The sequence below is a fragment of the Methylococcus mesophilus genome (assembly GCF_026247885.1).
Classification (GTDB): Bacteria; Pseudomonadota; Gammaproteobacteria; order Methylococcales; family Methylococcaceae; genus Methylococcus; species Methylococcus mesophilus.
Window position 1 is genome coordinate 1545001 of sequence record NZ_CP110921.1, and the last position, 56770, is coordinate 1601770.

General features: G+C 61.3%; 56 protein-coding genes and 1 tRNA gene (2 of these 57 running past the window's edge). 29 read left to right on the forward strand and 28 right to left on the reverse strand.

What is annotated here, in order from left to right; genetic code table 11:
- The 3 genes from tyrS to OOT43_RS07130 form a co-directional block, all read right to left on the reverse strand.
- On the reverse strand, positions 1–824 hold the 5' portion of the coding sequence (gene tyrS, locus OOT43_RS07120) for a tyrosine--tRNA ligase (RefSeq protein ID WP_266024139.1). 370 nt of this gene lie to the left of the window's left edge; 824 of the gene's 1194 nt are visible here — the first part of the coding sequence; it begins with the start codon at positions 822–824; its stop codon lies beyond the left edge, outside the window.
- Positions 825–1021: 197 nt separating this feature from the next.
- Positions 1022–1414, reverse strand: coding sequence for an iron-sulfur cluster insertion protein ErpA (gene erpA / locus OOT43_RS07125; protein ID WP_449406831.1), 393 nt, complete (start codon positions 1412–1414; stop codon positions 1022–1024).
- Between the two features lie 63 nt (positions 1415–1477).
- Positions 1478–1885 (reverse strand): septal ring lytic transglycosylase RlpA family protein, encoded by a 408-nt coding sequence (locus OOT43_RS07130; protein WP_266024140.1) that lies wholly within the window; start codon positions 1883–1885, stop codon positions 1478–1480.
- Between the two features lie 197 nt (positions 1886–2082).
- Between OOT43_RS07130 and OOT43_RS07135 the strand changes: the two genes are divergently transcribed.
- From OOT43_RS07135 to rapZ, 8 genes are all read left to right on the forward strand, one after another.
- Entirely contained in the window at positions 2083–3075 is a 993-nt protein-coding gene (locus OOT43_RS07135) for a KpsF/GutQ family sugar-phosphate isomerase (RefSeq protein WP_266024141.1), read from the forward strand.
- Between the two features lie 40 nt (positions 3076–3115).
- Positions 3116–3658 (forward strand): KdsC family phosphatase, encoded by a 543-nt coding sequence (locus OOT43_RS07140; protein WP_266024142.1) that lies wholly within the window; start codon positions 3116–3118, stop codon positions 3656–3658.
- Positions 3659–3702: 44 nt separating this feature from the next.
- Positions 3703–4230 (forward strand): LPS export ABC transporter periplasmic protein LptC, encoded by a 528-nt coding sequence (lptC, locus tag OOT43_RS07145; RefSeq protein ID WP_266024143.1) that lies wholly within the window; start codon positions 3703–3705, stop codon positions 4228–4230.
- On the forward strand, positions 4217–4729 hold the full coding sequence (gene lptA, locus OOT43_RS07150) for a lipopolysaccharide transport periplasmic protein LptA (protein ID WP_266024144.1): 513 nt from the start codon (positions 4217–4219) through the stop codon (positions 4727–4729). The genes lptC and lptA overlap by 14 nt, the downstream gene beginning before the upstream one ends.
- A 4-nt stretch (positions 4730–4733) precedes the next feature.
- On the forward strand, positions 4734–5459 hold the full coding sequence (gene lptB / locus OOT43_RS07155) for an LPS export ABC transporter ATP-binding protein (RefSeq protein WP_266024145.1): 726 nt from the start codon (positions 4734–4736) through the stop codon (positions 5457–5459).
- Between the two features lie 87 nt (positions 5460–5546).
- Positions 5547–7010, forward strand: coding sequence for an RNA polymerase factor sigma-54 (locus tag OOT43_RS07160; RefSeq protein ID WP_266024146.1), 1464 nt, complete (start codon positions 5547–5549; stop codon positions 7008–7010).
- A 32-nt stretch (positions 7011–7042) separates the two neighbouring features.
- Positions 7043–7339: a ribosome hibernation-promoting factor, HPF/YfiA family gene (hpf, locus tag OOT43_RS07165; protein ID WP_266024147.1), complete on the forward strand. Its 297-nt coding sequence runs from the start codon at positions 7043–7045 to the stop codon at positions 7337–7339.
- Between the two features lie 70 nt (positions 7340–7409).
- Positions 7410–8297: an RNase adapter RapZ gene (gene rapZ, locus OOT43_RS07170; protein WP_266024148.1), complete on the forward strand. Its 888-nt coding sequence runs from the start codon at positions 7410–7412 to the stop codon at positions 8295–8297.
- 39 nt (positions 8298–8336) lie between these two features.
- On the opposite strand, the gene OOT43_RS07175 is transcribed toward rapZ, so the two are convergent.
- Positions 8337–9293 (reverse strand): PQQ-dependent catabolism-associated beta-propeller protein, encoded by a 957-nt coding sequence (locus OOT43_RS07175; protein ID WP_266024149.1) that lies wholly within the window; start codon positions 9291–9293, stop codon positions 8337–8339.
- A gap of 169 nt (positions 9294–9462) precedes the next feature.
- Between OOT43_RS07175 and creB the strand changes: the two genes are divergently transcribed.
- The 5 genes from creB (at position 9463) to OOT43_RS07200 (ending at position 14389) form a co-directional block, all read left to right on the forward strand.
- Positions 9463–10164 carry a two-component system response regulator CreB gene (creB, locus tag OOT43_RS07180; RefSeq protein ID WP_266024150.1) on the forward strand — a complete coding sequence of 234 codons (702 nt, stop codon included), beginning with the start codon at positions 9463–9465 and terminating at the stop codon, positions 10162–10164.
- On the forward strand, positions 10161–11588 hold the full coding sequence (creC, locus tag OOT43_RS07185; protein WP_266024152.1) for a two-component system sensor histidine kinase CreC: 1428 nt from the start codon (positions 10161–10163) through the stop codon (positions 11586–11588). Before creB ends, creC begins: the two co-directional genes overlap by 4 nt.
- 247 nt (positions 11589–11835) lie before the next feature.
- A complete protein-coding gene (gene creD, locus OOT43_RS07190) occupies positions 11836–13206 on the forward strand; it encodes a cell envelope integrity protein CreD (RefSeq protein ID WP_266024154.1) in 1371 nt (456 codons plus the stop codon).
- Between the two features lie 117 nt (positions 13207–13323).
- Positions 13324–13704, forward strand: coding sequence for an MbcA/ParS/Xre antitoxin family protein (locus tag OOT43_RS07195; RefSeq protein ID WP_266024155.1), 381 nt, complete (start codon positions 13324–13326; stop codon positions 13702–13704).
- Entirely contained in the window at positions 13664–14389 is a 726-nt protein-coding gene (locus OOT43_RS07200; RefSeq protein WP_266024156.1) for an RES family NAD+ phosphorylase, read from the forward strand. Before OOT43_RS07195 ends, OOT43_RS07200 begins: the two co-directional genes overlap by 41 nt.
- 100 nt (positions 14390–14489) lie before the next feature.
- Here the strand turns inward: OOT43_RS07200 and OOT43_RS07205 are convergent, their stop codons facing one another.
- Both OOT43_RS07205 and OOT43_RS07210 read right to left on the reverse strand, forming a co-directional pair.
- Positions 14490–15017: an REP-associated tyrosine transposase gene (locus OOT43_RS07205; RefSeq protein WP_266024157.1), complete on the reverse strand. Its 528-nt coding sequence runs from the start codon at positions 15015–15017 to the stop codon at positions 14490–14492.
- A gap of 140 nt (positions 15018–15157) precedes the next feature.
- A complete protein-coding gene (locus OOT43_RS07210) occupies positions 15158–16309 on the reverse strand; it encodes a helix-turn-helix transcriptional regulator (protein ID WP_266024158.1) in 1152 nt (383 codons plus the stop codon).
- Positions 16310–16540: 231 nt separating this feature from the next.
- On the opposite strand from OOT43_RS07210, the gene OOT43_RS07215 reads away from it, so the two are divergent.
- The 4 genes from OOT43_RS07215 to OOT43_RS07230 all read left to right on the forward strand — a co-directional run bounded on the left by OOT43_RS07215 (position 16541) and on the right by OOT43_RS07230 (position 22226).
- Positions 16541–17536 (forward strand): class I SAM-dependent methyltransferase, encoded by a 996-nt coding sequence (locus OOT43_RS07215; protein ID WP_266024159.1) that lies wholly within the window; start codon positions 16541–16543, stop codon positions 17534–17536.
- 38 nt (positions 17537–17574) lie between these two features.
- Positions 17575–19815 carry a Vgb family protein gene (locus OOT43_RS07220; protein WP_266024160.1) on the forward strand — a complete coding sequence of 747 codons (2241 nt, stop codon included), beginning with the start codon at positions 17575–17577 and terminating at the stop codon, positions 19813–19815.
- Positions 19816–20617: 802 nt separating this feature from the next.
- A complete protein-coding gene (locus tag OOT43_RS07225; RefSeq protein WP_266024162.1) occupies positions 20618–20911 on the forward strand; it encodes a hypothetical protein in 294 nt (97 codons plus the stop codon).
- Positions 20912–21770: 859 nt separating this feature from the next.
- Entirely contained in the window at positions 21771–22226 is a 456-nt protein-coding gene (locus tag OOT43_RS07230; RefSeq protein WP_266024164.1) for a hypothetical protein, read from the forward strand.
- Between the two features lie 443 nt (positions 22227–22669).
- Here the strand turns inward: OOT43_RS07230 and OOT43_RS07235 are convergent, their stop codons facing one another.
- From OOT43_RS07235 to OOT43_RS07265, 7 genes are all read right to left on the reverse strand, one after another.
- Complete coding sequence (locus OOT43_RS07235; protein ID WP_266024984.1) at positions 22670–22936, reverse strand: hypothetical protein; 267 nt, start codon at positions 22934–22936, stop codon at positions 22670–22672.
- 187 nt (positions 22937–23123) lie between these two features.
- Positions 23124–23211: transfer RNA gene (locus OOT43_RS07240), tRNA-Ser, on the reverse strand.
- 84 nt (positions 23212–23295) lie between these two features.
- Positions 23296–24036: a DNA polymerase III subunit epsilon gene (gene dnaQ, locus OOT43_RS07245; RefSeq protein WP_266024165.1), complete on the reverse strand. Its 741-nt coding sequence runs from the start codon at positions 24034–24036 to the stop codon at positions 23296–23298.
- Positions 24037–24046: 10 nt separating this feature from the next.
- A complete protein-coding gene (gene rnhA / locus OOT43_RS07250) occupies positions 24047–24505 on the reverse strand; it encodes a ribonuclease HI (protein ID WP_266024166.1) in 459 nt (152 codons plus the stop codon).
- Positions 24502–25905: an APC family permease gene (locus tag OOT43_RS07255; RefSeq protein WP_266024167.1), complete on the reverse strand. Its 1404-nt coding sequence runs from the start codon at positions 25903–25905 to the stop codon at positions 24502–24504. The genes rnhA and OOT43_RS07255 overlap by 4 nt, the downstream gene beginning before the upstream one ends.
- Positions 25906–26293: 388 nt before the next feature.
- Positions 26294–27106 (reverse strand): DUF2272 domain-containing protein, encoded by an 813-nt coding sequence (locus tag OOT43_RS07260; RefSeq protein WP_266024168.1) that lies wholly within the window; start codon positions 27104–27106, stop codon positions 26294–26296.
- A 62-nt stretch (positions 27107–27168) separates the two neighbouring features.
- Positions 27169–28956 (reverse strand): hypothetical protein, encoded by a 1788-nt coding sequence (locus tag OOT43_RS07265; protein WP_266024169.1) that lies wholly within the window; start codon positions 28954–28956, stop codon positions 27169–27171.
- 251 nt (positions 28957–29207) lie between these two features.
- Between OOT43_RS07265 and OOT43_RS07270 the strand changes: the two genes are divergently transcribed.
- Both OOT43_RS07270 and OOT43_RS07275 read left to right on the forward strand, forming a co-directional pair.
- Positions 29208–29603, forward strand: coding sequence for a bacteriohemerythrin (locus OOT43_RS07270; protein ID WP_266024171.1), 396 nt, complete (start codon positions 29208–29210; stop codon positions 29601–29603).
- 168 nt (positions 29604–29771) lie between these two features.
- Complete coding sequence (locus OOT43_RS07275) at positions 29772–30533, forward strand: bestrophin-like domain (RefSeq protein ID WP_266024172.1); 762 nt, start codon at positions 29772–29774, stop codon at positions 30531–30533.
- 9 nt (positions 30534–30542) lie between these two features.
- On the opposite strand, the gene OOT43_RS07280 is transcribed toward OOT43_RS07275, so the two are convergent.
- From OOT43_RS07280 to OOT43_RS07330, 11 genes are all read right to left on the reverse strand, one after another.
- Positions 30543–30821, reverse strand: coding sequence for an acylphosphatase (locus OOT43_RS07280; protein WP_266024173.1), 279 nt, complete (start codon positions 30819–30821; stop codon positions 30543–30545).
- Between the two features lie 23 nt (positions 30822–30844).
- Positions 30845–33061 (reverse strand): bifunctional 23S rRNA (guanine(2069)-N(7))-methyltransferase RlmK/23S rRNA (guanine(2445)-N(2))-methyltransferase RlmL, encoded by a 2217-nt coding sequence (rlmKL, locus tag OOT43_RS07285; RefSeq protein WP_266024174.1) that lies wholly within the window; start codon positions 33059–33061, stop codon positions 30845–30847.
- Between the two features lie 18 nt (positions 33062–33079).
- Positions 33080–34345: a YhjD/YihY/BrkB family envelope integrity protein gene (locus OOT43_RS07290; protein ID WP_266024175.1), complete on the reverse strand. Its 1266-nt coding sequence runs from the start codon at positions 34343–34345 to the stop codon at positions 33080–33082.
- An 18-nt stretch (positions 34346–34363) separates the two neighbouring features.
- Positions 34364–34948: a transglycosylase SLT domain-containing protein gene (locus OOT43_RS07295; RefSeq protein WP_266024176.1), complete on the reverse strand. Its 585-nt coding sequence runs from the start codon at positions 34946–34948 to the stop codon at positions 34364–34366.
- 22 nt (positions 34949–34970) lie between these two features.
- On the reverse strand, positions 34971–36503 hold the full coding sequence (locus tag OOT43_RS07300; protein WP_266024178.1) for a DUF3131 domain-containing protein: 1533 nt from the start codon (positions 36501–36503) through the stop codon (positions 34971–34973).
- Entirely contained in the window at positions 36500–38347 is a 1848-nt protein-coding gene (locus OOT43_RS07305) for a glycosyltransferase (RefSeq protein ID WP_266024179.1), read from the reverse strand. The genes OOT43_RS07300 and OOT43_RS07305 overlap by 4 nt, the downstream gene beginning before the upstream one ends.
- Before the next feature lie 135 nt (positions 38348–38482).
- Positions 38483–40120: a chaperonin GroEL gene (gene groL / locus OOT43_RS07310; protein WP_266024180.1), complete on the reverse strand. Its 1638-nt coding sequence runs from the start codon at positions 40118–40120 to the stop codon at positions 38483–38485.
- Between the two features lie 64 nt (positions 40121–40184).
- Positions 40185–40475: a co-chaperone GroES gene (groES, locus tag OOT43_RS07315; RefSeq protein ID WP_169604285.1), complete on the reverse strand. Its 291-nt coding sequence runs from the start codon at positions 40473–40475 to the stop codon at positions 40185–40187.
- A 269-nt stretch (positions 40476–40744) separates the two neighbouring features.
- On the reverse strand, positions 40745–40867 hold the full coding sequence (locus tag OOT43_RS07320) for a hypothetical protein (RefSeq protein WP_266024181.1): 123 nt from the start codon (positions 40865–40867) through the stop codon (positions 40745–40747).
- Positions 40868–41045: 178 nt separating this feature from the next.
- A complete protein-coding gene (locus OOT43_RS07325) occupies positions 41046–42353 on the reverse strand; it encodes a sensor histidine kinase (RefSeq protein WP_266024183.1) in 1308 nt (435 codons plus the stop codon).
- Positions 42325–43020 carry a response regulator transcription factor gene (locus OOT43_RS07330; RefSeq protein WP_449406832.1) on the reverse strand — a complete coding sequence of 232 codons (696 nt, stop codon included), beginning with the start codon at positions 43018–43020 and terminating at the stop codon, positions 42325–42327. The genes OOT43_RS07325 and OOT43_RS07330 overlap by 29 nt, the downstream gene beginning before the upstream one ends.
- Before the next feature lie 215 nt (positions 43021–43235).
- On the opposite strand from OOT43_RS07330, the gene OOT43_RS07335 reads away from it, so the two are divergent.
- From OOT43_RS07335 to OOT43_RS07370, 8 genes are all read left to right on the forward strand, one after another.
- Positions 43236–43781 (forward strand): fasciclin domain-containing protein, encoded by a 546-nt coding sequence (locus OOT43_RS07335; protein ID WP_266024185.1) that lies wholly within the window; start codon positions 43236–43238, stop codon positions 43779–43781.
- 195 nt (positions 43782–43976) lie between these two features.
- Positions 43977–44438 carry a lipocalin family protein gene (locus OOT43_RS07340; RefSeq protein WP_266024186.1) on the forward strand — a complete coding sequence of 154 codons (462 nt, stop codon included), beginning with the start codon at positions 43977–43979 and terminating at the stop codon, positions 44436–44438.
- Between the two features lie 81 nt (positions 44439–44519).
- Positions 44520–45767 (forward strand): NAD(P)/FAD-dependent oxidoreductase, encoded by a 1248-nt coding sequence (locus OOT43_RS07345; RefSeq protein WP_266024187.1) that lies wholly within the window; start codon positions 44520–44522, stop codon positions 45765–45767.
- Positions 45768–45769: 2 nt separating this feature from the next.
- The gene (locus tag OOT43_RS07350; protein ID WP_266024188.1) at positions 45770–46525 is read left to right on the forward strand and encodes a DUF1365 domain-containing protein; all 756 of its coding nucleotides are present in this window, start codon (positions 45770–45772) and stop codon (positions 46523–46525) included.
- A gap of 26 nt (positions 46526–46551) precedes the next feature.
- Positions 46552–47799 (forward strand): SAM-dependent methyltransferase, encoded by a 1248-nt coding sequence (locus OOT43_RS07355; RefSeq protein WP_266024189.1) that lies wholly within the window; start codon positions 46552–46554, stop codon positions 47797–47799.
- 13 nt (positions 47800–47812) lie between these two features.
- Positions 47813–48364 (forward strand): DUF2878 domain-containing protein, encoded by a 552-nt coding sequence (locus tag OOT43_RS07360; protein WP_266024190.1) that lies wholly within the window; start codon positions 47813–47815, stop codon positions 48362–48364.
- Positions 48361–49164 carry a DUF1295 domain-containing protein gene (locus OOT43_RS07365; protein ID WP_266024191.1) on the forward strand — a complete coding sequence of 268 codons (804 nt, stop codon included), beginning with the start codon at positions 48361–48363 and terminating at the stop codon, positions 49162–49164. Before OOT43_RS07360 ends, OOT43_RS07365 begins: the two co-directional genes overlap by 4 nt.
- Positions 49145–50191: an SAM-dependent methyltransferase gene (locus OOT43_RS07370; protein WP_266024192.1), complete on the forward strand. Its 1047-nt coding sequence runs from the start codon at positions 49145–49147 to the stop codon at positions 50189–50191. Before OOT43_RS07365 ends, OOT43_RS07370 begins: the two co-directional genes overlap by 20 nt.
- On the opposite strand, the gene OOT43_RS07375 is transcribed toward OOT43_RS07370, so the two are convergent.
- Positions 50143–50856, reverse strand: a complete 714-nt coding sequence (locus OOT43_RS07375; protein WP_266024193.1) for a DUF6134 family protein — start codon at positions 50854–50856, stop codon at positions 50143–50145. The genes OOT43_RS07370 and OOT43_RS07375 overlap by 49 nt on opposite strands.
- Before the next feature lie 193 nt (positions 50857–51049).
- Here OOT43_RS07375 and OOT43_RS07380 point away from each other — a divergent pair, with 193 nt between their 5' ends.
- Both OOT43_RS07380 and OOT43_RS07385 read left to right on the forward strand, forming a co-directional pair.
- Positions 51050–53506: a heavy metal translocating P-type ATPase gene (locus OOT43_RS07380; RefSeq protein ID WP_266024194.1), complete on the forward strand. Its 2457-nt coding sequence runs from the start codon at positions 51050–51052 to the stop codon at positions 53504–53506.
- 13 nt (positions 53507–53519) lie between these two features.
- Complete coding sequence (locus OOT43_RS07385; protein WP_266024195.1) at positions 53520–53996, forward strand: pyrimidine dimer DNA glycosylase/endonuclease V; 477 nt, start codon at positions 53520–53522, stop codon at positions 53994–53996.
- Here the strand turns inward: OOT43_RS07385 and OOT43_RS07390 are convergent.
- The 3 genes in view from OOT43_RS07390 to prmB are tightly spaced (at most 15 nt apart) and all read right to left on the reverse strand, a layout consistent with a single transcriptional unit that may run on beyond the window.
- On the reverse strand, positions 53962–55110 hold the full coding sequence (locus OOT43_RS07390; RefSeq protein WP_266024196.1) for an MFS transporter: 1149 nt from the start codon (positions 55108–55110) through the stop codon (positions 53962–53964). The two genes, OOT43_RS07385 and OOT43_RS07390, sit on opposite strands and share 35 nt — an antisense overlap.
- A gap of 12 nt (positions 55111–55122) precedes the next feature.
- Entirely contained in the window at positions 55123–56223 is a 1101-nt protein-coding gene (gene aroC / locus OOT43_RS07395; protein ID WP_266024197.1) for a chorismate synthase, read from the reverse strand.
- A 15-nt stretch (positions 56224–56238) separates the two neighbouring features.
- Positions 56239–56770, reverse strand: the 3' portion of a protein-coding gene (prmB, locus tag OOT43_RS07400; RefSeq protein ID WP_266024198.1) for a 50S ribosomal protein L3 N(5)-glutamine methyltransferase. It continues 434 nt past the right edge of the window; only the last 532 of its 966 coding nucleotides appear in the window; the start codon falls outside the window, past its right edge — the gene reads right to left on this strand; the stop codon is at positions 56239–56241.

Sequence of the window (56770 nt, forward strand, 5' to 3'; positions counted from 1 at the left end):
CATTCCCGCCGCCAGCGCGCGACCTCGGCCATGGGCGCGAAGCTTAGGAGTTCGTAATAGCGCCACATGAGATCGTCCGATATCGACATGATTTTTCCGAACATGTCATCCGGGTGATCGGCTATGCCAATATAGTTGCCCAGCGATTTAGACATCTTCTGGACGCCATCGAGCCCTTCAAGTATCGGCATGGTCATCACTACCTGAGGCGTCTGGCCGTAGATTTCCTGCAGATGGCGCCCTACCAGCAGATTGAACTTCTGATCCGTCCCGCCGAGTTCGACGTCGGCTTTGAGGGCGACGGAGTCGTAGCCCTGGATCAGCGGGTACAGGAATTCGTGGATGGAGATCGGCTGTCCGCCGGCATAGCGCTTGGCGAAATCGTCCCGTTCGAGCATCCGGGCGACCGTGTGCTTCGCGGCCAACTGGATGAGATCGGCGGAGGTCATCGCGTTCATCCAACTGGAATTGAACATGACCAGCGTTCGTTCCGGGCACAACACCTTGAAGATCTGCTCTTCATAGGTCTTGGCGTTTTCGATGACCTCATCCCGCGTCAGAGGTTTGCGCGTAACGTTCTTTCCCGTCGGGTCGCCGATCATGCCGGTGAAGTCGCCGATGAGAAAGATCGTTTCATGCCCTAGGTCCTGGAACTGCTTGAGCTTGTTCAACAGCACGGTATGCCCAAGATGCAGGTCCGGCGCGGTGGGATCGAAGCCGGCCTTTATCCGCAGAGGTTTGCCGCTTTCGATGCGCTTTTGCAGATCTTCCTGGCGCAGCACCTCCTGGGTACCGCGCAGCAATTGGGTCATTACGTCATTCATGGAACGTCTTCGGGGGTCGCTCAGGTTGATTCGGCGCGGCCGGCTTCACCATGGAAGCATGCCCGGTGCAAGACCGGCCAAAAGCGAGCTAGGATAAGGGAAAACGCGACCCGGCGGGAGGGAGGCCCGAACCGCCAAGAGGACCCGGCCCAGCGAAAATCCAGACGTCGCCGTGAGCTAGAACGGGAGAAATGCCGTCAGACGGAAAACGAGGAACCGCAGCCACAGGTCGTCGTTGCATTGGGATTCCGGATGACGAACTGGGAGCCGGAAACGCTTTCGGTATAGTCGATCTCAGCGCCCTGGAGGTATTGAAGGCTCATGGGATCGACCAGCACACTGACCCCGTTCTTTTCGACGACCGTGTCGTCTTCGTTGACGACTTCGTCGAATGTAAAGCCGTACTGAAATCCCGAACATCCACCGCCCGTCACATAAACGCGCAGTTTGAGGTTTTGATCGTCCTCTTCGGCCAGAAGCTCGCTCACACGATTGGCCGCGCTGTCGGTAAACTTGATGGTCTCCGCGTTCATATTGCACCACACTCTATCAAAATCAAAACGATAGAATATTCCCAGCGTGACCGTCAAGAATTAAATTCGCCCGAATACGGATCAGGATTCGATACGCCCGAAAGACAAAGGAGGCGCAGGCTACCCCGTACCCAGTTCGACGACTTCGAGCTTAACGAGCGTGAGCCCCGCCCCGACGAAGCCCAACTCTCTTGCGGCACGCTTGGAGAGATCGAGAAGCCGGCCATGACGGCGCGAGGACCGGTCGTTGACGCGAACCAGCACACTGCGCTGGTTTCTGAGATTCGTTACCCTTAGAAGGGTGCCAAAAGGAAAGGAATTGTGCACCGCCGTTAGTGCGTTGCGGTTGTAGCGTTCACCGCTTGCGGTCCGCCGCCCGTGAAACCGGTCACTATAGTAGGACGCCAATCCTACACTGCGGTCTCTTTTTTCATGCTTTTCATGAAGCGGTTTGGCTTGAACCAAATGGCAACTGGCTGCCAGCACGAGCGACAAAACGCCCTGCGTTATCTTGCCGTTCACTTGCATCAATCAACCTCCTGCAAGAGCTGCGTTGGGATACTGCGGCCTCATGATAAACAAGACTCACAGTTCAGAGCAACCTTCGATGCAATCCCTTATGACCTTACGGCGAATGAGATGCACCCTGCAGGACTTGGAAGGCAACGGGCACACGGCGAAGGATATGGCATAATTCCTGGCGCACACAGCAAATATCACCATCCATGGGGAACCCACAGCATCTGACGTTCGACGACCTCGCGCTCTGTGCGCTCGGTGTCAACGTGATCAACACCGAGGCCGCCGCGATAAGCGCTCTGGCCGACCGCATCGACTCGAATTTCGCTGCCGGTTGCCGGCTGATTCTCGGCTGCCGCGGCCGCGTCGTCGTCACCGGCATGGGTAAATCCGGCCACATCGGCGGCAAGATTGCGTCGACCCTCGCCAGTACTGGCACTCCGGCGTTCTTCGTCAATCCTGGGGAAGCCTGCCACGGCGATCTGGGTATGATCACCCGCAACGATGTCGTACTGGCGCTTTCCAATTCCGGCGAAACGGCGGAGCTTCTGACCATATTGCCGCTGATCAAGCGGCTGGGGATTCCGCTGATCGCCATGACGGGCAACAGCCTGTCCACCCTGGCCCGCCAGGCCGGCATCCACCTCAACACCGGAGTCCGGGAAGAAGCCTGTCCGCTGGGACTGGCGCCGACCTCGAGCACCACGGCCGCGCTGGCCATGGGTGACGCTTTGGCCGTTGCACTGCTCGAGGCGCGCGGCTTCACGCGGGAAGATTTCGCGTTTTCCCATCCCGGCGGCAGCCTCGGCAGACGCCTCTTGACCTTCGTCCGCGACATCATGCATACGGGCGACGACACGCCTGTCGTCGGCCTGGAGGCCCGCGTGCGGGACGCACTGCTGGAAATGACGGCGAAGAAGCTCGGCATGACGGCGATCGTCGATGGCGCTGGCACCGTTCAAGGCGTCTTCACGGACGGCGACCTGCGCCGCCTGCTGGAAAAGGCTCAGGATATTCACGCGACCCCGATCGCCGCCGCGATGACCCGGCCCTGCGTGACCGTCGAAAGCAGCCTGCTTGCCGCGGAAGCCGTCCGGATCATGGAACAGAAGCGGATCAACGCCCTTCCGGTTGTGGAAGACGGGCGGCTGGTCGGAGCGATAAACATGCACGACCTACTGCGCGCGGGGGTTTTGTGAGTGATCCGCGCGAATGCCGATGCTCTGCCCGGCACTGCCCATGAAACGGCCTTTCGAAGCTAGCCGGGACGTCCTGACCCGCGCCGCGGCCATCCGCCTGGCAATCTTCGACGTCGACGGCGTGCTGACCAACGGCACCTTGTTCTTCGACATCCAAGGCAGCGAGTACAAGGCTTTCCATACCCAGGACGGCCTCGGCATCAAGCTGCTGCACGAAAGCGGCGTCAAGGTCGCAGTGATTTCCGGCCGCAAATCGGAGATCGTGCAGCGCCGCATGGAAAGCCTGGGCGTGAAGCACTGTTTTCAGGGCTTCGATGACAAGCTCGAGGCCTTCGGCCGGCTCAAGACCGAACTCGGCCTGTCCGACGCTCAAATTGCCCATGTCGGCGACGACCTGCCGGATGTTCCCCTGTTCAGACGCGCAGGCCTCGCCGTGGCGGTAGCCGACGCCCATCCCTTCGCCGCCGAACACGCGCATTGGCTGACCAGCCGAACCGGAGGCGCCGGCGCCGCGCGGGAAGTCTGCGACCTGATCATGCATGCCCAAGGCACGCTCGATGCGGCAATGGCGAGGTTCCTCTGATCACCCTGACGCGTCAGCAGATCGTCGCGATCGCCGTGCTCATCTTGGCGGCACTGGGCAGCACATGGTATGCACAGCGGATCAAGCCCAAGGAAGATGGCGGTGCGAATGCCGAACACGGTACCGTCGACTACTTCTCCCTCAACATCCGGCGAACCTCCCTGGATGAGAACGGCAAGGCGAAGAATTTGCTGGTGGCTCCGGTACTCACGCACTACATCGACGACGACAGAACCGACTTGACGACGCCGGTGTACACCATGTTTTCGAAAGAGGACAATCCTCCCTGGGTCGTTTCTTCCGAACATGGCACCATCCGTCCGGACGGGACCATTGCCCTGGAAGGCGCGGTGCTTATTCAGCGGGACACGGACCGGAACGGCCGGGCAATCCGGGTGATCACGAGCAACGCCGTGGTCGATCCCAGCCGGGACTACGCCGAGACCGCCGACCCTGTCGAAGTCGTCAGCGATCCAGACTTCCTGTCCGGTAAAGGCGCCCAGGTTCATTTCGGCGATCAACTCAAAATCACCATCCTCTCCAATGTCCGCAGAAAACATGACGTGCGCTAGAACGAGAACGCTGGTCGTCCTCTCATGCCTCTGGCCAGGCTTGACGTTCGGGCTTTCCAGCGACGCCAAGCAGCCGATCTACATCGAGGCCGACACCGCCACCTATGACGAGGCCACCGGGCAAACCGTGTACATCGGCCACGTGCGCTCGACCCAGGGCAGCCTGATCGTAGACTCGGACAAGATGATCGTCTACCAGAAGGGCGGAAAAACCGAAAAGGTCGTGGCCTGGGCAAACCCGGTCCGGCTGAAGCAGACGCCGGACGGCGGCAAAGAGGACATCCACGGCACCGGCCAACGCGCCGAATACTTTCCTGAAACCGGCATTCTCATACTTTACGACAAGGCCGTGGTCTGGCAGGGCGGTGATTCCACCGAAAGCGACCGGATCGAATACGACAGCCGCAAGAATTTCGTGAAGGCGGGCGATCCGCAATCGAACAAGTCGCGCGTGCACGTCAAGCTGGCGCCCAAGGCGGAAACCAAGAGCCCGAAGTAAGCCGATGACCACACTGAGCGCGGAAAACCTCGGCAAGCGTTATTACCGGCGCACCGTCGTCGATGGCGTCAATCTGTCGATCGATACCGGAGAAATCGTCGGCCTGCTCGGCCCGAACGGCGCCGGCAAGACGACCAGCTTCTACATGATCGTCGGACTGATACGACCGGACCACGGAACCATTTCGATCGACCGGCGTCCTATCACCCACATGCCGATGCACGCAAGAGCGAAGCTGGGCCTGGGCTACCTTCCTCAGGAGCCGTCGATTTTCCGCAAGCTGACAGTCGCCGACAATCTGCGGGCGGTGCTGGAATTCCGCCCGGATCTGACGCGCGGACAGCAGGAATTGATCATCGAAGAATTGCTGGAGGAATTCAGTATTTCCCACCTGAGGGACCAGCGCGCCGCCGGCCTCTCCGGCGGCGAACGGCGGCGCGTGGAGATCGCCCGCGCCCTCGCCTGTGAACCCCGCTTCATGCTTCTCGACGAGCCTTTCGCGGGGGTCGACCCGATCAGCATCATAGACATCCGCAATATCATCGAACACCTGAAAAGCCGCGGAATTGGAATCCTGATCACAGAACACAACGTGCGCGAAACCTTAGGCATCTGCGACCGCGCTTACATCCTCGCGGCGGGGCGGGTCATCGCAGAAGGAAATGCGACCGAAATCGTGAACAATCGCGAGGTCAGGCAAGTCTATTTGGGAGACAGTTTTTCGCTTTGAGCGAAACGGCTTTATCGTTGGGGGCGCATTGCGTTAACATATAAGCAATTATCGCACCACACTGGAAGACAGCACGTTAGACCGATCATGAAACAATCACTGCAACTTCGGCTGGGGCAGCAACTGGCCATGACCCCGCAGCTGCAACAGGCCATCAAGCTGTTGCAGATGTCCACGCTCGAATTGCAGCAGGAAATCCAGCAGGCGCTGGATTCCAACATGATGCTGGAAGTCACCGACGAGGAAGAGCACGTCCGCGACGCGGCAGCCGACGAGACACCTGTCACCCATAGTGAACCCAGCTACGGCGAACTCCCGGACCTCGACACCCAGACCACCATTCCCGACGAGCTGCCGGTCGACTCGTCCTGGGAGGACGTCTTCGACGGCGTACACAGCTATGCGCCGAGCGGGGGGACAGAGCCGGAAAACGAGGATTTCCTGGGGCAGCGCGGCAAGGGACAGAGCCTCCAGGAGTACCTGCGCTGGCAGATGGAACTCACGCCTTTCACTGAGCGGGATCATGCCATTGCGACCGCCATCATCGATGCAATCGACGACGACGGCTACCTGGACACCAATCTGGAAGGCATACACCAAGGGCTGACTTCGCAACTCGAAAATCTTGAACAGGACGAAGTCCAAGCGGTGTTGCACCGCATACAGAACTTCGATCCGCCCGGCATCGCGGCCGAAAACCCGGCTGACTGCCTGCGCATCCAATTGCAGCAGATGCCGGAGGACACGCCCTACCGAGCCCAAGCCATCGAACTGGTCAGCCATCACGTCGACCTGCTCGCAAAGAAGGACCTGGTCCGGCTCAAGAAAGCGCTGGAACTGGACGACGACGAGCTCGCGGAAACGATCCGCCTCGTAAGGTCCCTGGACCCGAAACCGGGTCGCTCGGTCGAACTCGACGACTACCAGTACATCATTCCGGACGTTTTCGTCTATCGGCAGGGCGCCGAATGGGCCGTCGCACTCAATCCCGAAATCGCCCCCAAGCTGCGCGTCAACCCCTATTACAGCGGCCTGATCCGACGGGCGGACAGCAGTTCGGACAACGTCACCATGCGGAATCACCTGCAGGAAGCGCGCTGGTTCATCAAGAGCCTGCAGAGCCGCAACGAAACCCTGCTCAAAGTGGCGCGCGCCATTGTGGACCGCCAGCGCGAGTTCCTGGATGTCGGCGAAACCGCGATGAAACCCCTGGTGCTGCGCGACATCGCCGAGGAAGTCTCCATGCACGAGTCCACGATCTCGCGGGTCACCACCCAGAAGTACATGCATACGCCCAACGGCATCTACGAATTCAAGTATTTCTTTTCGAGCCACGTTTCCACGGATTCCGGCGGAGAATGCTCAGCCACCGCGATCAAGGCTTTCCTCAGGGAAATCGTGAGCAAGGAAGAGGCCACCAAGCCGCTGAGCGACCATGCCATCGCCGGCATGCTGAAAGACAAGGGCATCAACGTCGCGCGGCGAACCATCGCCAAATACCGTGAAGCGATGGGCATTCCGCCTTCCAACGAAAGAAAACAGTTGTTCTAAGCCTTAGGCAGTTACGACCCCTGGAGAACCTCATGCAGCTCAGTATCAGCGGACATCACATCGACGTCACCGACGCCCTGAAAAATTACACAACCGAAAAGTTCCAGAAGCTGCAACGCCATTTCGACCAGCTGTTGGACGTCCACGTCATCCTGTCGGTCGAAAAACTGCTGCAGAAGGCCGAGGCCACGGTACAGGTGACGGGTGCGAACCTGTTCGCCGAGGACGTCCAGGAAGACCTGTACGCCGCCATCGACGGCCTGGTCGACAAGCTGGACCGGCAGATCATCAAGCACAAGGAAAAACTCAACGATCACGGCCGCCCGTAACCGGGCCGTCACCGCCGGGTGATACCGTCTGCGGTGGAATGACCACAGCAAGACCCCGGGTAGTCTCAAGATGCGGCTCATCATCGTCAGCGGTTTCTCGGGCTCGGGCAAAAGCATCGCCCTGGATACGCTGGAGGACTGCGGTTATTACTGCATCGACAATCTGCCCGCGCCGCTGATCGAGCCATTCCTCCAGCAGGCCATCGCCTCCCAGTCGAGCGCCTTCGAAAAGATCGCCATCGGGATCGACGCCCGAAACCAGAGTGCAAATCTGACCGGCTTCCCGGAGATCGTGGATACGGCCCGGCGGCTGGGGGTCGATTGCAGGATACTGTTTCTCCAGGCCGAGCCGGAAACCCTGCTCAAGCGCTTCAGCGAAACCCGCCGCAAGCATCCGCTCACCGACGCCTCGGTTCCGCTGGCCGAAGCCATCGAGTTGGAACGGCGCGTGCTGGAACCGGTGCTGAGCCGGGCCGACCTCAATATCGACACCACGTATACCACCGTCCACCAACTGCGCGAACTGGTCCGCCAGCGCTTAGGCATCCCGAGCGGCCGCCTCATGTCGCTCTGTCTCCAGTCTTTCGGCTTCAAACACGGCGTTCCGATGGACACCGATTTCGTCTTCGACGCCCGCTGCCTGCCCAATCCGCACTGGACGGCCAGCCTGCGGCCCAAGACCGGCAAAGATCCGGAAGTCGTCGAATTTCTGACGGAAAGCGCCGACGTTCACGACTACCTGGACCACCTCACGGCATTTCTGGAGCGCTGGATACCCTGCTTCCTGGCGGAAAACCGCAGCTATCTCAACGTCGCGATCGGCTGCACCGGCGGCCAGCACCGCTCGGTATACCTGGTCGAGGCCCTGGCGCAGCGCCTCCGCAGCGATCGTTACAACCTCCTTATCCGGCACAGGGAGTTGCCCGAGAGCCCCGCCGACACCGCTCTCAAGCGTTGACCCCGCTTTTCCGGTATCGCCGGAGCCGGATCTATGCGCTCAGGGCCCGACAGCCAGATCCCAAGGGCCCTGCCCTATCGCCAGGGTCTTCAGCAGGCGCCGGCTTTCCAGATCGATGACGGACACATCGCCGCTGCCGCCATTCGCCGCGTAGAGGCGGCGCTGGTCCGGCGAGAACTCAAGGTTCCAAACGCGCGGCCCTGCCGGCAGATAATCCACCACCTCCAGCCGCTGCGCATCGACCACCGCGATCCGTCCGGCGCGCCCCAGGGCGATGTACGCAAAACGGCGGCCCTTGTCGATGCGAATGCCCACCGGCTTCACTGCATCGCGCGGTAAGTCAGGCAAATCGAAAGCGATCTTTTTCACCTGATGCGCATCGGCCACGTCGATCACTGTTACCGTGCCGGCGTTTTCCGAGCTGACCCAGAGCTGCCGCCCATCGTCGGTAAAACGGGAAGCGCGGGGCCGCGCAGCAACGGCGCTCAGATCGACCACCGCCTGCTTGGCCGTATTGATCCAATACGCCACATCTTCGCCTTCGCTGGTGCTGATCACCCAGCGCCCGTCCGGGCTCACCGACACCCCTTCCGGCTCGGCACCGACCGGGATCCGCTTCACGACATGCTCTCGGACGATGTCGACGACGTTGATCCGCTGAGCCGCGTCATCGGTCGCATAGAGCAGCCGTCCCGCGGGGTCCAGTGCGATGGATTTAGGGCTCTCGTCCACCGGCAGCCTGGCGGCGACCTCCTGGGTAACGGTATCGATCACCGCAACGGTGGCGTCTTCCGCGAGCGCGACGAACAAGCGCTTGCCGTCCGGACTCAGAACTAAGCCGCGCGGATGGGCGCCGGTCTTGACCCGACCCCGGCTCTCCCCGGTCGAGCCGTCCACCACCGCGATGGCATCTTCCTTCGTCAGGCTGACGTAGACGGTATCGGCAAGCGCGGGAACGGCAAAGGACAGCAAGAGCGCGAAGCAAGTGCTTTTCATAACGGGAGTTTTCCGTGCACTGGAGATGGAAAACCGGGCATTCTTCATCGATGAGCCGCGAGGATCAACGGAAAATCTCCCGATTTCCAAGCATACGAATGAGGCACTCCGAAACCGGAACCCGCTTTGGGCCATAATCTTGACCCTGCGCACCTCACTTCGTTCCGCTATGCCCAAACGCATCCTCCTCGTCGAAGACGAACCCGCGATCGCCGATACGCTGGTCTACGCGCTGGCCAACGCAGGCTTCGAGCCCGTGCATGTGGCACTGGCGGGCGCGGCCATCGCCCGGCTCAGGTCGGAGGCTTTCTCGCTGGCGATCTTCGACGTGGGACTGCCGGACGGGGACGGGTTCGAGCTGTGCCGGGAGCTGCGGCGGTTTTCCGATCTGCCGGTGATTTTTCTCACGGCGCGGGGCGATGAGATCGACCGCATCGTCGGCCTGGAGATCGGGGCGGACGATTATGTCACCAAGCCTTTCAGCCCGCGGGAGGTCGTCACGCGGGTCCGGGTCATCCTCCGCCGCCAGTCCCCCGCTATGTTTGCGGAAAGCAGGTCCAACGGCTACGACGCGATGCCGTTCGAGCTGGACGGCGATGGCGGGCGCATCCGCTACCGGGGCCGGCTGCTGGAGCTGACGCGCTACGAGTTCCTGCTGTTGAAACTCCTGATCGAGCACCCCGAGCGCATCTTTTCCCGGGAGCAATTGCTGGAGCGGGTCTGGCGCGACCCGGCGGAGGTCTTCGACCGCACCGTCGACACCCACATCAAGACCTTGCGCGCCAAGCTGCGGATGGTCGACCCGGCCTGCGATCCCATCCGCACCCACCGCGGCCTGGGCTACAGCCTGGACATCGGGCGCTTCTCGTGAAGCTCTCGGTCCGGCTGTTCCTCGGCTATTTCTTCCTCGTCGCCGTCGCCGGGCAATTGGTGCTGCTGCTGGTGGTGCGGCAGATCAGTCCCGGCGTCCGGACGGCTCTGGAGGCCAGCCTGGTGGATACGGCCAACCTGCTGGCCGAACTGGCGGCGCCGGATTTGCGCGCGGGCCGGATCGGCGATGGCGCGTTCGCGGCTGCGATTCAGCGCTACGCCACCCGGCCGATCGCCGCCGACATCTTTCATTTCTCCAAGCGCAGCCTGGATTACCGGGTCTACGTCACCGATGCCCAGGGCATCGTGGTGTTCGACTCGGCCCACCAGGCGCTGGGGGCGAATTATTCGCGCTGGAACGATGTCTATCTGACCCTGCAGGGGCGCTACGGGGCGCGGTCCTCCCTGGCCGACCCCGGCGACAATGCCAGCTCGGTGTTGCACGTGGCGGCGCCGGTGCGGGACGGGGGGCGGCTGATCGGGGTGGTGACCGTGGCCTATCCGTCCGCGCTGCTGCAGCCCGTCATAGAAGACAGCGAGGCGGCGGTGCGGCGGGGCGCGTTCTGGCTGTTCGGCGCGGCGCTGGCCTTCGGCGCGCTGTTCACTTGGCGGCTGACCCGCTCCATCGACTTGCTGGTGGGCTTCGCCCGCGCCGTGGCGTCTGGAGGCAAGGCCACGCCGCCGAAACTGCGCAGCGCGGAGATGGCGACGCTGGCGCAGGCGCTGGAAACCATGCGCGAAGCGCTGGAAGGCAAGCAGTACGCAGAACGCTACGTGCAAACCCTGACCCACGAGATGAAGAGCCCCCTGGCCGCCATCCGGGGCGCCGCCGAACTGCTCGAGGAACCGCTGCCGGAATCCGACCGCCACCGCTTCGCCGCCAACGTCCGTGAACAGGCGGAGCGGCTGGATCAACTGATCGAACGCATGCTGGGTCTGGCGGCCCTGGAGCATCGCCAGGCCTTGTCCGACCCTGCACCGGTAGATCTGGCCGAATTACTCCGAACGGTGGTCGAGGACAAGACCGCACAGTTCGCCCGAAGCGGCGTGAGAGTCGAGATCGAGGCGGAACCGGCGCTGAGCGTGCTGGGCGAGGGCTTTCTGCTGCGGCAGGCGTTCGCCAACCTGCTCGATAACGCCCTGGCATTCTCGCCCCCAGGGGGACGCATCGAAATCGGGGCCGAGCGGAGGGGCGAAGAAGCGGTCGTCCGCATCCGCGATCACGGCCCCGGCATCCCGGACTACGCCACAGGGCGGCTGTTCGAGCGCTTCTACTCCCTGCCCCGCCCGGACACCGGCCGGAAGAGCACCGGCTTAGGGCTAGCCTTCGTGCGCGAGGTGGCCCTGCTGCATCGGGGGCATGTCGCCGTGGGGAACGCCGAAGGCGGCGGAGCTGAGGCAGTACTCGCCTTGCCGGCGATGTAACCGGCGCAGGATATTGGCCGAGGCACGGCGAATCAACAGGAAGGACAGCCGACCGCACGGCTCCGCCGCTCCAAGAAAATGTGGATGGGCTGAGGCACGAAGCCCATCAGGTCGCGATCGATGCGCCTCCTAACGTCGGCACATCCTACTCCAAAGCTTCACCTCCACTTCACATCCGCCTCATCGTCCCCTCACCCCGGCGGCCCATTCTGACTCCGCGTATCCACCACAATCGGGAGTCACCGCCATGCAAAAAGTCCTCTGGTTCAAATCCGCCATGATGATCGGCCTCATGCTGCTGCTGCTCGTTCCCCTGGGCATGATCGAAAACCTGGTGTCGGAACGCACCTACCGGCAGCAAGCGGTCGTGTCCGACATCGCCGCCAGCTCCGCCGGCCCCCAGCGCGTGTTCGGGCCGGTGCTGGCCGTGCCCTACAGCGAGTATTGGACCGAGGTCGTCGAGTCCACGGAGAAAGGCGTCCGCAAACTGGAAGAGACGCAGCATGTCGAGACCCACGCACTCTACTTTCTGCCGGACCACCTGGACATCGACGGAACGCTGGCGACCGAGACCAAGCAGCGCGGCCTGTTCAAGGTGCGCTCCTACGTCCTGGGCGCCGAGTTCCGGGGCGATTTCGTCCTGCCCGCCGGCTATGGCAGTCCCGCTCCCAGGCATAATGGCCGCATCGTCTTCGGAACGCCCCATGTCGCCGTGGTCCTGGCCGACATGCGCGGCGTGCTGGAAGCGCCGGGGCTGGACTGGAACGGTACACGCCATGCCTTCGAACAAGGCGCGGACCTGCCGATCGACGAGGTCAGCGGCATGCACGTGAAGCTCGGGCCGCAGCCGGTCGAAGCCGGGCCGGCCACCCTGCCCTTCGCGTTCTCCCTGAAACTGCGCGGCATCGAGGAACTGGACTTCGTCCCGGCGGGCAAGCAGACCCGCGTCACCCTGGCCTCGCCCTGGCGGCACCCCAGCTTCCACGGCCGCTTCCTGCCGGACCCGCAATCCCAGCGGATCGGCCCGGACGGCTTCCTCGCCGAGTGGTCGGTCAACTCGCTCGCCTCCAACGTGGCGGAAAACCTGGGCCGCTGCCGCCCGATCGCCTGCTACGACAGCTTCGGCCTCAAGCTGGTCGACCCGATCAACATCTATTCATTGTCCGACCGGGCCACCAAGTACGGCTTCCTGTTCATCGGCCTCACCTTTGCCGCGATCTTCTTTTTCGAAATCCTGAAGCGCATGTCCATCCATCCCGCTCAATACACCCTGGTCGGCCTGGCCCTGGCGATGTTCTTCCTGCTGCTCCTCAGCCTCTCGGAACATATCGCCTTCGCGCTCGCTTACCTGATCGCGGCAATCGCCTGCGTCGGCCTGATCGCCTACTACATGAGCGCCGTCCTGGCCGGCGCACGCCGCGGTCTGGCCTCGGGCGGGCTGTTGGCAGGCCTGTTCGCCGCCCTCTACGGACTGCTGCAATCCGAAGACAACGCCCTGATGCTGGGATCGCTGCTGCTGTTCGCCCTGCTGGCGACGGCCATGGTCTTCACCCGCAAGCTGGACTGGTACCGGATCGGCCAGCCGCAAGGCGGAGCCGTTCAAGGAGGAAACGGCTAGTCCGGCCCCGTATCGTGTTCCGGCCAGCCTCCTTCCTGGCCGGAACGCTTTTATTCATTGCATTAAATATACGGTGTATTTATTCTTATGAATAATAGACACGAGAGGGTATCCGCCATGCCGCAACCCGAGTCCGCCCCCGCTACAGACCGCTCCCGCGTCCTCACCCAGGCGGTCGTCGAATCGGCCCGCCGCTTAGGGGTGGGCTCCAGCGACCTGAAAAACATCATCGGCGCCAGCCAGCCCACCGCCTCCCGCCTGTTGAACGGCCGCTACGCCCTGCCCGAAGGCGGCAAGGTATGGGAACTCGCCGTCCACTTCGTCCGCCTGTACCGCTCCCTGTCCTCCCTGGTCGGCGGCGACGACGAACTGGCCCGGAGCTGGCTGAAATCCGCCAACCGCGCCTTCGACGGACAACGTCCGCTGGACATGATCAGACGCATCGACGGCCTCATCCATGCCTGCGAATACCTGGACGCCCACCGCGCTCGCATCTGAAGCCTTCCCCTGGCAGGGCACCGGATGGCGGGCGGTGGAAGCCCAGCATCGCGTCGCCACCATGCATCTGGCGGCGGGCAGACTGGACGATCAATCGCTGCTGGAAGATCTCCTCGACGAGGCGAAGCCCCGCCTCCCCGCCGCCGCCGAAGGCCTGCACTGGCTGCTGGCGACACCGTTTCGCTATTGGCCGCTGCCGGGCGGGTCACGATTCCGGCGGCGTACCGATCCCGGTGTTTTCTACGGCGCGGAGGAAAGGAAAACGGCCTGCGCCGAATGCGGTTACTGGCGGCTCCGGTTCTGGCTGGACAGCGAAGGACTCTCGGGCCGCTCCGCCACCGTCGAGCTGACCCTGTTCGAATTCGCCGCCGCCGCCGACAAGGCGATCGACCTCTCCCGCCCGCCGCTGTCGTCCAATCGGGCTGCCTGGACGCATCCCTCCGACTATGCGGCGACGCAAGCTCTTGCCGAGCAGGCGCGGGATGCCGGCATCGCAACCATCCGCTACGAATCGGTCCGCGATCCCGGTGGATTCTGCCTGGCCTTGCTGACGCCTGAAGTTTTCAAGTCGGCACCCGAACCCTTCCGGAACAACCAACAGACCTGGAACCTGCTGATTCAGCCCCCCGGCCGGATCGTCTGGCAACGGCAATTGGAAAGGGAAAGCTGGGTGTTCGAGGTCTAGCGAAGAATCGACACCCGCTGCCTGCTCACGGGTTTCCTGGTGGACTTCATTGGAGTAGGGCGGGTTAGCGTAGCGTAACCCGCCTTTTGAGACGGTGCGTCTACTCCAAATCCCATTCCCGAACGTCCAGCGTGGCCGCCCAATCCCAGGGATACAGCCCCAAACGTACCCAGCGATGAAAACTCGAATGCGGCCAATCGGCGACACGCCGCACCCAGCCATGTTTGACCGGGTTGTAATGGATATAGTCGAAATGAGCATCGAAATCCCGTTGATCCCGGATGGCGTGCTCCCAAAACCGCCGTTGCCAAATACCTCGTTCCTGTTTTACTTGCCTTCGAGCGGAGAGCCGTTCCCCCGGCGCCATGGCGCGGGCGAACGACGACTTGATCAAACGCCAGCGGATCGAAAAGTCCGCATCATTCGGCGGCAAGGTCCAAAGGCAATGGAGGTGCTCGGGAAGTATAACAACGGCGTCAATACGAAACGGGCGCTGATTCCGCACGGAACGGAAGGCTTCGCGCAAGACATCAATGTGTTCGGTCAGCAAGCGACGGTGGCGTTCCAGCAACGCCACCGTGAAGAAATACGAACCACCGGGAACATAAGCACGAATATAGTTGGGCATGGGGCCAGTTTGCCTCATTGGCAAGCCTCCCGGAAGGCGGGTTACGCGAGTACGCTAACCCGCCCTACGGTCCTGGCGGAGCGCATTGCCGGTATTGCGCATTTCGCGCTCACTCCGGCCAGCCCGGTTTCGCGTCATCGTTACAAAATCTCACCGTCCAACCGAATCGCTGGAAGCGACGTCAGCAGCTTCACCAGATCGGCTTGGCGACGGGTGCGTGTCTTCTCGAACATGGACCGAATCTGGGTGCGCACCGTATTCATTGAAACGCCGGCACCTGCCGCATACTCCCCTGGGCTCAGCCCCGCTACCAGCGCCTCCGCGAGCCGCACTTCCGTTGGGCTCAGCCCGAACAGCAGACGCAAAAAACGGTCCGGTGGCATTCGCCGAGTCGTCGGGTCTGACACGAGCACCAGCGCCAACGGCATCTGCCAGGGCGCGGCCAGGCGCGAACGTGCCGACAGCGGTACCACCAGCAGATGCAGATCCAAGCTCTCCCTGCCCCGCGAGAGACGCATTCCCCCGCCTTTACCTCCGACAACGGCTTCCCGCAACAAAGCTTCAAGCCGCACGTTGATCTCGGTCGCAGCATGGGACAATCGGCCGGCCCTGACCTTCAGTGCGACTCCCTTTCGTCTCAGCAGGCCCTCGGTCGCCGAATTGGCGAAATGGACCGCCCCGACCTGGTCGACGATCAACGCCGCGAAATCCAGCGCGTCCAATGCCGCCAAACCACTGTCCAGCTTCCGCCGAAGCCCTTCGGACTTGAAGTACAGCCGCGCCGCCCGTGCCAGATGATGTTCGATGCGCTTGATCCGACCGACTTCGATTTCGCCGAAAGGGCGATGGCCCACGGCGCGGAGTATTCCTATAAAGACCGAATGCTCGTCCATATCGCCGACACGAGCACCGAGCAAATAACGCATGCCGGAGGGAATCAGGAAATCGTTAAAGAACTCGCTGCGGCGCACGAAAGCTTCGTCCCAGTGTTCGTGGCACAGAATCCACTCGCCCACAGCGGCGCGTGCCGCGACCGCCTGCCGCGGATCAATGGTTCGATAGTAGGCGGAATAATCCGCATCGATCTGTTCGATGTCCTCCCTTTGATGTCCCGGCCCCAGCATAATCGAGCTGGTGACCCGTCCGCTGTTCCGTTCCAAGAAGTACAAATGCCCGATTTGCGCGTCCACTATCCGTAACAGGCCTTCGATCGCCTCTCGCCACAATTCAGGCTCCAGCGCCGCTTCGTATAGCGTTCCGATCAGCCCGTCCAACTCGTCTTCCCGCGTCACGACGAATGCTCCGAAAGAAAGTCCTCGCGAAGCATACGGCATTTCGGGCAGCCCCTACCACAAATCGCCAGAAAAAACATCATCAAGATTGATGATGTTTTTGTCGTACCGAGGACTGTAGATTCAGTTCGCAAGCGGTCAATCGCGGATCCGTGGCTGAGGCAAAATCCGTGGCCCCGGCGAGATGAACGATAAAAATTTAAAAGAACCGGAGAGGGAGGGAAATCGACGATGGCTAACGTCAATATCGACACGTTCTTGGATGACGCTTACTCGCTCATTTCTCAAGGCGAAATCAAGGACGGCATTGCTACGGTGATCAATGGACTGTTCGCGAAACGCATGGCGATGCCTCCCGAGGACTGGCGCAAGTTCGTCGCCGCAGAAGCGCTAACCCACCCGGTCAAGGAGGCCGTGCACTCCTGCCCGTTCACCCGGCATTCCTTCACCAAACCCAGAGGGTATGCGGGCGATGCTGGATTGATCGATCTTATTTACCACGGGATCAGTGCGCGAAACATCGAGCTCGACGGAATAGCCGAAGAGATCGCCAAATTTACACTGAACGCCCCAGCCGCCCGAGCGGTGCGTTACCGGCGCGAGTTGCTCGCTCGCTATATTGATGAAACAGCCGCCAAAGAAAACGAGCCCTTGATCCTTTCCATAGCCGCAGGACATCTGCGGGAGATCGAATTGAGTCGTGCAGCGCTGAATGGCCAGATCGGCCGCCTCTATGCGATCGATCAGGACAAGGAAAGTGTCGCCCTCATTCAGCGCGAGTACGGTCGTTACAACGTGTCCGCGTCGGTTGGCTCTGTCCGTCAAATTCTCAATGGAAAGATCAAATTCAACGGATTGTCGCTCGTCTACGCCGCCGGGCTATTTGACTATTTACCCGACAATATCGCTCAGCGACTCATCGAGCACATGTTCAGCTTCTTGAAGCCGGGCGGCCGGATGCTTGTGGCGAATTTCCTGCCCCAAATACCGGATATAGGCTACATGGAGAGCTACATGGATTGGCACTTGATCTTTCGCAGCAGCGACGAACTCTTGCGACTTTTTGACTCGCTGCCCCAGAACAAAGTGGAAAGTCTCATCACAACGTTCGACCCCGACAAAAATATCGTATTTGTCGAGGCAGTGAAAAATCGCAACGACGAAGCTCCTGTTCATACAACAGTACCCCGGTACCATGCTACGGGCGTGCAGTTGACGCACAAATAAGCAGTAGCATCGCCTGACCAGCAAGAGGGACAGCCGTTATGTTTCCTAAGAAGAATGCAATATTGACCCTGTTTTTCCTGATTTTCTTAGCGGGGCTAATCAGCCACGCCAATGCACAGTTTCAACTCCTTGTAAGCAATCAGGGTGATAGCAGCGTAAGCGCCTTCGATCTGGATAACAATGGAGCCTATCTGGGGCGCTTTGTCGCCCCCGGAAGCGGTGGATTATCCGACCCTCGCAGTATGGCTCTGGGGCCCGATGGCCGACTCTATATAGCCAGTTACAATCAAGACTATATTTTGAGATTTAATGGCACTACTGGCGAATTCGTGAACACTTATGTTGATTTTTCGGGTCTAAATGGCCCAACAGGCTTAGCCTTTGCCAACAATGGCATGCTTTTCTCTTCAGCTCTACCAGGAAATTTAGTCGGATTCTTTACAGGGCCTGGCAGTGGCAATACAGGAACCATCACTGGAGGGATCACGTTCCCTGATGTTCAGGCGCCCAATGATCTTGCGATAGGTCCGGATGGCAATTTATATGTGTTGAGCTTAGCTGACGAATCTGTCCCTCGGAATGCTACCATTACTAAATATGATCCGGGCACTGGTTCTAAAATCGCTCAAGCAGTCGATCTCGGCCCTGGATATATCAACAACCCTTTTTATTTTACATTTGGAAGCGACAATAATATTTATGTAAGTCGCTATGCATACAACGATATCGTGAAATTTGACGGACAAACTGGAGCTTCGCTCGGCGTGTTCGCTTCAGGCAGTGGTCTAATGCAACCTATGGGCATCCAGCAAGGCCCTGATGGCAACATTTATGTTGTCAGTCAATCAACAAAATCCGTTTTTCTTTTCGACGGGAGCACTGGTGCTTTTATTTCTAAAATCGTTGATGGCGTAGCCACAACAACCCCCCCTGCTCCCTCTGGTATTGTCAACAATCCAGTCACCTTGACTTTTATTCCCAGCTCAGCAAATCTCACTCCAATAGCACGAACAACAGCTAATCAGACAGTTCTAGTGAATTCAACCGTTACATTGGATGGAAGTGCCAGTTTCTCACCTTACAGCAAACCCCTGGCATACAATTGGATTCAGATTGCTGGGCCCACAGTCTCACTCAATTTATCAAATCCTGCAAAACCAATTTTTATCGCTCCGGCATCAGCCCCTATTGGAGGTGTTACGCTCACTTTTGAATTAAAAGTCAATAATGGTACTGTTGATAGTGTAAATACAGCAGTCACAAATGTTACTGTAAAAAATACCAACGTCGCCCCTGTGGCCAATGCGGGACAAGATCAAACAGTTAGTTCGGGTGCTATTGTTACTTTGGATGCAAGTGGCAGTTATGATTACGAAGGAACTCCGCTCAATTATTTTTGGGAGCAGGCTTCTGGGCCCCAAGTTGAACTCAGCGATATGCGTGCTGCTCAGCCAACCTTTACTGCTCCCACAACAACATCAGGGAATATTGTTCTTACATTTTATGTTTCGGCCAATGATGGCGAAGCCATCACCAAATCCTCTTCCCCCGTCACCATCACAGTGCAACCCAACAACCACCCCCCCATTGCGAATGCTGGTACCGCAGCAACCTATGTCACCAAAGCCACCGTTCGTCTCGATGGATCTGGCAGCTATGATCCAGATGGCGATCCTCTGACATACAAATGGTCACAAACTTCAGGCCCGTCTGTAAGCTTAGACTTGGCAGACCCTGTTCACCCAGCCTTTCTCGCTCCTAACGTTAGAAAACTAACAACTCTGACGTTCAGCCTGACGGTAGACGATACCCAGGTGGACAGCGCCCCGTCACCGGTCACAATTACGGTTGTTCCCGAAAAATCAGCGCCGAATTGCAAATTGGCCATGGCGCGGCCCCCAGTCGTTTGGCCCCCCAACCATCATATGCGCAAAGTCGAAATCGTGAATGTCTTTGGCAGAGACAACAGATACAACACAAATAATCCTGCCAACAACAATAATGTCATGAGTATCACCGGGATCACACAAGATGAGCCTACCTCCGGTCTTGGGAATGGTGACACAGACATTGATGGCGCTATCCGGGGAGCTGATGCCTATCTTCGTGCCGAGCGTAACGACTCAGGAGACGGGCGCGTGTATAGGATATCGTTTAAGGCCACAAATAAATCCTACAACCTGAGCTGCACTGGTTCGGTTAAGGTTTGCGTGCCTGCGAGACCAGGAAAGTCTGGGATCTGCAAAGATAACGGACAATATTATGACTCCCTACAATAAAGTGTCGCTGGCTGGAGGCGTTTATTGCAATCTATCCTTCGAACTGGCGAGCACTGTGTTTGCCCCCTGTTGCGCGTGTCTAATTGAGTTGGATCGTCAGGTCAAAGCGTATGAAGACAAGCTGCAAGGCGTCTATCGGAGCAGTGACACTTGTCAACGCATCGACACGATTACGGGGCGGGACCGATCACGGCGAGGACAATGGTCCCTGCCCTTGGCGATGGCAAGGGGTTTGGAAATGGCAGTAAATCTCGGCGTAGCGGCGAATCGTGCCTCACTCCGTCAGAGCCAGAGGCGATGAAAGCCTCCTCCATAGGCTGGAGATATGTGCAGGTACACCACGATCGCCTCTTGCGCCAGTATCAGGGAGTTTTGTAGGCGATGGGCTGACTACGGCCGTCATTAAACTTAATTAGGTTTGAGACTTCCACTTGCGGATGGTGACCTCGGTGAAGTTCCCTTCGACTGCACTCAGGAAGAGGTAACGGCGTGCCAACATCCGGATGGGATCCTAAGTCCACACCGCCGGAGTCATGCTGGCTTGTTTATAGAGGGCAATCATCATGGGGTAGACTCGTTTACGTCGATCTTATAAAGACAGTGCGAAATACGCTTTCGAGAGCTCTCGGGCATAGAATAAATGATAACGTTTTCTGTCTATTTAATCGTCCGGGATGTGACAGCTACCGAATGAGCGTTGGCTGCGTGAGAAGGGCAATCATTGCCGAAATAGCGGTGCGGAAGACCATCTCCATATCTATGGCCTCCCATATCCATATAAACGTCGAAGGAGAAATTTAATATGATTATCCGAAGCTTGCTTGTTATTATCGCATTCGATCTAGGCGTGTTCGCATCAGCTGCTGTAAGGGCTGATAGTCGCTGCCCCGCAGGATCAACTGGCTGCACTATGGATAACGCCGTCCAAAACATTCAGGATCGTTATAATGAGGCAGCAGGAAAAATAATCCGAAATGAAAACCCATATGGTCGAGCGCAAGAAGCCCAAGACGCCATGAAATATTGTGTAAATTGTGGCATGGATGCGATTAAAGATGGAATGGACACAGTCTCTGGAAGAAGGACGAGACAATAACAAAATTGATTCTCTCTAGAGTTGAATGGACGCCAGTTGAACGCAACGTTGAACACTAAACTGAAGTTTGCGGACTCTAGGGAGCCTCTGAACAATTCCGATTTGAGCGGCAATAATCACATGCTGCTGGGACGTCAGGCTTTGAGAATGGAGGATTGCAACCGAATATCGAGGGGAATCGCCCCGGTAAGCAAGGAACTTTGATGGCTTCCGCCATTTTCAACGCCCGGTACGCAGTGGGATGTAGGTCTGTCGCCAAAAGCGGAATTGTTCAGAGGTTCCCCAGGTCTCATGTGTCTATTTTTACAACTGTGGTGAATTCAATAATTCGGTTAAAATAAGAAGAGAACACAGGGTCTTACGTGGCAATATGCGACGGACTCGTGGGCGGGTCAACGAGGTTCCGTAGCTTTAGCGGGGATGCTCACAATCGAATAATGAAAGCCCAATTGCTGAGCGATCTCTGTTCTTCGGCTAGTCCTATTACTCCGGCCCCATTTATTCGTACGCCGAACCCACCGCAAGCCGCAGCCGGCGTGCGGTGACCTGTACGCTCAATTCGGGCCGGATTAATAACTTTGCAACCAAAAAACATTAACATATTTATGTTAAAAGTATTTTGTTGAAATGCCAAATTTATTACTTGGTACATCCAAATTATTGATGTTTTTTGGAGCAAAATATTGGCCAATTTCGGCGTACTCGAGAAAAAATACGCGATTTAGATGAGTACGCGTGGCGGTTAAAAATCGCCTACCCACTGATAAAGGAAACATTTAACGGAAATTTGCCGCAAAGTTCCGGTTAATCGCCGGAGCGAGGGGTCTCTGCGATGCCCTCCTTGTGCATGAGAAAACCAATGAAAGAAGCGTTGATTGTTTTACTTTGCTTCGTATGTTTAGCAACCGTGAATTTTGGGTGTGCTGTCTCTCGAGCCAAGGAATCTAACTATATTCCACACTCAGCTAGTCGGAATGAGGATTTTTCATTGTGTGTGAAAAACGCGCAGCCAATTCAGCAATGCGCGGACGAGGTGCCAGCAGGCTCTACTCTACCGATTGTTGGCATAGACGGGAAGGTACACGGCAAGTGGACAACCCGTGGTCGAACATGCGTGGAATGGGTGGCCAATAAAAAAGGGATAAATCGGGAGTTCATCAGGGAATGCATGAAGAACCGACACTATACGCTTAGGCAGATGACCCCGTCAGAGGCTTTGTTGTCCGGCTTTACGTTTCCGTTTGCCATGGTTGGTTTGGCTTTCTCGTTTATGTATGACCCCCTTTATTTTGATCCATATCCGGATTTTTTTTGACGACGCGCATGCATGTCATTTCAGCGAAAAAATGAGGTCAAACGATATGGCTTTGGTTGTTTTTCGCTTAGTAACTTTTGGGGCTATATTTGCATTTACGATTCTTTCTCACGTTAATGCCGATTCTTACCCGCTAGGGTATTTGCCGCCGGATGGTCAACAACAAACGGCGGCCTGCCGAGCCGAGAGAAGGCAATGCGAAATCGCGAAGTTATCTCGGTGTGATTCAGATTATATAGAATGTATTGGGCCGATATTGAGCTATGCTGAACAGCCTTGTGAATCTGAGTGTTCCGATTGGGCATGGGACGCTTGTCTACAAACATATCCGCAAAGCGGTAAGATAATTTGTAACGATCACCCGGAATATGTTGATATGCGTGAAAAGGACTGCCTATGGAATTGTCGCAGCTATGCCAAAAAGGCTTTCGATTCGATGACGGCTAAGTAGGTATGTTACCCGTGCCAGCAGAATCGGGCCGCTTGTAGGTGTCATTGACGTATCCGGCACCGCCGATGACCGTCCGGTCGCCTTCCTGCAGCAAGGTCGGCGACTGACCGATGTCCGACGCACGCGTTGGCCGGCGTAACCGAAACATCCAGTAGCAGCAACTTTCTACAAAGCGCGCTAACAGATTTCGGTAACACATGGTAACTTCCGTATAAACAACAGTCGGCTTAGCTACGGCAACCATGTTTTTTCCGCTCATGCTTGGCTCCGGCCTGACACGATCCCAGACAGCGATTGTGATACGCGGGAACGCCGGCAGCGGGGAGGAGTAGGACCGTGGCCTCGCTCGTCAGGCGCCTCTCTCCAGCGGTTCCCGATTCTGGGCAACAAAAAACCCGCCAAGCCTTATCGCTCACGGGTTTCCTGGACTTCATTGGGAGTTCTGTTGGCGGAAGCGGTGAGATTCGAACTCACGAACGGTTTCCCGTTGCCGGTTTTCAAGACCGGTGCCTTCAACCACTCGGCCACGCTTCCATGAAAGACAAGAATCGGAGTCAGCGGTCTACAAGCCGCCACTCCGATCAGGCGGCGTAGGATACCCGATGCAGGGGCCTCACGCTAGCGGGACCACAGGCAGTTGCCGGAGTTCGCCTTGGCGATGGCCTCCAGGCGGGCGGCGTGGGCTTCAGCCTCTTCGGGCGTGCTGCGGATGACCCGCAGCGGCGGGCGGCTGGTGTTGACCGACCTCGGCGCGGCCTGCTCCCGTTCGAGCCGCCCCTCGGCTCCACCCGAACCGGAAACCCCGCCGGGTTCGCCATCGGCATCAAGCAGCATGGCGATCTGTCCGCCGGTCATCGCCAGGTAGACGTCGGCGAGGATTTCGGCGTCCAACAAGGCGCCGTGCAGTTCGCGGCGGCTGTTGTCGACGTTGTAGCGCTTGCACAGCGCGTCGAGGCTGTTGCGCTGGCCGGGATGGTTCTTGCGCGCCATCGCCAGGGTGTCGCAGACGCCGCAATAGTCGGCGATCCGGCCCCGGTTTTCGCCCAGGAGCGAGAGTTCGTGGTCGAGGAAGCCGACGTCGAAGGCGGCGTTGTGGATGATGAGTTCGGCGCCGCCGACGAAGTTCAGGAAATCTTCCGCGATGCTCTTGAATACAGGCTTGCCGGCCAGGAATTCATTGGTCAGGCCGTGTACCTCGATCGCCCCGGCGTCGATTTCCCGTTCGGGGTTGATGTAGACGTGAAATCGGTTCTGGGTGATCCGCCGGTTGAGCAGCTCCACGCAGCCGATTTCGATGATGCGGTGGCCGGCCTTGGGATCGAGGCCGGTGGTTTCGGTGTCCAGTACGATTTGGCGCATGGTCTGTCTTTCAAGCCGGGATCTTGTTCGATTGCAGCAGTTCGTCGATGCCGCGGTTGGCGAGGCGGTCCGCGGCTTCGTTTTCCGGATGCCCGGAATGTCCCTTGATCCAGCCCCAGCTCACCTGGTGGCGCTGCTCCGCCTGGATCAGCCGCTGCCACAGGTCGACGTTCTTGACCGGGGTGCGCGCGGCGGTCTTCCAACCACGCTTCTCCCACTGGGCGACCCATTCGGTGATGCCCTTCTTCACGTATTGGGAGTCGGTGACGATTTTCACCGCGCAGGGCCGAGTGAGGGTCTCCAGCGCCTGGATAGCGGCCATCAGTTCCATCCGGTTGTTGGTGGTCTCGCGCTCACCGCCGTAGATCTCCCGGGATTTGCCGCCGTAGCGCAGCAGCACGCCCCAGCCGCCGGGGCCGGGATTGCCGCGGCAGGCGCCATCAGTGTATGCATGTACGATTTCGCTCATTCTTCGTCTTGGCCGTTCGCGCGCCAGTAGAGGTAAAAAGGGATGCCCAGCAGCAGGAAGGCCAGGCCGATGCCGGTTTCCGAGGGATTCTTGAAGATCATGCTGAGGCAGAACAAGCCGGCGACCAAGCCGAAAATCAACGGTACCCAAGGATAGCCCGCCACGTGGTAGGGCCGCGCCACCTCCGGCGACTTGCGCCGCAGTGCGATGACGGCAACTGCGGTGATGCCGTAGAACGCCCAGAGCCCGAAGACCGCATAGTTGAACAGCCGGTCGAAACCGGCCCGGTCCTGGCCGAAGAGCAGTATCAGGAAACTCGCGAACAGCGCCTGGACGATCAGGGCGTTGACGGGCGTATGGTGGACCGGATTGAGCCGCGCCAGCGGACCGAAGAACAGCCCGTCCCGCGCCATGGCGTAGGACACCCGCGCGCCCGACAGGATCGAGCCGTTGAGCGCGGCGAGGGTCGAAACGACGGCGGCGGCGGTGATTGCTGCGCCCCCCCAGTCGCCGAAGACGATCTGCGCCACGTCCTGCGCTACCCGCTGGGAATCCTTCACCGCAGCCAGCGGCAAGGCATAGAAATAGGCCAGATTGGCCAGAAGATAAACTCCCATCACGCCCAACAACCCCAGCAGGAACACTTTCGGGATGGTGTGTTCCGGATCGCGGATTTCCGAGCCCACCAGGGTCAGGTTGTTCCAGCCGTCGTAGGCCCAAAGCACCGCGGCCAGCGCGGCGGCGAAGGCGCCCAACCCCCATGCGGGCACGGAAGAGCTGTCCGGCGCCGGCTGAAAATTGCTCCAGGAGCCCTTTCCCGCCCCGAACACCAGCACGGCCAGGGCGACGATGGCCGCCACCTTCAGGACGGTCAGGAAGCTCTGCACCGCGCCGCCCCGGCCGACGCCGAAACAGTTGATCAGGGAGAACAATGCGACCGCCGTGATAGCAGCGAGCTGTAGCCCCGTCACTCCCCAGCCGCCCTCACCCCACGGCAGGCGCAGCCATTCCTCCTGCAAGCCGTCGACGAAAAACCCGAGGAATATGGCGAAACCGGTTGCGATGGTGGCGATGGAGCCGGTTTTTCCGATGACGACCTGCTGCCATCCGAACAGGAAGCCCCAGAGGGGGCCATAGGCACGGCGGAGGAAAGCATATTCCCCTCCGGCTTCGGGAAAGGCCGCGCCGAGTTCGGCGTAGCTCAGCGCTCCGGCGAGCGACAGCAGGCCGCCGAAGACCCAGACGAAAAACACCCAGCCCACCGAATCGACTTCTCGGGCGATGGTCGAAGGAACGAGGAAGATGGCGGTACCGATCACCGAACCGGCCATGAGGGCGCCCGCGCTGGCCCAGCCCAGGGCGCGCTTCAGCTCCGGCGCCCCCGTATCCGGCGACTTCATGACTTTATTTCCCACGATATGAGCAAAGTAACGATCCACCGGCAAAGCCAGTGGCTTTCGACAGCTGGCCCCTCAAATGGGCCTGATCGCCCGTCGGACAAAAGCCAAGTCGTCACCCCGGCAGGGATTGCCGGGGTGCAGTGGCCACGGATGGCTGCAACCTCAGACACCCCTGTGAGCTGGATTCATGCCGAGCTGTCCTGCCCGGCACCCTGCGGGTCGGTGCCGCTCCGCTCCCCGCGGATTGGTCCGGCAATCCATGCCGGAATGACGGACCAACCAGTTGGACAAAGCTCCACTCCTGGTTCTGTCAAACCTTGAGAGCCCCCCGGCCAAGCCGGGGGTTTTCCCGCGATAAACAAGCCACCGCGGCACGGTGCCGGACGGGTCACAACCGGTTTTCGAGGACCAGAAACCACGGCCGCTGCCGCGTGGGTTGCAGCAGGCCGTCCTTGTTCAGGGCGACCGTGCTCCGCGAAACGGAGTTGCGGACGTTGCCGCCGATCGCATCGACGCTTCCGCCGTTGTGCTCGACCACGATGTCGCAATGCAGCTTGGTGTCTTCCAGCATGTAGGTTTCCAGCGGACGCGTGACGCTCGGCAGGCCGTAGCGCTCGCGGCTGGCGCAGATGAGGTCGCCGGGACGGGGGCTGTACTCCTTGATCGAGTGGGGAACGAAGGCCGAATACATGCCATCGGACTTGCGGATGATCTGGCTCAGATAGACCCAGTGGGCACTGGCCGGGGGAAATTGGCTTTCCGACACGCCGGCCATTTCCATCACCCAGCTCACGAAGGCGGCGGACCAGGGCTGGGAACAATTGAGCCCGGACAACCCCGGCTTGTTCACCGCCTGCCAATAGCGGCTGACGCGCTGGATGTGGGATTCATCCTCGTCCTCCCAATAGCCGACATGCGGAATGCTCTCCTGGCCTCCGTCGTAGATGACGCGCTGGGAGCCGAAGAACTCCCACTCGGAGTTCGCCAGCGACAATATCCGGCGCTTGATCGCCGATAGCGTCGGCTCCCTCGCGCCAGGCTTTTCAGCCGACGCAACCGGCTCGGCCGAAGGTACGGGCTGAGTCGGCGCCTTCTTCGCGCCGCCGCAGCCGGCGATGGCAACGCAAAAAGCCAAAGCGCAAAAATGCAGGCTCAGCCGCCCGGCGCGCCACTGACGATTTCCCTGATTCAAGCGATTCATCCCAATTTTCCAGCAAAATTCCCCGACGGACCCGCTTTTCCAGTCCAGTTCCGAAGCCCCCGCTAGCGCGGCGGGCGCTTGGCCTCACGGAACCAGGCCCGGTACTGTTCCATACGCGCCGCCTGATCCGCCGGAGCGTGCCGGGTGCAGGTGGAATACTCTTCGGTTCCGCGCTCGGCGCCCCAGCGCACTTCCACGCAATCGTTCGGATTATACGCAACTTCCAGGGCTTTCCGGCGGGCGAATACCTCGGCCAGCGAAAGCTGCCAGGGGCTGCCGTCGCTGCGGCGGTAGACGATGTGCGCGTCGCGGATGCGTTCGGAGTCCATCCGCTCCAGCCTCGCCTTGACCTCGGACGGAGACTGGCCGTGCAGGACGAACAGTTCCGGATAACGCACCACTTGTTCCGGGAGCTGCGAAATCACGTTGAGGGCGATGATCAAGCGCATGTCCCGCGAAGGCGTCGAATAGTCCTCCCAGGGGCCGATGGTCTCGAAGACAGCGCTGCCGGACGGCATGGCGATCACGGCGCGCGAATTCTTCCGGAAATACGTCTCGCCGTTTTCCACCGAAGCCACCCGCGTCTCCAACTGTTCCATCAAGGCCTCGAACATGGCCTCGTAAGCCTGTTGCGGGTCCAACCCCTGGGGATTGATCAGCCGTCCCATTTCGGCATAAAAGTCCTCGGGCGACAGCTCGCCCTGCTCGACCGAAAACGGCGCAGTCAGGGCCGAGTCCGCCAGCTCCGCGTTGCCTGGCATCCGGACAGCCGCACTGGCGGACACGAGCGGCCGGAAAGCCTTGAAGCCCGGACCCGCGCCCCTCACGTCGTCGGCGAAGAGAAACGTCCCCTCCCAGAACCGCTTGCGGCTGATGGAGTTGTCGGGCTGAGCATCCACGGCAAGCAGCATGCCGTTCCGGTTCGCGGACTGAGGCACCCATTTGGCGACCATGAGCACATGGCCGTAGGGGTCGGCATAGACCGTGCCCGGCCACAGATACTCCCGCTTGAGCGGCACCGGGTAGAAATCCGTGGCGCTGTCGCGCAGGCCGGTGCGGGCGCTGCCGGAATGCACCGTGTCCATCACCTTGCGGATCACCCCCGTGAATACGCCCGCTGGCGCCGGCCCCCGCGCGAAGGCATCGGCGACGTTCGCCGCACCGCAGCGCGGCGGCTGACCGGCTGAACCGCGGCTGCAGCCGCGGTAGGCTACGGGCAAGCCGATTTTCCAGGCGAAATAGGCGCGGAGGTAATACGGCAAGTCCGCGCAGTCGGGGTCGGAGGGAATGCGCCGGTCCTCGCCCGCCCCGAAATAGTCGTACAGGAAATTGCGGGAAGGGTCCGTCAGCACCGGCTTGAGCGATGGGAGGTTGACGCTTTCCTCGAGTGGATAGTCGAACAGCGTTTCGACCCAGGCTGAAAAGAACGCCTCGGTGCCCCGGTCCCAACGCCCCGGCCGGCCGGCCGGCGTGCTGCCGTCCACGCTCAGATCCAGACATGCAAGGTCGCCGGCGGCGCCGCGCGCCTCCACCCGATAGTCGCCGCGCGCAGCCCGGTCGATCTCAGCCGCCAGGCTCCAGGGCGGCCCGCCCCGGCTCTCGGCCTCCAGCGGCAACTCGTTTCCGTCCGGCGCGCGCACGAAGAGGCTCCGGATCGGCGCGTCGGCGGAAACCGCCAATATCTTCAGCGGCTCCCCCGGCACGGGAACGCGCGGCGAGACCCGGATCGAAGCGCCGGACGCCGCAGACTCGCACGGCGGCAAGCCGGAAACCTCACCCGCCGCCGCATCCCACAGCATCCCGGCGAGACTCAGCAGGGCAACCACACGGCACCAGAACGCTACGAACATCGGCCACCTGTCAATTCAATGCACGGCGCCACCCGCCGCGGTTTTCCGCCTCGATAATATCAGGGATCGGGCAACGGAAGCCGCCGGGACGGCGAGGCCAGCCTTGCGCCCGAATCGTTAAAGTTTTGATCCAGATCAATTTTCGATGCGCCAGAATCCGTATAGTCCACCTCTGGGCCTCGCGCCCCAATCTGGCGCAAGAGGTCCGCGTCCAGAACCACACACACACTAAAATGAGGAGGAAAGAATCCATGGCATTAATGACCTGGACCGCAGCAGAGTTCGGTACCAACGTGGGCTTTGCCGATGACCAGCACCAGACCATTTTCGACATGGTCAACAAGCTGCACGATACCGCCGCCACGGGCAATCGCGCCGAAATCGGCAAGCAACTGGACGCGCTGATCGATTACGTCGTCATGCATTTCCAGGCGGAAGAAACCGAAATGCAGAAGAAAGGTTATGCCGACTTTGAGGCTCACAAAGCCGAACATGTGAAACTCGTCGGCGTCTGCGCCGATCTGCAGAAAAAGTTCCACGCCGGCCAGGCCGAGGTGAACCAGGACACCACGCGCTTCGTCAAGGACTGGCTGGTCAATCATATCCCCAAAGTCGACAAACTGTACGGACCCTGCCTGAGCGCATAAAGAGCGCAGTCTCCCCGGCCCCGCTCCAACGGGGCTGCCCGTCTCCCGGAAGCATGGACGCTTCCACTCCAGACCATCCCACGGTCGCCTCTATCTCCCGAGGCCGCTTGATGGCATGATTGCGCGGCCTTACCCCTGTCCGCCGCACGCATCGACCGGATCCCCGACATGACCATCCTCAGCATCATCCTGATCACCTTCCTCGCCGGGGTGGCGAGCATGGGCATCCACGGCCTGATCCAGCGCAGGGTCGACCATCGCAAACTGCGCAACCACAATGATGTGGCGGCGGCCGTCTACACCAATTTCGGCGTTCTGTTCAGCCTGATCCTGGGCATCCTGGTCGGCCAGGGCGAGGAGCGGCTGGGCGATCTTTCCTCAGCCACGGTGCACGAAGCCGCCATCCTCATGGATCTGGTCAATGTAGCGGAAGCCTACAACGACAAGGTCGGGCATGCCGTCCATGCCGCCGCGGTGGGCTATACAAATGCCGTAATCGAGCAGGAATGGCCGTTGCTGGCCGAACATCAGGGGGGGCGGATCAAGCGTGCGCCGTTGGAGCAGCTTTGGCGGGTCAGCAAGGCGATCGACCCGGCCGAGCCGCGCGGCCAGGCACTCTACGACACGACCGTCTCAATGCTGGAAAACCTGGCCGAAGCCCGCTACGAACGGATTTCCGCCGCGAACGACGATCTGAGCGAACTGCTCCGGTTCGTGCTTTGGGTAGGCGCCGCTTTCACCATCGCCTTCCTCTGGTTCTTCGGCGCCGAAAACCAGAGGGTCCAGCTCATGCTCACCGGCATCGTGACCAGCATGCTGTCATTGGTTCTGATCCTGGTGTTGTCCATGAACAACCCCCTGTCGGGCGATCTCGGCGCGCAGCCCGAACCGTTCGTCAAACTGCTGCAAGACTTATCCTCGCCGTCCTGAGGCGGTCCATCATTCGTCACGCAATACGGCGAATTCTACGAACTCGCCGGTAACCGCCACTTCCCGGACGTCGAGCCCAGCCACCCGCGCCAGGGGCGGACCGCGCCGGCACCAGGACAACAGAGCATCGACCGTTTCCGCATTACCCTCGGCGACCAGTTCCACCCGTCCGTCCGGAAGGTTGCGCACCCAGCCGGTCAAGCCCAGTTCCGAAGCCTTCCTGGCCGCCGATGCCCGGTACCAGACCCCTTGCACCCGTCCGGCGACATGGACGTGAACCCGTTTCATATTTCCCGATCGCTCCTTATTTTTCAACGATGAACAGCCGGCGCGAGGATGCGCCAGCACACATGGATCTTGGGGTTGCGCTCGAAGTCCTTCGGCAAGGTGAGGCGGCTGATGTCCTCGACCGCACAGCCCGCCAGGGCCGTCTCGTCGAGTTTGAACCTGCGGCAGTTGGTGGAAAAAATCAGGATGCCGCCGGGCTCGAGCAGAGAAACGGCTTTCTTGAGCAGCGGCCCCTGGTCGCGCTGGATGTCGAAACTGCCAGCCATCCGCTTGGAATTGGAGAACGTCGGCGGGTCGAGGAAAATCAGGCCGTAGCGGCGCCCGCGGGTGACCGCCTGATCCAGCCAGTCCAGGCAATTGGCCTGGATGCGCAGATGATCGCGTTCGCCGAAGCCGTTCAGCGCCAGGTTGCGGCCCGCCCAGTCGAGATAGGTGTGCGACATGTCGACCGTAGTGGTCGAGGCCGCGCCGCCGCCGGCCGCGTATACCGTCGCCGTGCCGGTGTAGGCGAACAGGTTGAGGAAATGGCGGCCGCGCGCCGCCTGCTGGATCAAGCCGCGGGTGATGCGGTGGTCGAGGAACAGCCCGGTGTCCAGGTAGTCTTCGAAGTTGACCCAGAAGCGCCAGCCGCCCTCCACGACCACGTGGAAATGCGCGGTCTGGTCCTGTTTGACGTACTGCGCCTCGCCCTTCTGACGCCGCCGCACCTTGAGGAAAATCTGTTCCCGCGGCACTTGCAGCACCTCCGGAATCATGGCGACCGCTCCGGCCAGCCGTGCTTCCGCCTTCGCCGGATCGACGCTGGCAGGCGCTTCGTATTCCTGCACATGAACCCAGAGCTTCTCGCCCTGGTAAACGTCCACCGCCACCGCGAATTCGGGCAGGTCGGCGTCGTACAGCCGGTAGCAGCTCACCCCGCTCTTGCGCGCCCAGCTTCCCAAGCTGCGCAGGTTCTTGCGCAGGCGGTTGGCGAACATTTCCGCCTGTTCCGTAGGGGCGGCACCGCGCCCGGCTTTTTCCATGATCTGCCGCAGCTTCTTCTGGCCTTCGGTCTCCGGGGCGCCGGAGCGCGGGGTGAAGAACCGTTCGGGCGCGATGTCGAACAGGAACAGCCGGCACTCCAGCGCGCCGTTGTAGAGTGTGTAGTAACGCCCGGCCCGTATCCCGATCTGGAAAGCCAGCTCGAAATTCCCGGTGAGCAGGGCGGCTTTCCAGCCCCGGAAATGCTGCTGCAAGGCTTCGCCGAATTCCCGGTAGACAGGGATCAGACTCTCGACGTCGCCCAGCCGTTCGCCGTAAGGCGGATTGACCACGACCAGCCCCCCCGCCCCTTTCGGGCGCGCCTCGGCGGCAGCCCTGCGTTCGACGTGGATCCGGCCGCGCAGGCCCGCCCTGTCGATGTTGTTGAGTGCCAGATGGATGGCGCGGCGGTCCATGTCGTAGCCGAGAATGGGCGGGAGGCGGGCCAGCCCGGCATCGCCCCGTTCACGGGCTTCGGCCAACAGCTTCCGCCACAGGTCGATGTCGTGCCCTTTCCATGCCAGGAAGCCGTAATGGCCTCGCAGCAGGCCGGGCGCGACGTCCGCGGCGAGCAGCGCGCCCTCGATCAGCAAGGTGCCGGAACCGCACATGGGATCGATCAGACTGCCTCCCTGTGCCGCGGCTTCCGGCCAGCCGGCACGGATCAGGACCGCCGCCGCCAGGTTCTCCTTGAGCGGCGCCGGCCCGGCTTCGGTACGGTAGCCTCGCCGGTGCAGGCTGTCGCCCGAGAGGTCCAGGCTGATGACGGCCTGGTCAGCGTCCAGATGTGCATTGATGCGGATGTCCGGCTGTTCGAGCTGCACCGATGGCCGACGTCCGCAGCGTTCGAGGAACTGGTCGGCGATCGCGTCCTTGACCTTCTGGGCGCCGAACAAGGTATGGGTGATGGCCGAGCGGCGGGAGGAAAAGTCGATGGCAATGGTCGCCTCGGGCTCGAAATGCCGGGCCCAGTCGGTGCGCCGCACGCCGTCGTACAGCGCCTCCGGCGTCGCCGCGGCGAAGCAGTCCAGCGGCATCAGTATCCGGTTGGCCAGCCGCGACCACAGACAGGCACGATAGGCCGTTTCGAGCGTGCCGCGGAACTCGACCCCGGCGCGGGTTTCCTTGACGAACTCGGCCCCAAGGCCGTCCAGTTCACGGGCGAGTAAAGGTTCCAGACCCTTGGGGGCCGTGGCAAAAAAATCTCGGATTGTTGGCATGATGAATCGATCGAACTATCAGAAAGAGGCCGAGGTCACCCAGTCGCGCAGGGTCGTCCCGGCCAGGGTGGCTGACAGCGACGTCTCCGCGGCGGCCAGCCCCAGGGCGACCGGCGCCGGGACCGGCAAACCGTCCTCATCCCCGCGCAGGGCTTCGAGCACCTCGAGCACGGCTATCGTCCCCGGATCTCGGGCGGGCAGGAAACCCGGACGCCCGTGGTCGATGGCGACGATGAAGCCGGCCTCCTGCAGCAGCGCCAGCAGTTCCCCCGTCAGGACCTCGGGCAATTTGAGCGCTTCGGCCAGGTCCGGGAGGCTCGGCGGTCTTTGTCCGGCCAGGAAACGCTGAACGATAAGGTACAGGACCGCCAGGCCGCTGCGCTCCCACAGGCGGTTGTCCGCCCTCGCCCTTCCCCCCGACTGGCCGATGCATTGGGGATTCTGGAAGAAAAAACTGCTTTGCGCGCCCAGCAGCACGATGAGCCAGCTCACGTACAGCCATACCATGAACAGCACGAGGATGGCGAAGCTGGAATAGACCGCATGGTATTGCGAAGACCCCGCGACGAACTCCCCGAACACCCAGCCCGCTACTTCCCACATCGCGCCGGCCACGACGCCGCCGAACAGGGCCGAGCGCAACTTGACCCTCGCGCTGGGAATGACCCGGTAGAACAGGGTGAAAGCCAGGATGATCGCCGCGTACGGAAGTACGTGATCCGCCAGGCTCCAGGCCCAGCCGGCCGCGCCTCGCCCGGAGTGACGGCCCAGGAGTCCGGTCATGCTGCCGAAGGCCGAAAACAGCAGCAGCGGGCCGACCAGGGTGAAGCTCAGGTAATCGCCGAGCCGGCGCCAGAGGTTGCGGGAGGTGCGGGTGCGCCAGACGTGATTGAAGGATTCCTCGATTTTGTCCAGCATGGTGATGCTGACGTAAAAGAGGAACAGGAATCCCAGGAAACCGAGCACCCCGACCTTCATCCGCTTGACCGAGTCGATGATGGCGTCCTTCACCTGCTCCGCGTTGACCCCCAGAGGATCGAGCAGTTCCGACAGCAACGGTTCCAACTCGGTGTGCGCACCGAAAGCCTTGAGCACGGAAAACGCCACGGCGAGCAAAGGAATCAGCGCCAGCAGGCTGGTATACACCAGGCTCATGGCGCGGTAATCCAGCCCGCCGGCGCGGATTTCGCCCGCCAGCGCAACTGCCCAGCGCAGAACAACGGTCAAGCCGCGGCGCACCGGCTCGTACGCTGCACGGACTGGTAGCCGATAGGAACGCTTCATCTCAAAAATTCGAATTTCTCACTCCGCAGCCGCCTCCAGATCGGGCCGGCAGCGGTACAGTTGCCGTTCGTAGGTTTGGGCGGTGGCCGCCACTTTTCTGGCGATGTTTATCAGCCAGCTCTTGGACACGTAGCTGCGGCGCTGCCACCCGCCCCAGCCTTCATGATAGGCAAGATACAGGTTGTAGGCGTCGCGCTTGGGAATACCCAGGCGGTTCTGCGACTGATGCGCGTACCAGCCGATGAAGTCGGCGACATCCGCCAGATCGTCCCGATCGCCACCGGAATTGCCGCTCTTTTCGGTATAAAGATCCCAGGTTCCGTCCAGCACCTGGCCATAGCCATAAGCCGAGGTCGGATGCCAAAGCGGTATCCCCAGGAACCGGACCTTCGGCGGCCGCGCGTCTTCCACGAAATCCGACTCGTGCTTGATGATCGCCATTTGCACAGGAATGGAGAGCCCCCATTTCAGCTCCGCCTGGCGGGCGCCTTCGTACCAGTCATCCTTTTCCCTGAAGATGGAGCAGATGTCGGCGGGGTTGCGAGGCGGCGAGGTGGCGCAACCCGCCAGGACCAGCAAGCCCAGCACGATGGTCTTCTTCATGGGTCCTTGGCCGAAACCGCCGTCAGCGGTGTTTTTTCGCCGGCTTGGTTTCCGATTTCCTTGCCTTCGGGCCATGTCGGCCGGAAGCCTTGGAGGCGGAGGATCCGCCCTTCCCTTTCCGCGAGCCGGCCGTCCCGATCTTGGCCTTGTGGGCCGGCCCGGATTTCGCCGCCGGCTTGGCCCGGGCCGCGGCCCCGCCGCTGTCCGCCGAAGGCTGGCTCGCCGGCGGACGGACGGGCACAGCAGATTCGGGAACCTCGGCCGGCGGGTAAACCGCCACCAGCTTGCCTAACTGCCGGTAATGCAATGCCTCCAGCACCATGGCATTGGTGTTGGCGCTCATCGCCCGGTTGGGGCGATCCTTGGCTTCGTACCACCCGCCATACCAGCCCTGTTCCGGATCGAACAGGCCCGCGGCCTTTTCCGCCAGTTGCCGGCCATAGTCCGCATCGTACAGGACATGCCAGCCGACGGCATCGCCTGCGCTCAAGAAGCGGAGGTCCGAAGCCTCCCTGGCATCCGCCGTGAGCGTCTGCCACGGTTTGGTCCCGGCATTTACGGCGTTGTAGACGAAATACGGCGCCTCGTCGACGGGGCCGGAACTGACCGCCGTCAACTTGCCGGTCGCCTTGAACCGGTTTTCCTGGGCGCGGAATATGCGCCAGGCATCCTCCCGTCCGCTGCGGTCCCAGCCGAATTCCAGCCCTTCGAGGACATAGGGTTCGCCGACGGTATAGTTGCGGGTGGAAGATTTTTCCGGCGGCCGCTGGTCGACCGGAACCTGCACACCCTGGACCTTGGCGTAGCCGTACGAGGCCGTGGTCACCGGCACGCCACTTCCCATCAGCGCGAGGGCCTTCGCCGCATAGATTTCGTAAGCCCCCCGGCCTTCCTGCGAATAACCCACTTGGCCCTGCGCGTCGACGACCGCGCCGGTCAGCGCGCCTTCCCGCGTCAGCCGGTCCAGCCGCCAGCGCCGCACTACGGCACTCACCTCGGCGGCGTGACCCGGATAGTTCCAGACGACGACATTCAGCGGCACCAGCACGCGGGCGATATCGACCGCCGACCAGCCGACGCCCTGGTCCGACGGCAGGCCCTCGGCATCCGCCATCCCGAGGGTTTCGGTGAGATAGAAGCGGTTGGGGAGTTCGCCCTGGAACAGGGGTATCCTAGCCAGGGCGTTCAAGGCCCGGCCCAGGCGCTGGTCGAACTCGGCACGGTCGATGACGCCGAGGCGATAGGCGGAAATCATGGCCAGCAGATGGGAGCCCGTGTCCCACAGCGTGGTGACGGAACGGCCGTCGGCCGCATTGGCCAGCCCCGTCGCCTCCCGCGAGTTGCGCTGGAAATAGCGCCAGGCGGCCCGGGCCCAGCGGGTCTCTTCCTCGGACAAGGCGCCGTGGCGGGAAGCGGGTATTTCCCCGGCGGGAAGCGGCGGCGGCACGGGGCGGGAAGGCGTCTCCAGCAGCGACACCAGCGCGGCCGCGGTCAGGAGACCCAGGATCACCACGAGATGCTGGCGTGCAGCAAGTAATGCGCTCGGAAAGCTCATGCCTGGACCTCTTGCGCGTCAGATGGTTCGACGGGAACGTTCCGCGCCGAGAGGCTCACGGTGCCCGACAGCAGAACGACGTTGTAAAGCCCCCACAAGCCGTTGGCGAGGAGGCCACCCGGATCCGCGTGGCTGCCGAAGGCCAGGCGTGCCAGGGCGAAAAACATCCCGCCCAGCGTCAACGCCGTGGCCGCGATACGGAATTCGGCCAGCCGGGACAGGTCGCGCGCCCGGTTGCTTCTCGAAACCGCGGGAAACCGCCGCCCCCGCAGCACGGACCACAAGGCGTGCAGATCCACCGGCAGCAGGGCCAACGACGCGGCCCGCTGCCGAAAACAGGACACGCCCCAGGTACCCGTCATCACGGCAAACTCCGCAGCCAGCAGGAACGGCAGGAGATGGACGAAAAACTGCGGGGAATAGGCGTCAACCGGCGCGATGCCGGTGTACAGAAAGACGATCGGCGCCAACAGGAAAACCGAGTGCCACAGGGAGCCGAAGCAGGACCAAAGGGTCTGAGCATACAGGAGCCGTTGCGGCAGGCTCAGACCACGGGAAAAAACCGGGTTGTCGCGCAGCGCGATCTCCATGAAACCCAGGGTGCGGCGGAAACGCCGGACGACCGCATCCCGCGAAGTCTGCGGCGAGAGCATCTTCGACTCGATCCGGGGATGCAGGATGGAGCCCCAGCGCCGGTTGCGGCAGCCATGGAGCACTATGGACGCGTAGAAGTGTTCGGATTCGCGCAGATGATACGGCGCCACGCCGGCGTCCGCCGCCGCTTGGCGAGTCACCGATTCGACGAAATCGGCACGGCATTCCCGGTCGCTGATCCCCTTCGCAACCCGGACGACCGCCTTGCCCAGCCGCCTGGCGCGGGCCAGCTCCACCGCCTCCACGAGCGCATCGCTGCGGTAGACAGCGCCCGCGCCGCACGAATAGGCCGCGTCGGCGCGGTCGCGCCGTCGCTGGATCACGCCAAAAAACATGGCCGGATCGCTGCCGAACGGGTCCCTGCCGATCCGTATCGGTCCCGCCACCGCCTCGCACGCTTTTCCGACCGCCAGGCCCGGAGTGCCGAAACGGCGGCCCAGGACATCGCCCAGCGGGACACCCTGGGGAATATCGTCATACCACTGCGGCGTCTGCACCCAGGCCACGTCCGGATCGCGGAAATACCCCAAGGTATGTTCCAGAAAGGAGGGAAACAACCGGGTGTCGGCATCGCAGAACACGATGAAATCCCCTTGCGTCTCCTCGACGATCCGGCGCAGATTGTGCGTCCCCAGGCCGTCCTGCTCCTCCGGCACGATGTACGCCACCTTCAGGGACTCGGCGAGCTGCCTCATGGCGGGGCGGCGGCCCGCATCGTAAAGATGCAGCCTTATGTCGATCTGATAGGGATATTTCAGCTTTTTCGCATCTTCCAGGCTTTGGCGGACCAGCGCCGCATCCTCATCGCAGGTGGCGACACACACATCCACGGCCAGCGGGCGGTGGGGCGCGGCGAGATCGGAAACGCACTCGGAAATCCAGTAAGGCGCAGGCCGCGAGGGCCGGTCGGCCGTCCGCCACAAATTGTAGGCAAACAACGCCCAAGCGAGATAGGCGCAGCTTTCGGCAAGAACCACCGGCACCGAGAACCACAGCGCGTGCTCGTTCAAGGAAGCAGTCCAGCGCCAGGCCAGATACCAGGCCCCCAGGGCCAGCGCGATGGTCGCCAGGTACTGGAAAAGCGACTCGCGCCACGGCGACCGGGGTAGCGGCTCAGGCGCCTGGCGCTCCTCGAACCATTCGAAATTGTGCCCCATCATCTTGCCCCGCAGTTCAGATCGGCCCGGCAATTCGGCCCGCCGTGATAGTAAGGCAGAACCGCCAGAGCCGGAAGCTCAACGACCGCCCCACAAAAAGGAAAAGGCCCCACCCGTCAGGGTGGGGCCTTTTCCAGGACCGTCGAACGGCTTTAGCGAGCGCCAGGCTTACATCATATCGCCCATGCCACCCATGCCGCCCATGCCGCCCGGCATCGGCGCCTCTTCCTTCGGCTCCTCCGCGACCATGGCCTCGGTCGTGATCATCAGAGAAGCGACGGAAGACGCGTTCTGCAGTGCGGAACGGGTCACCTTGGCCGGGTCGAGAATGCCCATGGCCACCATGTCGCCGTACTCGCCGGTCGCGGCGTTGTAGCCGAAGTTGCCGGAACCTTCCGCGACCTTGTTCAACACCACCGACGGCTCGTCACCCGCATTGGCGACGATCTGGCGCAGCGGCTCTTCCATGGCGCGGCGGGCGATGCTGATGCCGACGTCCTGATCATGGTTGGCGCCCTTGAGGTCGCGCAGTTTGGCCAGCGCCCGGATCAGGGCCACGCCGCCGCCCGGCACGATACCCTCTTCGACCGCCGCGCGGGTGGCGTGCAGCGCATCTTCGACGCGGGCTTTCTTTTCCTTCATTTCGACTTCGGTGGCAGCACCCACCTTGATGACGGCGACGCCACCGGCCAGCTTGGCCAAACGTTCCTGCAGCTTCTCGCGATCGTAGTCGGAAGTGGTGTCTTCCACCTGCTTGCGGATCTGCGCCACGCGGCCCTGGATGGCATCGCTGGAGCCGGCGCCGTCGATGATGGTGGTGTTTTCCTTGGTGATCTGGATCTTCTTGGCGGTGCCCAGATCGGCCAGGGTCGCCTTCTCCAGGCTCAGGCCGATGTCTTCGGAAATCACGGTGCCGCCGGTCAGCACGGCGATGTCTTCCAGCATGGCCTTGCGGCGGTCGCCGAAGCCCGGCGCCTTCACCGCCGCGACCTTGAGGATGCCGCGCATGTTGTTGACCACCAGGGTGGCCAGGGCTTCGCCCTCGACATCCTCGGCGATGATCAGCAGCGGACGGCCGGCCTTCGCCACGCCTTCCAGCACCGGCAGCAGCTCGCGGATGTTGGAGACCTTCTTCTCATTGATGAGAATGAACGGGTTCTCCAGTTCGGCGCTCATGCTCTGCTGGTTGTTGATGAAATAGGGGGACAGGTAGCCGCGGTCGAACTGCATGCCCTCGACGATATCGAGCTGGTTTTCCAGGCCCGAACCGTCCTCGACGGTGATGACGCCTTCCTTGCCCACCTTGTCCATCGCCTCGGCGATGATGCTGCCGATGGATTCGTCGGAGTTGGCGGAAATGGTGCCGACCTGGGAGATCGCGTTGCTGTCGGTGCAGGGCACGGACATGGCGTGGATTTCCTCCACGGCGGTGGCGACGGCCTTGTCGATGCCGCGCTTCAGGTCCATCGGATTCATGCCGGCGGCGACTGCTTTCAGGCCCTCGGTCAGGATCGATTGCGCCAGCACGGTGGCGGTGGTGGTGCCGTCGCCGGCCACATCGGAAGTCTGCGAAGCGACCTCTTTCACCATCTGGGCGCCCATGTTCTCGAACTTGTCGGACAGCTCGATTTCCTTCGCCACGGACACGCCGTCCTTGGTCACGGTGGGAGCGCCGAAGCTCTTTTCGAGCACCACGTTGCGGCCCTTAGGACCCAGGGTGACCTTCACCGCGTGCGCCAGGATGTTGACGCCCCGCAGCATGCGGGCGCGTGCGTCGTCGCTGAACTTGACTTCTTTAGCTGCCATTTGGATTTACCTGCGATATTGATGATTGATTAAGGACTTGGGAATCTGCGAGCGGAGCTAGAGATCAGCTCTCGAGAACGGCCAGGATGTCGTCCTCACGCATCACCACCACATCTTCTCCGTCGACCTTGACCTCGGTGCCCGCGTACTTGCCGAACAGGACCTTGTCACCCACCTTGACCTGCAGGGCACGCACCTCGCCGTTGTCGAGGACCTTGCCATTGCCGACGGCCAGGATCTCGCCGCGCATCGGCTTCTCCGCAGCGCTGTCGGGAATCACGATTCCGCCTGCACTGGTGCGCTCCTCTTCCAGACGCTTGACGATGACACGATCATGCAAAGGACGAATTTTCACGGTAACCTCCTGAATTCCTGATGAAATCGACTGAAAACCCAAGCGAGCGCCCGACATGGCTGTTAGCACTCCCTTGAAGTGAGTGCCAAATGATAGCGATGGATGGGTGGGTGTCAAGCGGAGCCGTTGTTGTCGGGTGGCACTTGATTTGAAAAATCGCGGGACTTGAAATGAAACAAACGGTCGTGGGTAAACGCGAGGGAAGACCCAGATGTTTTTTGGGCTCTGTGGCTCTATTGGGCACCTCGGTTTTTCGAGGTGCCCATGGCTCATCGCGGACGGTGCGTTGGCGGACGCACGCCCATATGGCCGCGCTCCATGGGATGATTGCCGGCCAGACTCCGGCTCCCTACGACTTTCGGCGCGTCGATGAACGACAGCATGGAGGTCATGGATGACATTTCCGCTGCAATCATTGGGCGTTAAGAACGGAACGCGGCGGCCTTCTTCGAGGGTACTCGCTTTCACCACGGCAGCCGCTATGCCGAAGCATGAGAGTCATTTTTTAACGTTTGGTAAGCTATTGATCTATTGAATAAAGACCACAATTGTCCGGTGTCGCCCAGGTTTTCATTCCGAGAGCCTCCCCCTATGCGTAGCACCGGGAAAATCCACTGTCACCCGCGTCCCCGCACCTGCTTGACTCGTGATTTGCAGGGGCCAGCCGAAGCGGTCGGACAATCGCTTGACGATCGTCAGGCCCACGCCGTAGCCCTGGCCGCGTGGAGTTCCCCGGAAAAACGGATGGAATATCCGGCTTACTTCTTCTTCCGACATCCCTGGACCACTGTCCTCGACACTCAAGCGCCGATCTCCGATGCACACGCGGACGTAACCCGAGTCGGTATAGGTGCAAGCGTTCCGGATGAGATTGCCGAGCAGAATGGAGAGGACACGCTCGGAGGCTATTACGATCAAACGCCCCTCGGACTCCAGGGAAGTGGTGACGGATTTTCCCTCCAGGAGAAGCCGTGCCTGGTCGAGTTCTTCCTCGGCCAGCGTATTGAGGCAGACAGGCTGCAACGGCAGTCCCTGCTCCGACTCCCTGGAAAGCAACAGAAATGCCTCCGTCAGCTCTTCCATATCCTTCACCGCCCGTTTGACGCGGACGACACAATTGTGCGCCGACGCGGGCAAGTCCCTTTCGTCCATGAGAAGGTCGGCGGCAATTCGGATCACCGTAATGGGAGTCCGAAGCTCATGACTCACGTCCCGCGTGAACGTCCGTTCGCGCTCGACGAATTGCCGGATACGCCGCGCCATGCGGGCCAGCGCCTCCGATAAGGCGCTGACCTCCTGATCCTCTTCGGCCGGAAGGCGTTCCAGGGAGAGCAGACTCTTCTCCGGCACGCCGGGGTCGATGTCTCCGACCTGCCGCGCCAAGCGAAGTATCGGCGACACGGCGCGCCTGGACAGGTAATAGCCGGCCAGTGCTGCAAGATAAATCCCGAACAGACTCGCCGCCAGCGGCACCATGCCAAAGAACAATGCCAGTTCTTCGACCCGTTGCCCGTCGAAGATGAGGAATAAGCGGGATCCGCCTTGCCTGGACACATAGGCGATGACGAACGAGTCCGCGCGGGAGAGGTCATGAAATCCGTCCTGAAGACCGCGAATATCAAGGGGAACCGAGTCCCCAGCGTCTCCCTTGGCAACATAGCCTTTCATGTTCCGGGTATCGGGGGCTGGGAACGACGGGTCATCCCGCAAGCGGTCCCAGAAATGTTCCGCCTCGTCACGCAAAGCCTGCTGGATAAGCAATGACTCCAAAACGTACTTTGCAGCGACCACGCCGAGAAACGCGGCCACGCCGATGAAAACCGCCTGGAGCAGAAAAACCCTGGCGAGCTTACGGCCGATCTGGGGTCGGTTCTTCATGAGGGTCGATCAACCGATAACCTATGCTTTGCATCGTGCAGATCATCTGGCCGGAAAACGGCTTGTCCACGATCTTGCGAAGGTTATACACATGACTGCGCAGCGTATCGCTGTCAGGAAGTGCCTCTCCCCAAACTTCACGCTCGATTTCCGGCCGGGTGACTAGCCGGGGAGAGGCGCGCATCAGAATTTTAAGAATTTTCAAGCCGGTCGGAGAGATGTCGAGCCGATGGCCGGAACGCTCCACCTGCAGTGTCCCCAGGTCCAGGCTGAGGTCGCCCACCTGCAGCCGCTCGGGGCTTACGCTCCCCCTGTTCCGCCGTATCAGAGCGCGTACCCTGGCTTCCAGCTCTTGTATGTCAAACGGCTTGACCAGGTAATCATCAGCGCCGACATCCAGGCCGGAGATCTTGTCCTGCACCGTGTCACGCGCCGTCAGCATCAATATGGGAATGGCGCTGCGCGCATCCTTCCTCAGCTTTTCGCATATCTCCATCCCATCCAGGCCCGGCAGCAGCAAATCGAGAATGATGGCGTCATAGCTGCCGGTTACAGCGAGATGCAAGCCGGTCACTCCGTCGCCCGCATGGTCCACGACGTATCCCCGCCGCTCGAAATAGTCGTAGACCATTTCTGCGATATCGCGATGGTCTTCGACGAGGAGCAAGTGCCCCGATCGCCCGGTCGTCACAGGTAAACCCCTCCACGTGAGTGCCACGAGGCGCATGCGCCCGCGACAAAATACTCAGATTCACGTTTTCTTCACGCACGAAACACGTGCGCTTCACACCCGACGGATTAGTCTGAATCCGCCCGTGGAAGCCCCGCGGCTGACATCACGGGCCTGAAGAATCACACAATCGACCAAACGGAGATACTCCCATGAAATTCCAGAATGCATTGCACGGCGCCCTGATAGCCACAGCGGCAGCCATGTCCCTTTTGAGCGTTACCCCTGCCAACGCAGCGGCGACGCCTGAGGGCTACGCTAAATGCCGCAAGCTGAAGCTTGTGGATTACCCCGGAACCATTGTCGACGCGGCCGTGGCAACGCCTCAGTTGAGCACCCTGGTCTCTCTCGTCACAGCGGCCAACCTTGCGCAAGCCCTCAGTGAACCGGGACCGTTCACCGTGTATGCTCCCACCGATGAAGCCTTCGGCAAAGTCCCCCCGGCAGTCCTGAACGCCATCGGCAGCAACTCGGAAGTGCTCAGTGCCGTGCTGACTTATCACGTGACACCGGGCAAAGCCGATCCGCGAAAATCGGTTTCTCCCCGGGAAATCAAGACGCTGCAGGGTCAAACGGTGTTCTTCCACTATGATGGCGGCCCCCAGATCAACCAGTCGGCCGCGAGCTGCCAGGGAGTGAGAACGACCAACGGCATCGTCTGGCTGATCGACAGCGTATTGCTGCCCCAATTCAAATGATGCCGTATCGACCCGCATACGGGCGCCCCGGAGAGGCGCCCGTCATCTGAATGAATACAAACGGCGTGGGGTTTCGCAACTCCACCACCCTATTGGCTGCCATTGACACGAACCAGGAGGGGTACGAAGACCATGTTTCCAAACAGGATAGCACTGGTGCTTAGCCTTGGCGTGCTCAACGGATGCGCAGAAAGTATGAAACCCATACCGGTCGTTTCCCATGTAGACATACAGAAATTCATGGGCGATTGGTATGTCATCGCCTGCATCCCCACGTTCATCGAGACAGACGCCTATAACGCCATAGAGTCTTACCGCCTCAACGACGATGGATCCATCGCTACCACCTTCACGTTCAGGAAAGGTGCGCCCGATGGGCCCTTGAAAAAATATACGCCCACCGGCCATATCATCGACAAGACCTCCAACGCGGTGTGGGGCATGCAATTCATCTGGCCCATCGACGCCGAATATCTCATCGCTCATCTCGAAAAAGATTACCGATATACCATCATCGCCCGCAACGCCAGGGATTATGTATGGATCATGGCCAGAGCCCCGAGGATTCCAGGTCAGGACTACGAGCGCCTGTCGAACATCGTCAAGATCCTGGGCTATGATGTAACACTGCTCCGCAAGATACCGCAACAATGGTAACGGCAATATCGCCATGGCCTGCTGAAGCCCCGATGCATAATATAAACCCGAAGCAACACAAATCGGAATAATACTGGCCCAATGAAAATAGCAATTATAGGAACTGGTATTTCAGGAATGACGTGTGCTTGGCTGCTGCATCGCCGCCACGATATTCATCTGTTCGAAGCGAGCACTTATCCAGGCGGACACACTCATACTCAGGAGATATCTCTTGATGGGACACATGTTCCAGTAGACACCGGCTTCATCGTATTCAACGACCGTACGTATCCCAACTTCAGCCAGCTACTGAACCGACTGGGCGTCAGATCCAGAAATACGACCATGAGCTTCAGCGTCAGCTGCCAACGCAGCGGACTGGAATACGCAGGAAATGACCTTAACGGACTGTTCGCGCAGCGAAGCAATGCCTTCAGCCCGGCATTTTTCAGGATGCTGAAGGACATTCTGCGATTCAATAGCCATGCGTCGACATCGATAGAAACATCGAACGGTGACATCACTCTCGGCGAGTTTCTCCGCCAGCACGGCTATAGCCGGGAGTTCCGGGAAAATTACGTCATCCCCATGGCTGCCGCCATCTGGTCCGCGGAACACGAGCAGACCCAGGCGATGCCTGCCCGCTTCTTCGTGGGCTTTTTCGAGAACCACGGCCTGCTGAGCCTCAGCGGCCGCCCCCAATGGAAGTTCATCGAAGGAGGCTCGCGAAGCTACGTCGACAAACTGTTGGCTCCCTTCCGGGGCCAACTTCGCTTGTCCACACCGGTAACCGCGTTGCAACGGTTCGACACCCACGTCGACGTTCGCGAGGCATCCGGGAAAGCAGAACGATTCGATGCAGCCATCGTGGCAACGCACAGCGATCAGGCACTCGCCCTCTTGCAGGATCCCTCGCGGGAGGAAAGGGAAATCCTCAGCGCAATTCCCTACCAGAAAAATGAAGCAGTGCTGCATACCGACACGGCGGTACTGCCACGCCGCCGGCGGGCTTGGGCGGCCTGGAATTACCTGCGTCCAGCCAGAAATCAGCGCCGCGTGGCCGTCACCTACAACATGAGCCTGCTGCAGCAACTGCCCTCCCAGGAAACCGTATGCGTAACGCTGAACAGCACCGAAAGCATCCGTGAAGATTTGATCGTCAACCGGATGACCTACCACCATCCCGTATTCAATTTCGAAAGCCTGGCGGCCCAGCAACGATGGCGGGAAATCAACGGCGGGCGGCGAACCTGGTATTGCGGAGCCTATTGGGGATACGGCTTTCACGAGGATGGCGTGAATAGCGCCATGCGAGTGGCTGAAGATATAGATCAGGTTGGAGCATAACAGTGGAAAGCTGCATTTATACCGGCCAGGTCAGGCACCGTAGGTTTAAGCCGGTGACCCATGAATTCAACTATCTCCTTTTCATGATGTGTTTGGATCTCGAAACCATTGATAATGAATGGGCCTGGCCTTCCTGGCAGATACCGCTGGTACGGTTTCGGCGGGACGACCATTTCGGCGACCCTCGCGTGCCATTATCCAGCGCCGTTCGCAGTCTAGTGCATGAGCAGACTGGCCAGCATCCCGCCGGCCCGATTTTTATCCTGACGCACATGCGTTACTTCGGATACTGCTTCAACCCCATCAGCATATACTACTGCTTCAACGCCGAAGGTACCCGCGCCGACTTTCTGGTCGCGGAGGTTACCAATACGCCCTGGGGAGAAAAGCACTGCTATGTGATATGCCGCGAGCGAGAGGCAAGACGGAGCCAGTCGCTCCACGCAACGCTCAATAAAGCAATGCACGTATCACCCTTCATGCCGATGGATCTGGTTTATGACTTCCGAAGCAGCCAGCCGAAACACCGACTAGCGGTACACATCGATGTGTTGGACGCACGGAAAGATAAGGTATTTGATGCCACGCTGACACTACGGCGTAAAATCATCTCCACAAGGACACTGGCCCTTGCTATAGCGCGTTTCCCGCTTATTACTCTTCAGGTCATCATCGCCATTCACTGGCAGGCCGTGCGCCTTTGGCTGAAAGGCCTGCCCGTATTCGAGCATCAAAAAAAAGCGGGCAAGCTACCATGAATCAAGGCGATTTCGGAAACTGCCCAATGCCGGAACCAGGCCCGTCCGGAACGTTTCTGGACAGGTTTTTCCGCCGCCAGTTGAAGAACCGTCTTGCTCGCATCGGCAAAGGCAGGATCAACTGGATTGAAAACGGGGAAATGGAAGTATTCGGGTCAACTTCCGGCGATTGCCCCTTGGAAGTTTCAGTCCAGGTGAACTCCCCAGCGGTATACCGCCGCATCGCGCTGCGCGGCTCCATCGGGGCCGGCGAAAGCTACATGGCCGGAGAATGGGACTGCGACAACCTCGCCGACCTGGTTCGCATATTGCTGCTGGCCGACCGGGTGGTCGACGCCGTGGACGGAGGCGCGGTTGACGCCTACGGCCTGTTTGCAAGGGTGACCAACTGGGCAAAGCGCAACAACCGGGCAGGGAGCCGCGCCAACATCGCGGCGCATTACGATCTGGGCAACGATTTCTACCGCCTGTTTCTGGACGACACGATGATGTATTCGTGTGCCTTCTTCGAGATGGGGCATGAAACCCTTGAGGAAGCGTCGTCAGCCAAGAATGACCGTATCTGCCGGAAACTCCGTCTTTCGCCAAATGATCATGTCCTCGAAATCGGGACCGGCTGGGGCGGCTTCGCCCTTCATGCCGCAACCCGGTATGGCTGCAGAGTGACAACCACGACGATCTCGCGCCAGCAATACGAGTACGCGCGGCAGCGTGTCAGGGAGGCCAGGCTCGATGATCGAATCACCGTGATCTCCGAGGATTACCGCGACCTTGCCGGCCAATACGACAAGCTGACCTCGATCGAAATGGTCGAAGCGGTCGGCCCCGAATTCTACGAAACGTTCTTCAGCCAATGCGGGAGACTGCTGAAGCCCTGCGGTGCGATGCTGTTACAGAGCATCACGATCGCGGACCGGCGCTACGAGCAAGCCCGCAAATCGGTGGATTTCATCAAGCGCCATATATTCCCCGGCGGGTGCCTGCCTTCGGTGACGGCGCTCTGCAAGGCCATGACAGCGGCGTCCGATCTCCAAATGGTCCATCTGGAAGACATCGGGCTCCACTATGCCACCACCCTTGCCCACTGGCGGCAGCGCTTCCTGGCGCATCTGGACGACGTCAAGGCGCTCGGGTTCCCGGATGACTTCATCCGTATGTGGCTGTTCTATTTCGGCTATTGCGAAGGGGCATTCCTGGAACGCGCCATCGGCGACGTCCAGTTGGTATTGGCCAAACCGGGATACCGCCAAATTCCGCTCGTCCAGACGCTTTGAAGGACACCCAGCCATGCTCGCTCCTGCTTTCAATTTCCTCGTGTTCCAGGCCGGCTGGCTCGGCGTCGTGGTCAGCGCGGCCGAAGGTGCGGCTTCGCGCGCCACTGCAGTCGCTCTCATGGTGCTCGCCCTCCATCTCGCGCGCAGTTCTCATCCAAGGCAGGAACTGCTGCTTGCCCTAGCGGCCGGAGCGTTGGGATTTTTCCTCGATTCGCTGTTGACGATGGCCGGATTGATGCGGTTCGCGTCGGGACAGATATCGCACATGCTGGCGCCGCATTGGATCGTGGCCCTGTGGATGATGTTTGCGACCACGCTCAACGTCGGTCTGCGCTGGCTGAAGGGGAGGACGGGCCTCGCCACCTTGCTCGGAGCCGTGTTCGGCCCCCTGGCTTATCTGGCCGGCGCGCGGATGGGCGCGGTGCAATTCCCGCAGCCGGTCTGGCCGACACTGCTGGGCATATGCACGGTCTGGGCGGCTGCGATGCCCCTGTTGATGAGGTTGGCTGCAAAATTCGAGGCGCCGCATCCGACCGCCGCCAGCCCTGAGGCTCATACTCGATGAACGGCTTTCTCGACCTGATCTTGCCCGCCTGGGGCGCGGTGGCCGCACTCATGTCGGTCCTTTGGTGGCGCCAGGTGAGAACGCATAACGCAAACTGGGTAGACGTGGCATGGGCCGGATCGACCGGCGGCTTGGGGGTCTATTTTGCCATCGCTGGCGAAGGCGATCCGCTGCGGCGGCTGGCACTGGCCATGATGGCCGGTATGTGGGGGGGCCGTCTTGCACTGCATATCTACCGGCGCGCTTTGCGCCACCCGGAAGAAGACAGCCGCTACCGTTACCTCCGGCAACATTGGCACACGGCGACTCAGATCAAATTTTTCTTGTTCTTCCAGGCGCAGGGACTCGCCGCCATGGTGTTCTCCTTGCCCTACTGGGCGATAGCGCAGATTCCCGGCCCCACCCCACCGGCGGTCCTGACTGTTGCAGCCGTGATTTGGCTGGTCTCAATCGCCGGCGAATCGTTCGCGGACTGGCAGCTTACCGCTTGGCGGGCCGCCCCCGGCCACTGCGGCAGGACTTGTAGAACCGGGCTATGGGCCTATTCGCGCCATCCCAATTATTTCTTCGAATGGCTGCATTGGTGGAGCTACGTCGTTCTTAGCCACGGCAGCCCCTACTGGTGGATCGCTCTACTGATACAGGGTCTCATGTTCATGACGCTGAATTATCTTTCCGGCATCCCTCATGCTGAACGTCAGGCGCTGCTGAGCAAAGGGGATGACTATCGCGAATACCAGAGCACCACTCCACGCTTCTTTCCCTGGAGACCCACACGCCATGCTCAGCCTCGCCATTGAAATGATGGAATGCGGCCTCCTGCCCGATCCACTGATCCGACTAGGAATCAGGCGACTGCTGGCCGGCCGCCTGAACGAGATCGAGAGGCGGACGCCGGGGGCAACTGCCGCCTTCCTGGCCGGCCTTCAGCGCGGCCCGGTGGCCGAACACACCGATGCAGCCAACCGTCAGCACTACGAACTCCCCGCGGAATTCTTCGAACGGGTTCTCGGACGGCACCGGAAGTACAGCTGTTGCCTTTGGCTGGATGGCATCCGAACCCTCGATGAGGCTGAAGAGGCGATGCTTGACCTGAGCTGCCGGCGTGCCGGCCTTTCCGACGGCCAGACCATTCTCGACTTAGGCTGTGGCTGGGGATCGCTGAGCCTCTGGGCAGCGGAAAGGTACCCCAAGGCGAACATCCTCGCCATGTCGAATTCGACGTCCCAGCGGTTATATATCCAAGCCCGTGCCAGTGAAAGAGGGCTGGCTAATCTGGAGGTCGTGACCGCCGACATCAATACCTTCGAGCCGCTTCGAAAATTTGACCGGATCGTCTCCGTGGAAATGTTCGAACATCTGCACAACTACCGAACCCTCTTCGATCGCTTGCGCACCTGGCTGACCCCGGAGGGAAAGGTTTTCGTCCACGTGTTCAGCCACCGGCAACATGCCTATGCCTTCAATGCAAAATCCGAAGACGACTGGATCGGCAAATATTTCTTCACCGGCGGCATCATGCCCTCACGGGACCTGTTTGGCCGCATACAGCACAGTCTGACCGTCGAAGAATCCTGGCACATCAACGGCCGCCACTATCAGCGGACCTGCGAAGCCTGGCTTGCGCGCCATGACCTTGAACGCGACACGATTATGGCCATCTTCAAGGACGTCTACGGCTCCGGCGCGAATCGCTGGTTTCAGCGCTGGCGGATGTTTTTTCTTGCGTGCGCCGAATTGTTCGCATACCGCGGAGGCGAGGAGTGGGGCGTTTCCCACTACCGCTTCGGCGTGAACTCACTCGCGAACGTATCGAGCAGTTCATAGATCAGGTCCGCCCCCTTGACCAGCGACTTGAGCCTGACCCAGCGACGATTGTCCTGGTACCACAGGTCGATGTCGCCCGTGCCTTCGACCGAGACCCTATAACGGTTCGCTTTTACCGTACGGCCATTGGGCAGCTCGATAGACTCCTCACCGACCGGCCGGCTTGAGACTCGGACATATTCGCCGGTCTGGGCGTTGAGCAGCCGAGCTTGACTGAGAAAATCAGGGTTCCAGTAAGCGAAACTCATCACGCAGCCCGGCAGCAAATTCTCCCTTCCATTTGCGATCACCCTGAGCCCCGCTTGGACCCGGACGGCGTATACCGAATAGCTGTCACCGCCGTCATCCGTCGTAGTCTTCATGGCATCCAGGCAGTCCTGCGACCAAACCTCGACGTTGCGGTGCTTATATTCATAGACGCTGATGCCCAGCAGCTTGACATCGAAATCGGCGTCGATTGTCACCGTTTCCCGGTCTCCCTGGCGTTCGACCATGAATCGATGCCTGCCTACGTCCCTGCCGTTCAGCAGCACTCTGAACTCCCAGCCACTCGAAATATCGGGACGGCCGTCTTCCGCTGCGCTTCCTGTCATCGCCGCAACCGACAATACGCCGCCGACCACCCCGGAAACCAGTGCGCTCATGGTCTTCGCTGCTTTGGTCATGCCCAGCCAACCCTGATGTTGGAAAACCCGCCTTCCCCGAAAATATGGGATCGGTCAGCGCCCGGTTTGGTTCCCACGAGGTCGAATCTCCCCAGAACCGGCGCTCTTTGCCGATGGTAACGAATACGTGCATCGTTTGATGCCGTCGCTCGCGACTATAATGGCCGTTCAGCCAACCCGAAGTCACGATGGCATGGCCGCCGAATCGAACCCGCCCGAACGCTTCCAGGTCGCCCACCAGACCCGCTCCCGCCTGCGCATCGTGGCACCCACCCTGCGTAAGCAAGCCGAACGGACTCATATCTTCGGAGTGCTGCTGCGGAAGCACCCGGCGGTAAGGCGGGTCCGGGTGGTGCCGGCGCTGGGGTCGGTAACTGTGCATTTCGATCCCTCGGCGGTGACGGCGACCGACCTCCAGACATTTTTCAGCACGGTGCTGGGCAATCTGGGACCGTCAACGACGCTTTCCCCCGCTGTCAGACACGAGACGAATCCCGAGCTACCGCTGCATGAGTTCCATGTCGCGGTCGAAGGGATGACTTGCGTATCCTGTGCGCTGCTGATCGAGATGCTGCTGCGGCGTGATCCGCGGGTGGCCTCGGCCAGCGTCAATTTCGCGACGGAAACCGCCCAGGTGCTGACGTCGATGGGCCGGGACGAACTGTACGGGACCTTGCGGCAACTGGGCTACCAGCCACAGCCGATGGACAGCGTGGCGCAGCGCCGGGCATTACTGGTGCGGGAGAAAGCCCGCATCGGCAAGGCCTGGCAGCATTGTTTCTGGTCGCTGGTATTCAGCGTGCCGACCTTCCTGATCGGCCTGTTCGCGCCGCGTTCCCGGCTGATGGGCTGGGTGCAGCTCGCCGTGTCGGCGCCGCTGCTGCTGGGCGGCGGACGGGAGTTCTTCGACAAAGCCTGGCAACTGGCGCGGCGCCGCTCGGCCAGCACCGATACCCTGGTCGCCGCGGGCGTCGGCTCGGCCTACGCCTATAGCTTTTTCTCCCTGGCAACCGGGCGCGGCGGCTACTACTTCGAGGCGGCGGCGGGCGTGATCGCCTTCGTGCTGATGGGCCGCTATCTGGAAGAGAAAGCGCGCGGCCGGGCGCACCATGCGATCCGGCAACTGGTCGAACTGCAGCCGCAGACCGCAACGGTCTTGCGGGCCGAGCGGCCGGTGACCCTTGCCATCGAGGCGGTCCGGGTGGGCGACCTGGTGCTGGTGCGACCCGGCGAGCGCATCCCCGCCGACGGCGAAGTGGTCCAGGGGCTGTCGGCGGTGGACGAATCCATGGTGACGGGCGAGAGCCTGCCGGTGGTGAAGGAAACCGGCCACAGGGTCACCGGCGGTTGCATCAACGGCAACGGCGCACTGCAGATCCGGGTGGGCGCGATCGGTGCGGACACTGTCCTGTCGGGCATCCTGCGCACGCTGGAACAGGCCCAGACCAGCCGGCTGCCCGTTCAGCGCACGGTCAACCGGCTGTCGGCCTTTTTCGTGCCTGCCGTGATGGCGGTGTCCGGCGCCACCTTCTTCGGCTGGATGGCGGCAGGTGCGGGATTCGGCACCGCGCTCATCCATGCCGTCACCGTACTGCTGGTGGCCTGCCCTTGCGCGCTCGGGCTGGCGACACCGGCCGCCGTGATGGTCGGCACCGGGCAGGCGGCGCGGCGCGGCATCTTCATCCGTAACGCCGAGAGCCTGGAAACCGCAGCCGGCCTGACCGTCATCGTATTCGACAAGACCGGCACCCTCACCGAGGGCAGACCGAGGATCACCGACATCGCCAACGTCTCCGATCTGGACGATGCGGGACTGCTGCGGCTGGCCGCCTCCGCGGAGTCGCATTCCGAGCACTTCATCGGCAAGGCCGTTCTTGCCCACGCCGCAACCTTGGGCCTGGCTTGGCCCGAACCGGCCGAGTTCCGGCTCGAACCCGGTTTGGGGATCGCCGCCGTCGTCGAGGGCCACGAAGTGCTGGTCGGCAACCAGCGCTGGCTCGACAAGCACAAGATCGAGAGCGGCCGGAACCTGGACGATGCGGCGCGGAAGCTGGGATCGCAGGGCAAGACGCCGGTATTCGTCGCGCTGGACGGGCACGCCGCCGCCCTGCTCGGCGTCGCCGACCGCCCCCGGCCCGATGCCCCGGAGGCCATCGCCCGCCTGCACCGGCGCGGGGTGCGGACGCTCATGGTGACGGGCGACGTCGCGCCTGCCGCCGAGCACATCGCCGCCCTGGTCGGCATCGACCGGATCGAGGCCGGCGCCCGCCCGGGCCGCAAGCTGGAAGTCGTCCGCCGTTTGCAGAACCGCGGCGAGCGGGTCGGCATGATCGGCGACGGCATCAACGACGCCCCTGCCCTCGCCGCGGCCGACGTCGGACTGGCGATCGGCGGCGGCACCGACATCGCCAAGCAGAGCGCCGACCTGACCTTGCTCACCGGCGATATTTCCAAGGCGGCGGAGGCCATGGAACTGAGCGGCCACACGCTGCGGGTGATCCGCCAGAACCTGTCCTGGGCCTTCGGCTACAACCTCGTCGCCATCCCGCTGGCCGCCTTCGGCAAGCTGCACCCGATGGCCGCCTCCGCCGCGATGGCGGCAAGCTCGGTCGGCGTGGTGCTGAACGCCCTGCGGCTGCAGCGGGAGTGAGACGAGTCCGGCCATGCGGCTTTGGACCCTGCATCCCTGCTACCTGGACGCCAAAGGCCTGGTCGCGCTCTGGCGCGAAGCCCTGCTGGCACAAGCCGTGCTGAAAGGGCTGACGCGCGGCTATACCCATCACCCCCAGTTGACCCGGTTCCGCGAAACGCCCGACCCCGAAGCGGCGATCGCGCGCTACCTGCGGGCGGTCCACGCGGAAGCCGAGCGCCGGGGCTACCGCTTCGACGCGGGCAAGATCGCCCCCTGCCCGGTGCCGACCCTAATGACAGCCACGGACGGCCAGCTCGCCTACGAATGGGCGCATCTCAAAGCGAAGCTGCGGATACGCGCACCCGCCTGGCTTGAACCCTTGGAGACGCTGAAGCGGCCGGAACCGCACCCATCGTTCCGCATCGTTCCGGGACCGGTGGCGGATTGGGAAATGCTGCCGCAGCAGCAGAACACTAGCGGCGCCGATCCACCAGCAGCCAGGCGATGATCAGGGCAATCACGGACACTCCCGCAGCGCCGGCATAAACCGCCCCGGCGCCGAAATCGGCCCAGGCGTAGCCGCTGGCGAGGCTCCCCAGCGCGCCGCCCGCACCGTAGCTCAGGCTGGCGAAAAGCGCCTGGCCGCGATTGCGGTTGCGCCCCTGGAAATAGCGGTGCACCAGGGCGATCGAGACGGCGTGAAACGCGCCGAAGCTGGCGGCATGCAGCACCTGGGCGAAAACCAGGACGCCCAGCCATTCGGCGTAGCGGCCGATCAACAGCCAGCGCAAGGCCGTCAAGGCGATGCTTGCGAGCAGGATGGCGCGCAGCGAGACGCGGGCCTGGATCGCCGGCAGGATCAGAAACAGGACGATCTCCGACACCACGCCCAAGGCCCAGAGCTGGCCGGTGCGGGAGCGGTCGAAGCCGTGGTTCTCCAGATGCACCGAATAGAAGCTGTAATACGGCCCGTGGGCCATCTGAATCAGCAAACAGGTGAGCAGCAGGCCGATGATCTCGGGCCGTTTGACGACCCGCCACAACGTATCTTGGGCGGGCGCATGAATCACCCGCGCGCCGCCCGGAATGGCGAGGCTGGACAGCCACATCAGCGCGAACAGCAGCGCCAGCACCTGGGGCAGGCACTCGATGGCGAGCCGGGCTTCGAGCGCCGCGCCCACCGCGAGCACGCCCAGGATGAACCCGACCGAACCCCATAGCCGGATCCGGCTGTAACCCCTGCCATCGCCCTTCAGCAAGGCCAGGTTCAGCGACTCCAGGGTGGGCAGAAATGCGTTCCAGAAGAAACCGGACAACGCCACCACGGACAACAGCCCCCAGTAGCCGGGGAGCGCGAAGATCAGGGTAAAGCCGAGAAACGCGAGCAGGCAGGCCAAGCGGATGAGGAACAGGTCGCGCCCGGTGTGATCGGCCAGCCAACCCCAGCAGTTGGGCGCCACGATGCGGGTAGCCGCCATGACGGCCATGACGATGCCGATGTCTTGCGGGCCGAGGCCACGCGCCTGCAGGTAAAGCGGCCAGTACGGCAGAAAAGTGCCCAGCGCCGCGAAGTACCAGAGGTACAGGCCGGAAAGCCGCCAGTACGGCACGGTGCCGGGCATGGGCGGGCGGGACTAGAGCGCGCTGGGGGGAATCGGATCGAGGGTGCGCACGACGTCCTGGTTCTGCCCGCGGTGGCGCAGATAGTGATCCATCAGCACGATGGCCATCATCGCCTCCGCGATCGGCGTGGCGCGGATGCCGACGCAAGGGTCATGGCGGCCCGTGGTTATGACTTCCACCGATTCGCCCTGGAGGTTCACCGAACGGCCGGGGATGCGGAGGCTGGACGTGGGCTTCAAGGCGATGCTGGCGATGATGTCCTGGCCGCTGGAAATCCCGCCCAGGATGCCGCCGGCGGAATTGCCGAGGAACCCGTCCGGGCTCATTTCGTCGCGGAATACCGAACCCTTGGCCTCGATGCAGGCGAAGCCGGCGCCGATTTCCACGCCCTTGACGGCGTTGATGCTCATCAGCGCGTAGGCCAGTTCGGCGTCGAGCCGGTCGAAGATCGGCTCGCCCAGGCCGGCCGGCACGCCCTTCGCCACGACGTTGACCCGCGCGCCGATGGAATCGCCTTCCTTGCGCAGAGCATCCATGTAGGCTTCGAGTTCAGGAACCTTGGCAGGATCGGGGCAGAAGAAGGGGTTGTCGTCGATGGCGGCCCAGTCAACCGGCTCGAGCCGGATCGGACCGAGTTGGGCCAGGTAACCTCGAATTTCGATTCCTAAACGCTCACGCAGGTATTTCTTGGCGATGCCGCCCGCCGCCACCCGCATTGCGGTTTCGCGTGCCGAGGAGCGTCCGCCGCCGCGGTAGTCGCGGAAGCCGTATTTCATGTGGTAGGTGTAGTCGGCATGGCCGGGCCGGAAGCGATCGGCGATGCTGGCGTAATCCTTGGAGCGCTGGTCCTCGTTTTCGATCAGAAGGCCGATCGGCGTCCCGGTGGTGCGGCCCTCGAACACGCCGGAGAGGATCTTGACGGTGTCCGACTCGCGCCGCTGGGTGGTATGCCGGGACTGACCCGGCCGGCGGCGATCCAGGTCGTGCTGCAGATCGGCCTCGGACAGCGCGAGTCCCGGCGGGCAGCCGTCGACAATGCAGCCGAGCGCGGGGCCGTGGCTTTCGCCGAATGAAGTGACGGTGAACAGCTTGCCGATGGTGTTTCCGGACATGGTTTCTCGCTACGCTTATTGGAGGGTCCTGCTGGCGGCCGCCGTTTCCGGACCGAGGGAACGCTCGAACAGGTCCCGATGCCTTTCGACCTGAGCGGCGGTCAACAGGAAAACGCCGTCGCCGCCGTGCTCGAAATCCAGCCAGAGGAAATCGACCTCCGGGTAGAACGCCGCCAGCGCTTCGGCGCTGGAGCCGACCTCCACCACCAGGACACCGTTCGGCTTGAGCCGGTCCGCCGCGCCGGCGAGAATGCGGCGCACGCAATCCAGGCCATCCTCGCCCGACTCCAGCCCGAGCCGGGGCTCGGCATGGTACTCGGATGGCAGATCACGCCATTCCTGCCGATTCACGTAAGGCGGATTGCTGACGATCAGATCGTAGCGGCCCCCGTCGAGCTGCTGGAACAGATCCGAATGCACCAGCCGCACGGCATCTTCGAGCCCATGGGCACGGACATTCATCCGCGCTACTTCCAACGCGCCGCCGGAAATGTCCACCGCGTCCACCCGCGCCTGGGGAAAGGCTTCGGCGCAGGCAATTGCGATG

Bases quoted from the DNA above. Each gene is read 5' to 3' on its own strand.
- OOT43_RS07130 (WP_266024140.1), bottom strand. From the start codon at position 1,885: ATGCAAGTGAACGGCAAGATAACGCAGGGCGTTTTGTCGCTCGTGCTG.
- OOT43_RS07135 (WP_266024141.1), top strand. From the start codon at position 2,083: ATGGGGAACCCACAGCATCTGACGTTCGACGACCTCGCGCTCTGTGCG.
- OOT43_RS07140 (WP_266024142.1), top strand. From the start codon at position 3,116: ATGAAACGGCCTTTCGAAGCTAGCCGGGACGTCCTGACCCGCGCCGCG.
- lptA (WP_266024144.1), top strand. From the start codon at position 4,217: ATGACGTGCGCTAGAACGAGAACGCTGGTCGTCCTCTCATGCCTCTGG.
- lptB (WP_266024145.1), top strand. From the start codon at position 4,734: ATGACCACACTGAGCGCGGAAAACCTCGGCAAGCGTTATTACCGGCGC.
- OOT43_RS07160 (WP_266024146.1), top strand. From the start codon at position 5,547: ATGAAACAATCACTGCAACTTCGGCTGGGGCAGCAACTGGCCATGACC.
- hpf (WP_266024147.1), top strand. From the start codon at position 7,043: ATGCAGCTCAGTATCAGCGGACATCACATCGACGTCACCGACGCCCTG.
- rapZ (WP_266024148.1), top strand. From the start codon at position 7,410: ATGCGGCTCATCATCGTCAGCGGTTTCTCGGGCTCGGGCAAAAGCATC.
- OOT43_RS07175 (WP_266024149.1), bottom strand. From the start codon at position 9,293: ATGAAAAGCACTTGCTTCGCGCTCTTGCTGTCCTTTGCCGTTCCCGCG.
- creB (WP_266024150.1), top strand. From the start codon at position 9,463: ATGCCCAAACGCATCCTCCTCGTCGAAGACGAACCCGCGATCGCCGAT.
- creD (WP_266024154.1), top strand. From the start codon at position 11,836: ATGCAAAAAGTCCTCTGGTTCAAATCCGCCATGATGATCGGCCTCATG.
- OOT43_RS07195 (WP_266024155.1), top strand. From the start codon at position 13,324: ATGCCGCAACCCGAGTCCGCCCCCGCTACAGACCGCTCCCGCGTCCTC.
- OOT43_RS07200 (WP_266024156.1), top strand. From the start codon at position 13,664: ATGCCTGCGAATACCTGGACGCCCACCGCGCTCGCATCTGAAGCCTTC.
- OOT43_RS07205 (WP_266024157.1), bottom strand. From the start codon at position 15,017: ATGCCCAACTATATTCGTGCTTATGTTCCCGGTGGTTCGTATTTCTTC.
- OOT43_RS07215 (WP_266024159.1), top strand. From the start codon at position 16,541: ATGGCTAACGTCAATATCGACACGTTCTTGGATGACGCTTACTCGCTC.
- OOT43_RS07220 (WP_266024160.1), top strand. From the start codon at position 17,575: ATGTTTCCTAAGAAGAATGCAATATTGACCCTGTTTTTCCTGATTTTC.
- OOT43_RS07225 (WP_266024162.1), top strand. From the start codon at position 20,618: ATGATTATCCGAAGCTTGCTTGTTATTATCGCATTCGATCTAGGCGTG.
- OOT43_RS07230 (WP_266024164.1), top strand. From the start codon at position 21,771: ATGAAAGAAGCGTTGATTGTTTTACTTTGCTTCGTATGTTTAGCAACC.
- OOT43_RS07235 (WP_266024984.1), bottom strand. From the start codon at position 22,936: ATGAGCGGAAAAAACATGGTTGCCGTAGCTAAGCCGACTGTTGTTTAT.
- dnaQ (WP_266024165.1), bottom strand. From the start codon at position 24,036: ATGCGCCAAATCGTACTGGACACCGAAACCACCGGCCTCGATCCCAAG.
- rnhA (WP_266024166.1), bottom strand. From the start codon at position 24,505: ATGAGCGAAATCGTACATGCATACACTGATGGCGCCTGCCGCGGCAAT.
- OOT43_RS07255 (WP_266024167.1), bottom strand. From the start codon at position 25,905: ATGAAGTCGCCGGATACGGGGGCGCCGGAGCTGAAGCGCGCCCTGGGC.
- OOT43_RS07260 (WP_266024168.1), bottom strand. From the start codon at position 27,106: ATGAATCGCTTGAATCAGGGAAATCGTCAGTGGCGCGCCGGGCGGCTG.
- OOT43_RS07265 (WP_266024169.1), bottom strand. From the start codon at position 28,956: ATGTTCGTAGCGTTCTGGTGCCGTGTGGTTGCCCTGCTGAGTCTCGCC.
- OOT43_RS07270 (WP_266024171.1), top strand. From the start codon at position 29,208: ATGGCATTAATGACCTGGACCGCAGCAGAGTTCGGTACCAACGTGGGC.
- OOT43_RS07275 (WP_266024172.1), top strand. From the start codon at position 29,772: ATGACCATCCTCAGCATCATCCTGATCACCTTCCTCGCCGGGGTGGCG.
- OOT43_RS07280 (WP_266024173.1), bottom strand. From the start codon at position 30,821: ATGAAACGGGTTCACGTCCATGTCGCCGGACGGGTGCAAGGGGTCTGG.
- rlmKL (WP_266024174.1), bottom strand. From the start codon at position 33,061: ATGCCAACAATCCGAGATTTTTTTGCCACGGCCCCCAAGGGTCTGGAA.
- OOT43_RS07290 (WP_266024175.1), bottom strand. From the start codon at position 34,345: ATGAAGCGTTCCTATCGGCTACCAGTCCGTGCAGCGTACGAGCCGGTG.
- OOT43_RS07295 (WP_266024176.1), bottom strand. From the start codon at position 34,948: ATGAAGAAGACCATCGTGCTGGGCTTGCTGGTCCTGGCGGGTTGCGCC.
- OOT43_RS07300 (WP_266024178.1), bottom strand. From the start codon at position 36,503: ATGAGCTTTCCGAGCGCATTACTTGCTGCACGCCAGCATCTCGTGGTG.
- groL (WP_266024180.1), bottom strand. From the start codon at position 40,120: ATGGCAGCTAAAGAAGTCAAGTTCAGCGACGACGCACGCGCCCGCATG.
- OOT43_RS07320 (WP_266024181.1), bottom strand. From the start codon at position 40,867: ATGACCTCCATGCTGTCGTTCATCGACGCGCCGAAAGTCGTAGGGAGC.
- OOT43_RS07325 (WP_266024183.1), bottom strand. From the start codon at position 42,353: ATGAAGAACCGACCCCAGATCGGCCGTAAGCTCGCCAGGGTTTTTCTG.
- OOT43_RS07335 (WP_266024185.1), top strand. From the start codon at position 43,236: ATGAAATTCCAGAATGCATTGCACGGCGCCCTGATAGCCACAGCGGCA.
- OOT43_RS07340 (WP_266024186.1), top strand. From the start codon at position 43,977: ATGAAACCCATACCGGTCGTTTCCCATGTAGACATACAGAAATTCATG.
- OOT43_RS07345 (WP_266024187.1), top strand. From the start codon at position 44,520: ATGAAAATAGCAATTATAGGAACTGGTATTTCAGGAATGACGTGTGCT.
- OOT43_RS07355 (WP_266024189.1), top strand. From the start codon at position 46,552: ATGCCGGAACCAGGCCCGTCCGGAACGTTTCTGGACAGGTTTTTCCGC.
- OOT43_RS07360 (WP_266024190.1), top strand. From the start codon at position 47,813: ATGCTCGCTCCTGCTTTCAATTTCCTCGTGTTCCAGGCCGGCTGGCTC.
- OOT43_RS07365 (WP_266024191.1), top strand. From the start codon at position 48,361: ATGAACGGCTTTCTCGACCTGATCTTGCCCGCCTGGGGCGCGGTGGCC.
- OOT43_RS07370 (WP_266024192.1), top strand. From the start codon at position 49,145: ATGCTCAGCCTCGCCATTGAAATGATGGAATGCGGCCTCCTGCCCGAT.
- OOT43_RS07375 (WP_266024193.1), bottom strand. From the start codon at position 50,856: ATGACCAAAGCAGCGAAGACCATGAGCGCACTGGTTTCCGGGGTGGTC.
- OOT43_RS07380 (WP_266024194.1), top strand. From the start codon at position 51,050: ATGGCCGCCGAATCGAACCCGCCCGAACGCTTCCAGGTCGCCCACCAG.
- OOT43_RS07385 (WP_266024195.1), top strand. From the start codon at position 53,520: ATGCGGCTTTGGACCCTGCATCCCTGCTACCTGGACGCCAAAGGCCTG.
- OOT43_RS07390 (WP_266024196.1), bottom strand. From the start codon at position 55,110: ATGCCCGGCACCGTGCCGTACTGGCGGCTTTCCGGCCTGTACCTCTGG.
- aroC (WP_266024197.1), bottom strand. From the start codon at position 56,223: ATGTCCGGAAACACCATCGGCAAGCTGTTCACCGTCACTTCATTCGGC.